Genomic DNA, 44,685 nt, shown 5'->3' on the forward strand with positions numbered 1-44,685 from the left:
AGTTCTGATTTTTCAATCGATACTGTACCAACCAATGTTGGCTGACCTTTCGCAACGCGCTCTTTGATATCTTCAATGATTGCAGCAAACTTCTCAGCTTCGGTACGGTACACCACATCCGGCATATCGTTACGAATCATTGGTTTGTTGGTTGGGATAACCACCGTTTCCAAGCCATAAATAGATTGGAACTCAAACGCTTCAGTATCCGCAGTACCTGTCATACCAGACAGTTTTTCGTATAAGCGGAAGTAGTTCTGGAAGGTAATCGAAGCCAAAGTTTGGTTTTCGTTTTGAATCTTAACGCCTTCTTTCGCTTCTACTGCTTGGTGAAGACCTTCAGACCAACGACGACCTGGCATTGTACGACCAGTATGTTCATCAACAATTACTACTTCACCTTCGTCAGTAACGATGTAATCAACGTTGCGCTCAAACAACACATGAGCACGCAAAGCGGCATTCACGTGATGTAACATGCTGATGTTAGTCGGAGAGTAAAGTGTGTCACCCTCTTCCATAAGACCATTTTTCACCAACAGTTCTTCAACGTACTCTTGGCCCGTTTCTGTGAGGTATACTTGCTTTGATTTCTCATCAACAGTGTAGTGACCATCACCACGATATTCTTCAGAGTCTTCTTTGTCTTGCTTTTTAAGATGCGGGATCAAAAGGTTGATTCGGGTGTATAGCTCAGAGCTATCTTCAGCAGGACCAGAAATGATTAAAGGGGTACGAGCTTCATCAATTAGGATTGAGTCCACCTCATCGACAACTGCAAAGAAGCGTTCACGTTGTACGCGATCTTCGCTACGGAAAGCCATATTGTCACGAAGGTAGTCAAAACCAAATTCATTGTTGGTTCCGTATAGAATGTCAGCTTGGTACGCTTCTTTTTTCTCTTGAGGAGGCATGTTTGGCACGTTTACGCCAACAGTCATACCTAAAAATTCAAATAGAGGGCGGTTTGTCTCTGCATCACGTTTAGCTAGATAATCGTTCACTGTTACAATATGAACGCCTTTACCAGCTAGGGCATTTAGGTAAGCAGGAAGCGTTGCCGTCAGCGTTTTACCTTCACCCGTACGCATTTCAGCGATTTGACCCGCATTTAGAACCATACCACCGATAAGCTGGACGTCGAAGTGGCGCATACCGTAGACACGCTTAGATGCTTCACGAACCGTAGCAAAAGCTTCTGGAAGTAGTTTATCAAGAGTTTCACCCTTCTCTAGGCGCTCACGGAATTCAACCGTCTTTGCTTTTAGCTCTTCGTCACTTAGAGCCTCGAATGTTGGCTCATAGTTATTAATTTCTTTTACAATTTTTCTAAGGCGGCGCAGTGTTCGGTCGTTGCGACTGCCAATCACTTTTGTCAGTAGCTTAGTTATCATTTTTCGTGAATCTCTCTTTATTCAGACCGTTCCCGATCTACTCATAATGCCTTCAGTCTCTGCCAGTTTGGAACTAAGAATACTGAGATAAATCATTTATCAAAGATATTGAGTTCAAACATCCATATTTCAAGGCTAAGTTTTGAAACAATGTGGCTTAGTGTAAGGATTTTTAATCGATACAACCATAAATAGACGTATTTGTTTGAAGCACTCTGAAGTTTTTACTTAAAGTGGTGACTGATTAGCCGATATTGCATACCGCAATATGTGTAATCCATCCAGAGCAAACTTTGCTTTTTACCTTGCTACATTGTAAAACTGAAGCTAAAGACGTTAATGTAAACTATACCTTGATAGAAAGCTGCTCTAGAATAGCTATATCTCAACAAAATTAGATTTTACCTATGCGTGATCACCGTCCAACCTCGACTGAAGATGTTATTGCTGAGTCACAGTTCAAGCAGATTCAAGAACATGCTGGAGAAATCTTACAGCTTAACCAAGCTTTGCAAGAGGTCTTACCCACGGGGACGGCCGATCATTGCCGAGTAGCGAATGTTCGTAACGGCCATCTATTGATCGATGTCTCTAGTGCCGCGATCAAAATGAAGATCGATTACGATCGCCTCATGATCCTAAATAAACTTCGTACTCAAGGCTTTGCCAAGCTGATGAGCGTTGAAGTGAGGATCAATCCTTCACTATATCGAAACCGCTTTCAACAAGGCGACAGACCTAAGCGTCCACCACTAACCGAATCTGCAGCAAAGTCATTAATGACGATTGCCGACATGGCGCCACCGAAAATTCAAGAGCGTTTAAAACGATTAGCCGATATGGCAGAAAAGGAAGATCGTAAGTGAACGTTATTTCAATATGCTGAAAGCTTGAATGTTATTGATAAATCCAGGATTAAAGCCAAATAGCAAAAAACCAGGCATAAGCCTGGTTTTTTTATTAATTCTAATGCCAAGTATTTACGCAAGCACCATATTTGGTTCTGCGAATGCTACTGGTGAGCCGACTTCTTCTTCGAATGTAGTCCACTCCCACGCTTCCTGATCTGCAAGAACAGCACGTAACAGTTGGTTATTTAAACCGTGGCCAGATTTAAAGGCACGGAATTCACCAATGATTGGGTGGCCACACATGTAAAGGTCACCAATCGCATCCAACACTTTGTGAGTCACAAACTCATTTTCAAAGCGTAGACCTTCTTCATTAAGAATACGGTAATCATCCAAAACGATAGCATTGTCAAAACTACCACCCAAAACTAGGTTTTGAGATTGTAGATATTCGATATCACGCATAAAGCCAAACGTACGTGCTCGAGAAATCTCACGAACAAAGCCTTTTGACGAGAAATCAAACAGCAAACGTTGCTCGTCTGATTCAATCGCTGGGTGATTAAACTCAATTTCGAAGTCCATACGGAAGCCGTTAAATGGTACAAATTCTGCCCATTTATCACCATCTTCAAAACGAACTGGCTTTTTGATACGGATGAAGCGTTTTGGCGCATTTTGCGTTTCGATACCTGCTTGTTGTAGCAAGTATACAAATGGGCTTGCACTACCATCCATGATCGGAATTTCAGGTGCGTCTACTTCGACAATAATGTTATCGATGCCCATACCAGCAAGTGCCGCATTCAAGTGCTCAACAGTTGAAATACGCACACCTTCATCGTTTACCAATGCAGTACAAAGCATGGTGTCACGAACCGAAGCTGGATCAGCTGGAAAATCTACAGGTGGATTTACATCTGTACGACGGTAAATGATACCTGTATTTGCAGCAGCCGGGCGCAGAGTAAGTGTGACTTTACGACCAGAGTGGAGACCCACACCAGTTGTTTTCACTATTTCTTTCAGAGTACGTTGTCTGATCATCTGCTTGCCTCTCAAAAATTTGCTACAAAACACGGCCGTCTGTAACGTCGACCGTGAATGCTACCATAATTTTGAGCCATGTCAAATTTATGGGTTAAAGATTAATCAGCCTGACGACGCAAAAATGCCGGTATGTCTAAATAACCACTTTCCTTTTCTTGCTTTGGAGCCGCAGAACTTTGGCTCGACGAAGCTGGAGAAGAAGGAGCAGTGTTTGTCGGCTGAGGAGTTACCTGTGGCTTCTCTTGCACTTGATTATTCTGCAAAGTCTGTGCCGGTTTTTCTTCAGCTTGCGTTGCCGCTGCTTGTTGCTGTGGTTGAGCTTGCGGCGTCGGTGCCACTTTAGCTTTACCACCCGCAACTAGCGTGATATCTGGCTTTTTCTCATTACCAATACCTGTCGCTACAACTGTTACGCGGATTTCGTCAGTCATATCAGGGTCTAGAGAAGTACCGATAACAACAGTCGCATTGTCAGAAGCGAATGCCTTCACTGTATTACCAACCGTCTCAAACTCGTCAAGACGCATATCCAGACCAGCAGTAATATTGACAAGAACACCACGAGCGCCCGCTAGATCGATGTCTTCCAGAAGTGGGCTAGAAATTGCCATTTCAGCCGCTTCTTCAGCACGGTCTTCACCTTTGGCGATGCCGCTACCCATCATTGCGTGACCCATTTCAGACATTACAGTTCTTACGTCCGCAAAGTCGACGTTGATCATGCCAGGGCGAGTAATTAGCTCAGCAATACCTTGAACGGCATTCTTAAGAACATCGTTAGCGCTTGCAAAAGCTTCTAGTAGTGTTACACCACGACCAAGTACTTTAAGTAGCTTTTCGTTTGGAATCGTGATCAAAGAGTCAACATGCTTAGAGAGCTCATCGATACCTTGCTCAGCAAATGCCAAACGCTTTTTACCTTCAAAACTAAACGGTTTAGTTACTACCGCTACTGTTAGAATGCCAAGCTCTTTAGCCACTTCAGCAATAACAGGCGCTGCACCAGTACCGGTACCGCCACCCATACCAGCTGCGATAAACACCATATCGGCGCCAGTCAGGGAATCTTTAATTCGATCTCTGTCTTCGAGAGCTGCGTCACGGCCAACCTGTGGATTAGCACCTGCACCCAGACCTTTAGTGATATCACCACCGATCTGAATTACATTGCCAACGCTTGTCTTACGAAGTGCTTGCGCATCAGTGTTGACGCTGATGAATTCCACACCTTCGATGGATTCACGCACCATGTGTTCAACGGCGTTACCACCGCCGCCACCAACCCCAACGACCTTGATTACTGCATCGTCAGACATTTCCATCATCGGTTCAAACATGTGTTGTCTCCGTTTATCCTGCAACTCAGGTTAAAACTCTTTTTGTATCCAGTTACGCAATTTATCGAAAAAGCCAGTTACAGATGAGCGTTTAGGTTCATTATAATCGCTATCGTCGCTAGACTGCATGTCTCTTGCGTAATGAAGTAATCCAACTGCCGTAGAATGGTACGGCTCTTTTACATAGTCAGTTAATCCGCTGACTTCGAGCGGTTTGCCGACCCTTACTTGATTGCGGAATACGCGTTCCGCACATTCTACCACTCCGTCCATTTGCGCAGCACCGCCGGTGAGTACAACTCCCGCAGCCAGATGGTGCTTGATACCCTCTTCGCGCAATTTTGCTTGTACAGAGTCGATAGTTTGGTTAACCAGTCCCATAAGCTCAGAGTAGCGTGGCTCAATCACTTCTGACAACGTTTGACGTTGCAGGCTACGTGATGGTCGTCCACCTACGCTTGGTACATTAACCGTGTCATCCTTACTGACCAGTTCACTCAAAGCACAGCCATATTTGACTTTTATTTCTTCAGCATCGCTCACTGGCGTGCCAAAAGCAAAAGCAATATCACTGGTTACAGCATTTCCTGCGTACGAAAATACTTCTGTGTGACGTAACGCACCGCCAGTCCAGATGGCCACATCCATCGTGCCGGCGCCAATATCAACCACACAAACTCCAAGCTCTCTTTCATCCTCGGTGATTACTGCATTACTAGCAGCAAGCCCAGAAAATACGAGTTGTTCTACTTTAAGGCCGCAGCGTTCTACCGCCTTAATAATGTTGCGTGCCATGTCATTATGGCATGAGATAAGGTGGACACTCACTTCCATTCTTACCCCAGATAAACCAAGCGGATTTTTGATTCCTTCTTGGTAATCAATGGTGAACTCTTGCGGGATCACATGAAGAATTCGCTGTTCATCACCGATTTTAATCGATTTTGCGGTATGGATAGCGCGATCCATGTCTTCTTGAGACACCTCTTCATCAGAAATCGTGCCCATACCTTTTTCAATTCGGCTTGCGATATGCTTACCAGACAACGAAATGAAGACTCGGCTGATCTGGCACTCTGCCATTAATTCAGCTTGATCAATTGCACGTTGTACTGATTTTACAACCGACTCCAAATCATTCACGCCACCTTTATCCATGCCGCGTGAGGGGCTACTACCTGCGCCAATAATATTAATTTGACCGTCTGGTAAAACCTCACCCACTAGAGCCGATACGGTTGCAGTGCCTATATCAAGACCAACAATAATGTTGTCATCAGCGGCCTTAGTCATCTGTACTCTCTTCTAACTCTTGTTCAGGAAACCAACCAACTGCGGCTCCTGTATCGTACCTAAGATCGATATAACTGATTCTTTGCGTGTCACTGCCAAGCTTGTTATAGAGCTTAAAAAAGCGCTCTATACGCTCAAGAAGAGACTCTTTACCGAGCTCTAATCGAATACCGTTATCAAGGATGATTTGCCAAGCTCGTCGCTCGTTTAATACCAGAGACGATATCGCTAAACCCAATTGCTGAAACTTAGGACTCAAATCACGGTAAGTCTGTAAGACTTCCGGTCCGCTATCTTTGGGTCCGTACAGCTTCACTTTTTCTTCTTGCAACAGAGCAACATCTCCATCAAAAACGAACCCGTTTTTATCTAACAGTTCGTTGCCATTCCAAATGGCTTCTGGTTGATGCTCCGTCAAAAAAACTTTTACTGTATCCGGCCACTGCTTTCGGATTGCGGCATGCGCTACCCATGGCAGAGCTTCGACACTTTGCTGTAATACATCAATATCCTGGGACATAAATGTACCGATGTGATCGATTCGACTAAATGCAGCCTGCACATCGTCAGCTTGGACATACTCCAGTTTCCCCTGAAGTACTATTTTGGAGAGAGGTAACCTTTGGTCATCCCACATCCAACTGATCGCCGCGTACAAAACAGAACTAATTAAAGTCACAACCACAACGAAAAATAACGCACCCAAGATTTTTTCTTGGCGACCACGGTTGTTACCCGTGTTTGGTCGCTCGTCATTCAGTGCAATATTCAACAACGTCTTCGTTTCCTGACTTTTGTCGTGTACTTTTTACCCATATAATTACGCAGAGGTAAAAGTCTTGACTTTAACCTTGGGATTATACTGAGCTCTTGTAAACTATCAAACACTGATAGCAATAAATCACAATGATATTGACGCAAAATCGAGATCTGAGTCTTTATCTGTCCTTCGCATCAACAATATGTGTCAGCCAAGCATCTTGTTTATATTCAATTTAAGACCTGCCAGCTGTTTCGCCACTTTACCAATATCACCCGCACCTTGCGTTAAGATTAGGTCGCCGTCTTGTATAACGTTAGCTAAAACTGAAGGTAATTGCTCGATTTCTGGAACAAAAATCGGGTCTACCTTGCCTCGGCTGCGAATTGTGCGACATAAAGCGCGCCCATCAGCACCTGCAATCGGCTTTTCACCCGCTGCGTAAACATCCAGCATGATCAATACATCCACCTGTTCAAGCACATTCGCGAAATCATCGTATAAATCACGAGTACGGCTATAACGGTGCGGTTGGAAAATCATCACCAAACGCTTGTCTTGCCAACCACTGCGTGCTGCATTAATGGTTACATCCACTTCTGTTGGATGATGGCCGTAATCATCAACAAGCATTGCATGGCCGTTGCCAGTATCAAACTCGCCAAGGTGATCAAAACGTCTTCCCGTACCTTGCGTACCAGCCATTGCCTTTAGGATCGCATCGTCTTCAATGTCATCTTCAGTAGCAACCGCAATCGCAGCAGACGCATTCAATGCATTGTGACGACCTGGAATATTCAGCGTGATATCTAAGTTAGCTCGCCCTTTACGTACTACCGTAAATTTGCCTTGCTGCCCCTCTTGACGATAATCTTCAATACGTACGTCGGCATCTTCAGAAAAACCGTAAGTTATCACTTGACGACTAATACGTGGGATTAACTCTCGAACCACAGGATCATCAATGCAAACAATTGCTTGGCCGTAAAACGGTAGATTATGAAGGAAATCGATGAAGGTTTGCTTTAAGGTTTCAAAGTCACCACCATAGGTATCCATATGATCGGCTTCGATATTGGTAACAATGCTCACCATTGGTTGCAAGTGCAGGAATGACGCGTCACTTTCATCTGCCTCTGCAATTAGAATACGACTCGAGCCTAGACGCGCATTTGTACCTGCGCTTTTCACCAAACCGCCATTCACAAACGTTGGATCAAGACCGGCTTCAGAATAGATTTGAGTAACAAGAGCGGTCGTCGTGGTTTTACCGTGTGTACCCGCAACGGCAATACCGTGACGGAATCGCATCAATTCAGCCAACATCTCTGCGCGGCGTACAATAGGGATGCGTAATTCACGTGCCGCCATCACTTCTGGGTTTTCTTCGTTGATCGCCGTTGACACAACAACCACACTGGCTTTTTCTACATTACTGGCTTGATGACCAATAAATACCGTCGCACCTTTTGATACCAAACGCTCTGTCACAGCGTTCTCTGATAGATCAGAACCTGTGATTTGGTAGCCTTCGTTCAACAGCACTTCTGCAATGCCGCTCATGCCCGCACCACCAATACCGATGAAGTGGATGGATTTCACGCGGCGCATCTCTGGCACCATTGCGCGAATCTGAGCTAAGTCTTGTGTATGTTGGATTGTCATCAATTCTATTCTCAATAATTCGGTTAACGCTTTTCGGTCAAAGCGACAATGGCTTGTGCGACAACTCGGTCAGCATTCAATTTTGCAGCGCCACGCGCTTGCTCAGCCATTGTAAGTAAAGCTTGGCGATCCAATTGTTGGATCTGCTGAGTCAGAGACTCAACGGTTAAATCTGGTTGTTCAATCATTTTCGCCGCGCCGCAATCCACCAAGTGGTCTGCATTAAGTGCTTGCTGGCGGTCTTTGTGCATGAATGGAACAAAAATAGCGCCTACACCTGCCGCCGAGACTTCAGATACGGTTAACGCTCCAGAGCGACAAACTAAAAGGTCAGCCCATGCGTAAGCTTCTGCAACGTCATCAATGAATTCCATTACTTCTGCATTTACCACACCATTAGCTTGGTATGCTACATTCACTTCTTCGGCGGCACCTTTACCCGCTTGATGACGAATACAGTAATCTTCGCCCAATTTCGACATCACTTCTGGCAGAGTTTGGTTAAGAATACGTGCGCCTTGGCTGCCACCCATCACCAAAATGCGAATTGGACCTTGGCGCTCTTGCATGCGCTCAGTTGGCGCTGCTAATTGAGTCACGTCTTCACGAACTGGGTTCCCAACCACTTCGGCATTTGGAAAAGCGCCTGGGAAAGCCTGAAAAACCTTCTTAGCGATTTTCGATAACCATTGGTTCGTTAAACCTGCTACTGCATTTTGTTCATGCAGAACAACAGGAATACCACTCATCCAAGCGGCAATACCACCCGGGCCGCTAACATAACCGCCCATACCAAGCACTGCGTCTGGCTGCCAGCGTTTCATGTGAGCACGAGCCTGCATGATGGCATTGATAATTTGAAATGGTGCTGCAAGAAGACGTTTAACGCCTTGACCTCGTAACCCTTTCACTTTGATAAAGTCGATTTCAATGCCATGTTTTGGCACCAAATCCGCTTCCATTCGATCCGCCGTACCTAACCAACGGATCTCCCAACCTTGCTCTTGAAGCTGTTTTGCTACCGCCAAACCTGGGAATACGTGACCGCCAGTACCACCAGCCATCACCATCAAACGTTTATTTTGTTTCATTAGCTTGTTGTTCTGATTGTTGTTGCTCGCGTTTCAAGCGGCATTCGTAATCGATACGCAGTAATATGGACACTGCGACGGACATAATTATTAGACTAGAACCACCATAACTGATGAGTGGAAGTGTTAAACCTTTTGTTGGAACAATACCGGCGGCAGCTCCAACATTAACCAAGGTTTGAAACGCAAACCAAATACCAATTCCGAAAGCCAGATAACCTCCGAACATTTCGCCTTCTTCAAATGCACGCTTGCCGATGTAAACCGCTTTTAGCACCAAGCTAAAAATCAGCATTAAGACCAACACTACGCCTACGAAACCAAGCTCTTCAGCAAGTACGGCAAACACAAAGTCGGTATGCGCTTCCGGTAGATATTCCAGTTTTTGAATTGAATTACCGAGACCTTGTCCGAACCATTCACCACGACCAAACGCCATCAAAGACTGAGTCAACTGATAGCCACTACCAAACGGGTCTTCCCACGGGTCAAGGAAGGAGGTTACACGTCGCATACGGTATGGCTCGACGAGAATCAAACCAACGACAGCACCGATACCTGCCACCATCAAGGCGAGAAACTGGGTTAGTTTTGCACCTGCGATAAAAAGCATGCCAAACAGCGTGACCAGCATCACGACGACCGTCCCCAAGTCTGGCTGACCAAGTAGTAATACTGCGAAGAAGGCAAACACCATGATTGGCTTCATAAAGCCACCAAAGAAGGTTTGTCGTACTTCGTCTTGCTTTCGAACTAAGTAACCAGACATGAAGATAAACAGCGATAGCTTCGCGACTTCCGCTGGCTGAAGGTTAAACAGCCCAAGGGGAATCCAACGAGACGCACCATTAACCGACTTACCCGCCAAGAGCACGATGATCAACAGTGCGAAAGAAGCCCAAAGTAAGTAATGGCTCTTCTTAAACCACTCTTGCAAAGGCACTTGCAAAATAACAGCGGAGGTCCCTAACGCCAGCACGAGAAACGTCGCATGACGAAACATAAAGTGGAACGGCTGTTCCGTTAATCGAGAGCTGATTGGAAATGATGCAGAGGTTACCATGACCAAACCAGTCAACATCAAACCCAGTGCAATCCACACTAACTGACGATCAAACATCGCCTCTGGGGCTGGATGCTTGAGCCAATTGCCAATACTGCGTTTAACGTTACCTAAACCCACGAAGTGTGTAACCTTTAATTATGCATATTTCTGAGCAAGAGCAGCGAAAGCATCACCTCTTGCCATAAAGTTGTCGAATTGATCAAAGCTAGCACATGCAGGAGACAGCATCACCATATCACCTGGTTTTAACTGCGAAGATACTTGTTGAATCACATCTTCCATAGTGTCGAAACGTATTGCAGATTCATGCAGTGGCATAAATTCATCGCCATCAGCGCCAAAGCAACACAGTTGCAAGTTAAGCGTCGCGAAGATCGGTTTTAATGGCGAGAAGTCAGCACCTTTGCCAACACCACCAACGAGTAAGTAGAGCTTGCCTGTCGATTCCAAACCAGATAGCGCAGCCATAGTGCTGGCAATATTAGTTGCTTTAGAGTCATTCACCCATTTGACGCCTTGATTATCCGCAACCACCTGGCATCGGTGTGTCAGTCCCGTGTAATTTTTAAGTGCATTCAATGCTTTGTGATAGTTTACGTCCGCAGCTTTTAATAGCGCTAAAGCAACCAGAGCGTTAGATAAGTTGTGCTTACCAACCAACTTAAGCTCATCACTTGCGACAACTCGTTGACCGTGATCGAGCAGCCAAGTACGGTTGCCATCCACCTCGAGACCAAAGTCCTGATTGTCGCTGCCAAATGTCACCAATGGCATCTCTGCGTCTGGGAAGGTTTCTTGATCATCACGGTTCACGACTGCAAGAGCAGCATGGTTAAAAATACGCAACTTAGCTTGTCGATAGTCAGACATGCCTTGATAACGATCCATATGATCTTCAGAAAGATTCAGAAACGCAGCGGCTTTGAGCTTTAAGCTTGACGTCGTTTCTAACTGGAAGCTCGAGAGTTCGAGTACATATAGGTCTGCGTCTTGTTCTAACAAATCCAGAGCAGGCACACCGATGTTACCACCAACGCCAACATCCAAACCTGCAGCGTTAGCCATCACACCTGTGAGGTCGGTTACTGTGCTCTTACCGTTTGAGCCCGTAATCGCAATCACCGGTTTCTGCACCGCCCAAGCGAATAACTCGATATCACCTACTACTGCCGTACCTTTTGCTAATACGGCTTGGATCTCTGGTGTCGCTAGCGCAATACCAGGGTTGGTCACGATAAGATCCGCGTCAGAAAGCCAGTCTGTATTCCAACCACCACTATGCAGTTGAACATCTTCCGGCAAGCGCTCTGCACCCGGAGGGTTTACGCGAGTATCAATGACTTTGACCACAAGCTGTGGCTGATTTTTTCTTAGGTGTTTAACGACAGAGAGCCCGGTAATACCGAGCCCTACGACGACAACACTATGTATGTTTTGCCAACGTTCCATATTTGATCACACTGTAAATCTTGTTCTTGGAAAGTGCGATTAACGCACTTTCAATGTCGCAAGACCAATCAGAACAAGAACCATAGAAATAATCCAGAAACGCACGATTACGCGAGGTTCTGGCCAACCTTTCAATTCGTAGTGGTGGTGAATCGGTGCCATACGAAAAATGCGCTGACCACGCAGTTTGTATGAACCCACCTGTAGAATTACCGACAGCGTTTCCATCACAAACACACCGCCCATGATCACCAACACCAACTCTTGACGAACGAGAACAGCAATAGTGCCTAACGCGCCGCCAAGCGCTAGTGAGCCGACATCACCCATGAACACTTGTGCTGGATACGTGTTAAACCACAAGAAACCAAGGCCTGCACCGACGATTGCTGTACATACGACAACCAACTCAGAAGCATGTGGTAAGTATGGAATATGAAGGTATTCAGAGAAGTTAACGTTACCGGTCGCCCATGCAATAACCGCGAAGCCTGCTGCAACAAGAACCGTTGGCATGATTGCCAAACCGTCTAGACCATCAGTCAGGTTAACCGCGTTACTTGTACCTACAATGACAAAGTAAGTCAGAATGATATACATCAAACCAAGCTGCGGCATGATGTCTTTAAAGAATGGCACCACTAGCTGAGTTGCTGCTGTGTCTTTACCGTAAGCATACAATGCGAAAGCGACGACAAACGCGATCAACGACTGCCAGAAGTACTTCCAACGCGCGATCAAGCCATCGGTATTTTTGCGTACCACTTTACGATAATCATCAACAAATCCGACCGCACCGTAGCCAAGTAAGACTGTCAGTACCGCCCATACGTAAGGGTTGGATAAGTCTGTCCATAGCAAAATCGTGATTGAGATGGCCGCTAAGATCATGATACCGCCCATTGTTGGGGTACCACGCTTACTAAAGTGAGATTCAGGACCTTCGTTACGCACTACCTGACCAATTTGCAGCATTTGCAAACGCTTGATCATGATTGGTCCCATCCATAATGACAGACCTAGAGCGGTTAATACGCTTAGGATTGCTCGAAAAGACAAGTATTCAAACAATCGGAAAAAAGACAGGTATGGCTGTAGCAGCTCGGCAAGCCAAATAATCATTAATAATACTCCTTCAAAGCAGCAGCGACTTCAAACATACGTGCACCGTTCGCTCCTTTCACCAATATCGTATGGTTTTCAGGAACGGCTTGGTCTAGATGCTGCTTGATGTATTCAATCATCTCTTGGTGCGTCTCAAAATGAATGCCTTGGCAAAGATCACTGATCACCTTGGCGTCTGCACCATATGTGAGAACATGTTCAAATTTTTGTGGGGCAGCATGTTCCCCGACTTGACGATGAAGTGCAAGACTTTCCTCGCCCAATTCCGCCATATTACCTAAAATCAGCCAGCGTTGACCTGGGAAAGCGGCCAATAAATCAACTGCCGCTTTCATGGCTGGCACGCTCGCGTTGTAGCTGTCGTCAATCAATTTTATCTTTTCGCTCAGCGCTTCAACCTCGACGCGACCTTTCACTTTGTTCAAATGTTTAAGGCCAGCACGAACCTCTTCTAATGTGGCTCCCATTTGTAACGCAATAATAGAAGCAGCGATCGCATTCGCAACGTTGTGTTGACCTATAATACCCAGAGACAGTTCAATTTCTTGTGAGCTTGCTGCGATATGTAAGTCAAAGCTTGCTTCACCTGCGGCGTTCAATACGATGTTAGAAGCGAAGAAGTCTGCATCAGTATTACTTTGTGAAAAAGTAATGACTTTCTTATCTGCTAACACTTCATCCCACTTGGCTTCACCATTGCTGTCTAGGTTAACAATCGCAATACCACCAGCTGAAAGGCCTTGGTAGATTTCACCTTTGGCTTGTTTCACGCCATCGATAGAACCAAAGCCTTCAAGGTGAGCGGCGGCTACATTATTCACTAACGCGATATCTGGTTTTACTAACTGAGTCGTGTAAGCAATTTCACCTATATGGTTAGCACCAAGCTCAATCACGGCATAATCATCATCCTGCTGTGAGCGCAATAATGTCAACGGAACACCAATATCATTATTGAAGTTACCCGCCGTGAATAGCACTTTGCCTTTCAATTGCAGGATACTCGCAACCATTTCTTTTACGGTCGTTTTACCGCAACTTCCGGTGATGGCAACGGTAGGTGTTTGGCATGCTTGATGCACCCAAGAAGCAAACTCACCCAATGCAAGTTTGGTATCCGACACCACAATTTGCGGCACATTCACATCTAAGCGTTTTTCCACGAGTAAAGCACCGGCACCTGCATCTACCGCTTGTTGGCAAAAGTTGTGCGCATCAAAGCGCTCCCCTACTAACGCCACAAATAGAGCCCCACGCTCAATCGCTCGTGTATCAGTAGAAACCGCGTCGATAAGTAGATCGTCGCCGAATCGCTCGCCACGAGTGATGTCTGCAATTTGAGATAACGTTACTTTGATCATGAGGTCAATCCTAAAAGTTGCATTGCGGACTCGCGGTCGGAGTAATGAATCGTTTCGCCATTACGAATCTGATAATCTTCATGACCCTTCCCAGCTAACAAGATAATGTCGTTTGGCGAAGCATTTTCAATGGCATAAGACAGTGCTTTGAAGCGGTCATGCTGAACAATCGCTTCAGCAGGTTTTGACAGCCCAGCTAACATGTCTTTCACAATCTGAACCGGGTCTTCGCTGCGTGGGTTATCGTCAGTCAACACCACTCTGTCGCCTAGACGCTCTGCAATTTCCGCCATCATTGGGCGCTTACCTGCATCGCGATCGCCACCGCAGCCAAAAATAGCCCACAGCTGGCCTTCACAATGAACTCGTAAAGCTTGCAGCGCTTTTTCTAAAGCATCAGGAGTATGGGCATAATCAACCACGACTTTGGCACGATCCTCAGTTTGGAATAACTCCATTCGGCCGAGTACAGGTTGCAGTTGACCTGCGGTTTCGAGTAACGCTTGTTTCTCTTTACCTAAGCTTAATAAGGTCGCAAAAGCGAGCATTAAGTTGGTTGCATTAAACTCACCAATCAATGGCGCGTGCAATTCACCTGAGCCAAATTTACCATCGAACTTAATAGTAATCCCTGACTCCGCGTAACTGACTTCCGTCGCCCAAATTGCGCTTTCAAATTCAGTGTTCGGTTTGAGCGAAACAGCGACCGCATTACTTAACTGCGACGCCCATTGATGACCTACTTCATCATCAACATTGATAATGGCACGTTCACATTGGTGTTGCGTGAACAACCCAAGCTTTGCATTGGCATACTCTTCCATCGTGCCATGGTAATCTAAGTGGTCACGACTTAAGTTAGTAAACACGCCCGCCGCAAATGATAATGCTTTGACACGACCTTGCGTCAGGCCATGGGAAGATACTTCTAGCGCGGTGTATGTGGCTTGTTGATTTGCGAGAGAGGAGAGCGTTTTCTGAATTTCAACGGCATTCCCCGTTGTATTCGCAGCTTGTTGCAAGTTATTGAGGAAGCCATTTCCTGTTGTTCCCATTACCGCCGCTTTATGGTCAAGCAGTTCTAGCCATTGCGCTATTAACTGGGTAATGGTGGTTTTGCCGTTGGTGCCGGTGACACCAATCAAATCCATATCAGGGTAAGCATAAAGCTTTCCAGCAATTGCGGATAAACGTTGGTCCAACCTATCAATGTAAATGACGGGAACATCATCAATGATTTCCACCGTACCATGTGTTTTGACATCGCAGGCTTGCGCCAGGGCTGCATTTGCACCTTGCTCAATTGCAGAGGCAATGAATTTACGCCCATCCACAACATGGCCAATCACTGCTACAAACGTGGTTCCAGGTTGAACTCTTCGGCTGTCGAGCTCCAATTCAGAAACAAGAACGGACGATAAGCTAGGGCAATCCACCCAAGGGGAAAGCAGCACGTCCATACTGATGGCTTTAGTCATATTTGTTCTCCGAGCTTTGGCTCAGGTTTTCTTAATTTTGTTTGCTCAGTAAACCACAGGGCTTACTGTTGGAATTTGTTTTCGTCAGGTGCAACATTGAGTATTTGTAGCGCGCCTTTCATGATTTCAGAGAAGACAGGAGACGCTACCGAACCACCATAGTAGTCATCGCCTTGAGGCTCGTTTACGATCACTACTAAAGCAATTCGCGGATCGCTAACCGGAGCAAGCCCAGCCGTGTAGGTGATGTACTCGTCGCTGTACCCACCGGCAGAAGCTTTACGTGATGTACCCGTTTTCGCTCCTACTCGATAACCAGGAACTGCCGCTCTGCGAGCCGAGCCCCCTTTTTGAGTTACGGTTTCCAACATGTCTAATACTTGACGCGCATACTTCGCACTCACCACTTGGCGTGACATGTCATGATCATTGCTTTCGATAATATGAATAGGCTCGTATTTGCCAAGGTTTCCAAGCGTCGCATAAGCATGGGCTAGCTGGATTGGTGTAATTGATAGACCGTAACCAAACGCAATCGTGGCGCGCTCAATTGGCGACCAACGAGTTCGTGTAGGAAAAATACCCGTCACTTCCCCAACTAGGTTTAGGCCAGAAAGCTCACCAAAACCCACTGAACTGTACAGCCCAAGAAGCGCCTCTACCGGCATTTGCATTGCTAGCTTCGTCACACCGATATTACTCGACTTTTTAAGGATCGTGGTCAAGCTCGCTTTGCCTACGCGAGAGACATCTCTGACTCGACTACCACCTAAACGTAGGACACCATTACCGGTATCTACGATGGTATCTTTATCGGCTATCCCATTTTCTAAGGCGGCTAAAATAACGAAAGGCTTAATGGTCGAACCGGGCTCCATTGAGTCCGTGATCACTCGGTTACGCATTTGATAGCTTTGCCAATCGCTACGATTATTAGGGTTGTAAGAAGGAGCATTAACCATGGCCAATACGGCGCCCGTTTTTACATCCAACATGACAACGGAACCTGAAGTGGCGCGGTGGTCCGCAACGGCTTGCTTAATCGCACGATACGCAATCGCCTGTAGGCGCTGATCGATGGTTAACTGAAGTGATTTACCTTCTTGCTTGTCTTGCCAAGCAATGTTTTCCACAACACGACCATAACGGTCTTTACGAATAGTTTTCTTACCCGCCGCGCCAGTGAGCCACTCATCGTAGCTACGCTCCACACCTTCTAGGCCATGCCCGTCAATGCCTGTTACACCGACTAAGTGAGCACTAACCTCACCTGCAGGATAATAACGACGAGATTCCGACTTAAGGCCAACACCTGGCAGCTTTAGCTCACGAATATAGTTCGCCATGGCCGGACTGACCTGGCGCTGCAAGTAGATAAAGCGACGTTTTTCATTGCGCTTAATTTTGTCTATTAACCCTTGTCGGTCAATACCAAGAACATCCGCTAATGCATGCCAACTTTTGGTCTGGCTTAACGCGTTTTCTTTAAATATCGTGGCAGGATCTGCCCAAACCGCCTCAACCGGTACACTGACAGCAAGCGGCTCACCATTTCGATCCGAAATAATACCGCGAGCAGAAGGAATGGATTTAACACGAACCGAACGTAGGTCACCTTGTTTAATCAGGTTATCTGGCTCAATGATTTGGATGTAGGCTACGCGTGCCACCAAAAGGGCAAATGCACAAAAAACAAAAAACAGTAATAGATGGAAGCGCCAACGAATCAAGAAAGATTCTTCGACCGCCACTTTCACTGCTTTGTTATCGGTTTTCTTATCCCCCGTAACCGCTTTCTCTTTTGCTACAGGTTTACGCTTATTGGCTTGTTTCGTGTTGGATTTTTTTCTAATCATTTGAGCGTGACAACCACTTCTTTATCGCCATCAGGTCGTTTCATTTCAAGTTCTTTTTTGGCAAGGTCTTGAACACGACTGTGTTCCGCGAGGGCAGTTTCTTCCAACATTAAGTTACGCCATTCGCTATCTAACCGTTCTCGTTCAACCAACGTATGGTCTTTCTCAGTGATCGCTTGACGCGCATGGTGGGTAGCAAATACCACTCCCATTGCCGATGCCACGATCAATAGCAACAACAGTAATGGCCAGCGACCAACGGTGAGGAGATCCGTCGCAATCAACTTAGCAAGATTAGGAGTGGGTTTCGTCATAATAATTAAAGCTTTTCCGCAATTCTTAACACAGAGCTGCGCGAGCGAGGGTTCATTTCAATTTCTTGTTTGCTTGGCTTAATCGCTTTGCTCACCGCTTTCATATTCGCACTACCAAGAGCACGAATTTGCTCTTCCGTCATTGGAATACCGTGTGGCACTTCAGGCCCTTTGCTCTCTTTACGGATAAAACGTTTGACCATACGGTCTTCCAGAGAGTGGAAGCTAATCACAGATAAACGGCCTTCAGGAGCCAGAATGCTCGCCGCGCCTTTAAGTGCCGTATCAATTTCTTCTAACTCACTGTTGATGTAAATACGAAAAGCCTGGAAAGCACGAGTCGCAGGGTGTTTTTTCTCTTTAAAACTTTTCGGTGCGGCATCTGAAATCAATTTTGCCAGCTGACCAGTGCGAACCATTGGCTCATTTTCTTCGTCTTCACGGTAGGCAACAATCGCTTTTGCAATACGGCGCGCATGTTTATCTTCCCCAAACTCGCGAATGACCCAAGTGATATCATCGAGGTCTGCTTCCATCAACCATTGAGATACTGGAACACCTGATGTCGGGTCCATACGCATATCTAGCGGACCGTCTTTCATAAAGCTAAAGCCACGCTCTGCGTCGTCTAACTGAGGAGAAGAAACGCCTAAATCCAGCAGAACGCCATCCACTTTTCCAACTAGCCCATACTCTTCAGCATACTCAGCAATACCAGAAAATGGACCATGAATAATGGTGAAGCGAGGGTCATTGATTTTGCCTGCCTCAGCGATCGCTTGAGGGTCACGGTCGATACTGTACAGTCGGCCATTTTCACCGAGTTTAGATAGAATTGTCCGGCTGTGACCGCCACGGCCAAATGTTCCATCAATATAGACGCCGTCTGGTTTGATAGCTAAGCCATCAATGGATTCATTTAATAACACGGAAATATGTTGGAAGGTTTCGGTCATAGCTTTCTCGTTGAATGATCTTGAAGCGATTCTTTAGTGTACTGATTTCCTACATCATCGCCACCACAAGTCTAAAGTTAGACGTGATTTACGCCAAGTTTATTGGTAATGACATAGTTTGCGTCAATTAAATGCAAAAAACCCATCACTACCGAAGTAGAGATGGGTCTCGAATAGGTGGAGCCGACACATAAGCCGGGTTCTGTTCCGCTTGCGCGGCGGTAGCCATTCGTCTAGGCCAGCAATCACTCACTGGCTCGAGCAACCTACCCGCCTCCTTACGCGAGCAACGCAATGTGGAGGCCTATTTGGTCTTGCTTCAGGTGGAGTTTACCCTGCTACGAACTATTGCTAGTCGTCCGGTGCGCTCTTACCGCACCCTTTCACCCTTACCTGTACCCTTACGGGCCATCGGCGGTCTTCTCTCTGCTGCACTTGTCGTAGGCTTGCGCCCCCCAGGCGTTACCTGGCACCTTGCTCTATGAAGCCCGGACTTTCCTCCCCTTTGTCAGTCTCCCGAAGGACGTCAACGTCAGTCTCCCAAAGGGACTTCGACGTCAGTCTCCCGAAGGACATCAACAAAGCAGCGACTACCCAGTCAGCTCCGAGGGCGGATTGTATAGAGTTCTCACTTCAGAGTCTAGTTAGATCACAGATATGATGAAATGAATGCACCAAGTGATGACTTTTTAGTCAAAGCGCCAAAAATAGATAATAAAAAGGCCGATGCCTACACATCAGCCCTCATTGACCATTTATCTCGCTAGCGGCACTTAGTCTAAGTTTTCTAAGCCCCATTTATATAGCGCATTCTTCTTCAAGTTATGTATTTCTGCCACCAAAGCAGCTGCTTTTTTCAAAGGCAGCTCTTTGGTCAAAATCCCTAACGTGCGTAAAGCATCTTCAGGTAGTGAGTCGTCTGTTGTTTCACGATGGCCATGTACCAACAATACCATTTCACCACGCTGTTGGTTATCGTCACTTTTCACCCATTCAATCAGCTCACCTAACGGCATGCCTTGAATGGTTTCAAAGGTTTTTGTTAGCTCTCTTGCCAACACAACTTCTCTATCTGGGCCAAGAACGTCTAACATGTCTTGTAGAGAGTCTAAAATACGGTGCGGTGACTCGTAAAAAATACACGTACACTCTACCGAAGCAATCTCTAGGAATTTATCCTTACGACCTTTGCTTTTCGGTGGTAAAAAACCTTCGAAGCTAAAGCGATCCGATGGCAAGCCAGAGGCACTTAACGCCGTAATGACCGCACAAGCACCTGGAAGAGGCACAACTCTAACGCCCTCTTGACGACATTTTGTCACCAAATGGTATCCTGGGTCGCTGATAAGTGGCGTACCAGCGTCAGAAACTAATGCGATAGACTGACCGGAAAGCAGCTTTTCTACCAAAACTTGTGCTTTTTGCTGCTCATTGTGGTCGTGTAGAGCAAAAGTTTTGGTTTGAATATTGAAGTGAGACAGTAATTTGCCCGTATGTCGAGTATCCTCAGCGGCAATGATGTCCACAGTCGACAGAATTTCGATAGCACGTTGGGTGATATCCGCTAAATTTCCGATTGGAGTCGGTACGATATAGAGAGTTGGCCCCTCATTCGGCAACTTATTTTTATCTGTCATTTGTTTACCATCACTTCAACGATTAATATAGAGACAATTTTGTACAAAATTATAGAGAACTCACGGCAATGATTAACCATAAGAGACTCAGTGTACCACGCATACTTACTCCTGTTGCACTAGCAATTACGCTCGCCGCCTGTTCTTCAGGTCCAAGACAGCCTGATGGCGTTGATGTAACACTTGAGCCTACTCAGTCTGTTCAGAACTATATGATCCAAGCTGATAGCACGGAAGGCAGCTTACAAAATGACTGGTTGATCATGGCAACCAAAGCCGCGATTCAAGCAAACCAGTTTGATCAAGCAGAAATGTTGATCAAGCGCCTGGCTCGTCAACAGTTAACCGAAGTTCAGCAAGCAGAGTGGCAACTAGCGCGTGCGACCATACAGCAAAAACAGGGTAATTACTCTCAGTTGCTGCAATTGTTGAATTTTAAACCTTGGTGGAAGTTACCAAATGAGCAATGGAAAGACTATTACTTGATGCGTGCCGACGCTTATCAAGGTCTTAACCAAGCGTTTGAGGCAAACCGCCAACTGGTTGCATTTGGCCAATATGCATCGTCCGCGGAGCAGAGAGAGATTTCTAGCCGTATTTGGATGAACTTTGGCAGCTATTCCGAGTACGAACTGACCTCATTAGAAACAGAGCCAAATGAAGATGTTTTGGATGGTTGGCTACAACTCGCTATTTATGCGAAAACGTTGTCGGGCAACTTATCTCAACTAAAAAATACCCTAGAACGCTGGTTAAACGAGAACCCATCGCACCCAGCCGCTATCTACACACCAGAAGAGATTCAAAACATTCTCTCTCTAGACATCGTTAAACCAAACAACACCGCTTTGTTACTGCCGCTTACTGGTAAATTCTCGCCACAAGCGCAATTAATTCGTGATGGTTTTGTGTTTGCGATGATGAATGATCGTAACCGTGATCCAAGCGCTACCCTCACGGTAATAGACACTAATGCGTATAACGCCGACCAAATTAAACAACGTTTGATCAATGAAAACATCGACTTTGTTGTTGGTCCCCTAGAAAAAGAAAACGTTGAGCTATTGCACACAACCATGGATGGCTCAGAAAATGGTCCTACGATTCCAGCCCTTGCGCTAAATATTCCCGAAGATGTGCAACCAGATAGCAATATTTGCTACTTGGCATTATCACCAGAACAAGAAGCCGCACAGGCAGCGAAACACTTGTTCAGCGAAGGCTATAACTTCCCTCTGATCCTGGCACCAAAGGGCAGCTTTGGTGAGCGCGTAACTGAAGCGTTCAACAAAGAATGGCGCAAGTACAGCTCTAATAAAGTCGCAGCAAGTTATTTTGGCGACAAGCGCCAACTTCAAAAAGACATCAATGAAGTATTTGGTCTGCAAGAAAGCAAACAACGTATTGCTCAGATGCAATCACTAATGCGTATCAAGCTTGAAACACAGCCACGTAGCCGTCGTGATGTCGATGCGGTTTATATTGTTGCTAGAAGCACGGAACTGACTTTGATCAAGCCATTTATTGAGGTAGCGATTAACCCAGACGCCAAAGCTCCTCAAATTTTCTCTAGCTCGCGTAGCAACAGTGGCGGCGCGACTTACGAAGATCTAACAGGCATCATCTACAGCGATATCCCATTACTGATTGACCCAGACCCTAGCGTGACCGCTGAAATGAACGAGCTGTGGTCAGAGCAATCTAACATGGAAAAACGTTTGAAAGCACTGGGTATGGATGCGTATAAATTGATTGGGGAGCTGCCACAAATGAAGGTCGTTCCGGGCTACTCAGTTGGCGGCCAAACCGGTATTTTAAGTATCGACAATAATTGTGTTGTACAGCGTGAGCTAAGCTGGGCTGAGCGTGGGGCTCTTTAGTAAGCGCCAAATCGGAAATCAATATGAAGCTCTGGCGAAGCAGTATTTACAACGCCAGGGCTTAAACTTTATTGAACAAAATTTTCTGACTAAGGTCGGTGAGATTGATTTAATCTTCCAACAAGGTGAAACTATTGTGTTTGTTGAAGTCAAATACCGTAAGAACAATCACTTTGGCTCGGCAGCAGAAATGGTGACGCACGCTAAAATGCGCAAGCTAGTCAAAACCGCACAAGTTTGGCTTAGCCAACAAAAGCGCTTAAAACACAATATCGATTATCGATTTGATGTCATCGCCATTCATGATAATGGGCGAGATATCAACTGGATAGAAAACGCAATCTCTGAAGGATAAGCGATGCTAGACAGCATTAAAGACAGCTTTACAGAAAGTATTCAAATTCAAATCGCAGCAGCAGAGGCGCTGCCTGATGCCATTACTCATGCAGCTCAAGCGATGGTGTCGAGCCTGCTTAATGGCAATAAAATTTTATGTTGTGGTAATGGCGGCAGTGCTTCAAACGCTCAACAATTTGTTTCTTGTCTTTTAAACCGTTTTGAAACTGAGCGCCCTAGCCTACCAGCAATGGCCTTAACCGCCGATAATACCACCCTAACCGCAGTGGCCAACGATTACCACTACCAGGAAATCTTCTCAAAACAGGTACGAGCGTTTGGTCAACCAGGCGACATTTTGCTTGCCATGTCGACTAGCGGTAACAGTAAAAATATTATCAAAGCGATGGAAGCAGCCGTAACTCGAGACATGACGATTATCGCGCTAACAGGAAAAGATGGCGGAGAGATGGCAGGGCTGCTCGGTGAGAACGACGTCGAAATTCGTATTCCATCACACCGCACTGCACGTATTCACGAAGTACATATGGTAACACTCCATTGTCTTTGTGATCTTATTGACCAGGTGCTTTTCCCTGCTCACGAAGAGTAACCAAGACTGAGAGTCAGAATTATGATACGTAGCCTTGTTATCTTATTAACAGCATTGAGTTTAAGTGGTTGCGCAGGTTTGTTTATCGCAGGTGCAGCAACCACAGCGAATATTGTCACGGACACACGCACGACAAAACAAATCTGGCAGGACAATAACATCGAATTCGAAGTTGCGGCGATCGGCAATAAAGCACCGTTTAAAGGTGAAGTTCGTGTCGTTGCCAGTTCATATAATGGGACTGTAGTCCTTATGGGACAAGCTCCGACACAAGACCTTATCCTTGCTTTAGAGCGAAGGGCTCGAGAAGTTAGTGGTGTAAAAGTCATACACAATCAAATCAAACAAAAAGAGCCACTCACTGTTACCCAGATTAGCAATGACAGCTGGATCACAACCAAAGTAAAGTCAGCTTTGCTTACTGATTCTGAGCTTAATGGTGTTAAGGTTAAAGTGATCACCGAAGATGGCGACGTTTTTCTGTTTGGTTATGTCACGCCAGAGCAAGGCGATCGAGCGACAGAAATCGCGCGTAATATCTCAGGCGTAAAACAAGTCATTAAAGGGTTCCAATACGGCGAAATGGAGCCTGTTGAAGTAGACTTACCGAGTGACGGTGTACAAACAATAGAAAGTGAGGCAAGTACAGAAAGTGAAGAGAACGTCGAAGTCTTTACGATTAGTGAGTAATTTCCAAAGTCTGGCTTGAAATCATCTTCAACAAGTTAAAAAGAAAAAAGCAGCGTTACGCTGCTTTTTTATTATTTAATCACTCTTAAGCTTGGTTTGCCTTTTGGTCGAGGAGCATCGTCCTCTTCGGCATCTGAATCAGAAACTAACTCAGAAGGCTCATCACTAACCGTTGTGAACGATGGGGATGATTCTTCCTCGGTCATCGCTTCTTCTTCGATGTGAGTGTACGCTTCTTCTGGTTCAAACATAGTACCAGCACCATTTTCACGTGCATAAATAGCTTGAACAGCATACACAGGCACGATCACTGAGTGCGGACGACCGCTAAAGCGAGCATGGAAGGTAATCGCATCATTACCTAACTCAAGATTACCCACTGCACGTGGCGCAATATTCAAAATAATTTGACCATCTTGAATAAATTCAACTGGGACACGCACCCCTGGCATTGTTGCATCCACAACCAAGTGAGGAGTCAAGTCATTGTCTACTAACCAGTCGTAAAATGCGCGAAGCATATACGGGCGGCGAGCAGTCATTTTTGCAATATCCATAACGTGTTTTAAATCGCTTAGCGAACTAGGCGCATTTCACGTTCAGCTTCAGTCAAAGAAGCAAGGAACGAATCACGTTCAAATACGCGGTTCATGTATACCTTGATTTCTTTTGAACCAGGGCCAACAAGATCGATACCAAGTTGAGGCAAACGCCACAATAGTGGAGCTAGGTAACAATCGATCAAGCTGAATTCTTCGCTCATGAAGTACTCATATTCAGCAAAAATTGGCGCTAACGTCAGAAGATCATTACGCAGCTTTGTGCGTGCTTTTTCTGATTCTTCCGCATTACCTTTCATCACTTTTTCAGCGAGTGAATACCAGTTGCGTTCGATACGGTACATCATCAAGCGGCTGTTGCCACGAGCAACAGGGTAAACCGGCATTAGAGGTGGATGAGGGAAACGCTCGTCCAAGTACTCCATGATGATTTTTGAATCGTAAAGAGCTAGCTCACGGTCAACAAGAGTTGGCACTGATTTATATGGGTTTAGCTCAACAAGCTCAGCAGGAAGGTTTGCTTCGTCAACAAGCTCAACTTCAACACTTACACCTTTTTCAGCTAGTACAATGCGAACCTGATGGCTATACAAATCTGATGCACTTGAGAAAAGAGTCATCACAGAACGTTTATTGGCAGCTACAGCCATGGAGCCCTCCAGTACACTTACAAATAAAAACAATGGAGGCTAAGCCTCCATTGTACATCAATTAAAATTGGGAATTAGCACGGTATTTTAGCACAATTAATGCACATCGCGCCAATACTCTTTCTTGAGCATCACGACAACGATGGTTAGAAGCACTAAGAAGCCCATTACCCACCAGCCTAGAGCGTGACGCTCAAGCTGCACTGGATCACCTGAATAAACTAAGAAGTTAACGAGATCGCCAACCGCTTTGTCATATTCGCCTTCACTCAGCTCACCCGTGCCATCGGTTTCGGTACCAACAACAACTTGTACTTCTTCGCCATCTACGATTTTCGTATCGTAAATAGGCGTCGGGATACCCTGTAGCTCTTCAAGCACATGCGGCATACCAACACTCGGGAAGACGATGTTGTTCACGCCGAATGGACGAGATGGATCAACATAGAAAGAGCGTAAGTAAGTGTATAACCAATCAGCACCACGAACTCGTGCAACCAACGTAAGATCTGGTGGTGGAGCACCAAACCAGTTTGCCGCTTGCTTCGGTGGCATAGCATTGACCATTAGATCACCGATTTTTGCTTCAGGATTGAAAATCAGGTTTTCTTTCATTAAGTCTGTTGGAATTTCCAAGTCTGTTGCTACACGCTCGTAACGCTGGTATTGCGTAGAGTGACAAGCAAAACAGTAGTTCATGAACAACTTCGCGCCGTTTTGTAGCGAAGCTTTATCCGTAAGGTCAACATTCGCTTTATCCAGCGGAACATTGGCCCCAGCTGCCATCGCTAGTGATGGCAACATAGCAAATAGAATTACAATCCACTTCTTCATTTGAATGTCACCCTCTCTGGTAATGGTTTGGTTGCTTCATTTTTGCTGTAGAAGAACAGCAACACAAAGAACATGAAGTAACACAAGCTAAAGATCTGAGATAGTAGTGTGTACGTTGGTGTCGCTGGTAACGCACCTAAAATACCTAGAGCGATAAAGGCGATAGTGAACTGTACAATATTCAATAGATGAAGTTTGCTACGGTAACGGTATGAACGAACTTTACAACGATCCAACCAAGGTAGAACGAACAGCACTGCAATTGACGCACCCATTAGGATAACACCTAATAGTTTGTCTGGAACCGCACGTAGGATTGCGTAGAACGGCGTGAAGTACCATACCGGAGCAATATGCTCTGGTGTCTTCAATGGGTTTGCAGCTTCAAAGTTAGGCGGCTCAAGGAAGTACCCACCCATTTCTGGGTTAAAGAACAGCACGTAACAGAAGAAGAACAAGAAACCAGCAACACCGACCAAGTCCTTAACCGTGCCGTACGGATGGAAAGGAATCGAATCAATGATGTCATATTTCTTCGTGTAGTAATCGTGGAACTTGAATTGCGTTTTGTAATCGTCGCCCATTGAGCCTTTTGGCAGCTTAGTTTCGATACCATCCGGGTTGTTTGAGCCTACTTCGTGCAGCGCCAATACGTGCAGAACAACAAGAAGAAGCAAAACAATAGGCAAGGCAATAACGTGTAGTGCGAAGAAACGGTTTAGCGTTGCACCAGAGATGATGTAGTCACCACGAATCCAAAGCGTTAGGTCATCACCGATAACAGGAATAGCGCCAAACAGGGAAATGATTACCTGCGCACCCCAGTATGACATCTGACCCCATGGAAGTAGGTAACCCATGAACGCTTCAGCCATGAGAACAAGGAAGATCAACATACCGAAGATCCACAATAGTTCACGAGGTTTTTGGTATGAACCGTAGATCAAACCACGGAACATGTGAAGATACACAACAACGAAAAACGCTGACGCGCCAGTGGAATGCATGTAACGCAGAAGCCAACCGTACTCTACATCACGCATAATGTATTCGATAGACGCAAATGCACCGTCACCTGAAGGAACATAGTTCATCGTTAGCCAAATACCCGTTAGGATTTGGTTAACAAGAACCAGCATCGCCAGAGAACCGAAAAGGTACCAAAAGTTGAAGTTCTTAGGCATTGGGTATTCAGACAAATGCTTTTTATAAGCATTCATTGCAGGAATACGCTTTTCAACCCAATCTAACATTGCTTGCATTATGCATCTCCCTCATCAACACCCACAATGAGCTTGGTATCGCTCAAATACATGTGCTTAGGAACGACAAGGTTCAACGGAGCAGGTACTCCTTGGAACACTCGACCAGCCATGTCGAACTTAGAACCATGACAAGGACAGAAGAAGCCAGATCTTACGCCCTGCACCTGCTCTGAGAAAGAGTCAGGTAGATAGGTTGGTGAACAACCTAAGTGGGTACAGAAACCAACTGCGACGAAAAACTCTTCCTTAATCGAACGAAACTCATTCTGAGCGTACTCAGGCTGCTGCTCCATTTCAGATTGTGGATCGCGAAGCTTATCACCGATCGATTTTAAGTTATCCAGAACGCTTTGAGTGCGGCGAACAATCCATACAGGTTTTCCCTGCCACTCAACACGAACCAGCTGACCTGGTTCAATTTTACTTATATCCACTTCCACCGGTGCGCCCGCCGCTTTGGCTTTAGCACTCGGATTCCATGATTTGATAAAAGGCACGGCGACGGCGACTGCCCCTAACCCACCAACAACTGCCGTTGTAGCGGTTAGAAAACGCCTGCGACCGTTATTTAAAGGCGCGTTGCTCATCCAAACATTCTCCCATTTGCTCCCTTTGGATCGTTATTATTCCGCTTATAAGAGCATGGCTAACAAATAATGAATTTAGTTCTATTTATTGGAGGGAAATGATAAAGAAAACCCTACTTTTTGACAAGATAAAGCTACCTTTTTGTAACATTTGTGAGGCAAATCGCTCGCGTCGTCACAAAAGCGGCAGAATTATAAAAAATTGATGTGATTTGTAACAAGAAAGCACCACATAGAAGCCCCGCTGAAAGCGGATAAAACCTTTTATCTTGGTAGTTTTCAGTTAATTACACAGAGAAATATTTCGTATTACGCGTTCAGCTTGCTGTGTTTATATTTTCAATTTTGTAGCACGCAGAATGCTCAAAAAGGAGCGTAAGTCATTTTAAAACATGTTACAGGAAGAATAAGATACAAAGACATTCTTGCTGATGAATACATCTATGCTGCATCGCAAGAGAAAGCGTGGTGAGTCGCAATTAAATAAGGCACATATAAAACGGCACTGGCAACCTTTCGACGAAGGACGAATAAGAAGGCTTGCTCGGAGTGTGATGATAAGTGAAGGCTGTTCGTTGCTTGAAGACAAGTATGATGTCTTTAAATACAAAAAAGCCCGGCATAGAGCCGAGCTTTTGGTACACAGTTTCCAGAGTAACTCTGAAAAGCATAATTCCCGATAAGAGGAAATTAACGCTTAGAGAACTGTGGACGACGACGTGCTTTACGTAGACCAACTTTCTTACGTTCAACGCAACGAGCGTCACGAGTAACGTAGCCAGCTGCGCGTAGAGCAGGACGTAGAGACTCATCGTATTCCATAAGCGCGCGAGTGATACCGTGACGGATAGCACCAGCTTGACCAGAAATACCGCCGCCTTTAACTGTTACGTAAAGGTCTAGCTTTTCAGTTAGTTCAACTAGCTCTAGAGGTTGTTGTACAACCATACGTGCTGTTGGACGACCGAAGTATTCGTCAAGGTTACGCTTGTTTACTACAATGTTACCGCTGCCTGGTTTAATGAAAACACGTGCAGCTGAGCTTTTGCGACGGCCAGTGCCGTAGTATTGATTCTCTGCCATTTTCGAAATCCCCAATTAGATGTCTAGTACTTGTGGTTGTTGAGCAACATGGTTGTGCTCAGCGCCCGCGTAAACTTTTAGCTTACGGTACATAGCACGGCCTAGAGGACCACGTGGAAGCATGCCTTTAACTGCAAGCTCAAGAGCCATCTCAGGTTTACGATCGATCAACTTTTCAAAAGTGATAGATTTTAGACCACCTGGGAATTCAGAGTGACGGTAGTACACTTTGTTCTTAGCTTTGTTACCAGTTACAGCAACTTTCTCAGCGTTGATAACGATGATGTAATCACCAGTGTCAACGTGAGGAGTGTATTCAGCTTTATGTTTGCCACGTAGGCGAGATGCAATTTCACTTGCTAGACGGCCAAGAGTTTTACCTTCAGCGTCTACAACGTACCAGTCGCGTTTTACAGTTTCTGGTTTAGCAACGAAAGTTTTCATGCTAACAATAACCCGTTAATTAAATTTTAAACTTTAAAGGAACACCCAATAGTGCTCCCACACTGTCTAAGAGCCCAGTCATCACCCCTTCGAGTCGTTGGTACTCTCGACCTTCAATTTCGAAATAACTTCGATAATCAGGTCTGCAGTAACGGTGGGTCGCAGGATTATAGAGAAGAGCGAAGAAAAAATCACCTTTTTTTTTGCGCCAAATCACTAATTTTTTCTTCACTTTTTTAAGAATCCATTGGATCTAGGCCAAATGTTCACGCGCGAGATACTCATGACTTTGCATCTCAGTAAGCCGAGACAAACAGCGCTTAAATTCGAACTCTAACTGCCCGTCAGTATATAAGTCGGCCATTGGCACTTCAGCAGAAATAATCAACTTAACATTGCGCTCGTAAAACTCATCGACTAGCGCGATAAAGCGTCTCGCCGCATCATCTATTTTTCGGTTCATTTGTTGAACATCTGCCAGTAATACAGTGTGGTAAATACGAGACAATTCAATGTAGTCATTTTGACTGCGAGCAGTTTGACACAACTGAGCAAACGACGCATGCAGCACCCCGTCGCTTGCTTCAATCACCGCTAGTTGACGGTGGTTAACTTCGATTTGATGAGCAACAAACTGACGCTCTCCAGTCAGCTGCTGATAATATTTGTTAAGGTTTATGCTAGCCTGCTCATCAAGCGGGTAATGGTATATTTCAGCCTGTTCTAACGTTCTTAAGCGATAATCAACGCCACTATCGACATTCAACACTTCACAACGTGCCAAAATCATATCGATCGCGGGCAAAAAGCGCGCTCTTTGCAAACCGTTACGATATAAGTTCTGCGGCTCGATGTTTGAAGTCGCGACTAGGATCATCTGCCGCTTGAACATTTCTTGAAGTAGCGTTGCAAGGATCATCGCATCAGTAATGTCGGAAACAAAAAATTCATCAAAGCAAACCACATCTGCTTCTTCTTTAAATTTATCCGCCACTTTTGATAGAGGATTTTCGACATCACCTAACAGCTTCAACTCATCATGTACTCGATACATAAATCGATGGAAGTGGACGCGCATTTTTCTTTGGGTCGGTAAAGCATCAAAAAATGCGTCCATAAGGTAGGTTTTACCGCGACCTACCCCACCCCAAAAGTAAAGGCCTTTTGGTGGTTCAGGCTTGTCGATTTTTTTCCCCATTAGCTTTTGCCATTTGGAAAGCTGAGGCACAGGCGCTGACTGAAATTCAACGATAGCATGGTAAAGCTTGTCTAATGCAACGACCGCTTGATACTGAGCTTCATCACGCTGAAACCCGTGTTCTGCTATGTCTTTTTGATATTGTTGTAGTGGTGTCATCGTATTAAGTCGTATAGAGGTATAGAGAAAAGGGTTACCTCGGGGTCAACTTTGAGAATAGAGAGAAGTAGTTATCAGTCCCCGAAGACATACTGCTATTTTTCTTTATCGGCTGTTCAAGCCATAGTAACATGGACAAGCACCGCGTGTAACTAAGTAGTAAAAGACTTGTTAAAACAACTATAAGGAGCAGTTATGCCTTGGATTTATGCCATTGTGGGTTTGCTGGTCGGTACAATCGTAGGCGTAGTCATTAGTAGACTAACCACCCCTGAATACAAGAAACAAAAGTCTGTGCAGAAAGAACTTGAAGCGGCCAAGTTTGAATTAGAGCAACAACGTCAAGAGCTCGTCGATCATTTTGCACAAACCGCAGAGATGTTGGACACCCTAGGTAAAGATTACACCAAGCTATACCAACATATGGCCAAGACCTCTTCTGAGCTTTTGCCAAACTTACCAGAACAAGACAACCCGTTTGATAAGAAAACGGCAATGTCGTCTGAAACCATTGCAGAAGATCAACCAGAGTTCAACGAACAACCAAAAGACTACGCTAATGGCGCCACCGGTCTTTTGAAGGATCAAGAGAAAGAAATCATTAATGCTCCCGAAGCGGTAACCGCAAAAGCATCATAATCCTCTCTTACTTCTATCTAGGGCCGATACATTTGTATCGGCCCTTTTTTGAACTTTTTCACCTCACCTTCGCTCTAACTTGGATGTGCACTGCCTCCCCTTTTGATTGTCCGAACTAGACCCTATATTAGTTGTTAACAAAGTGAACTAACCGTTCGGATATTTCTTTTTGGCAGACATGTTTCAAGAGGAGTTATTGGATGAAAAAACCACTGCTTGCGCTCACCGTTCTATCTCTGAGTTTGGGGTCGATTATTGCCCCAGTTCAAGCCACTGCCGCATTACCTTTGAATGTGGATGGCCAACAGTTACCTAGCTTGGCACCAATGCTTGAGAAGGTGACCCCAGCTGTTGTGAGTATTGCTGTAGAAGGTAAACAAGTACAAACCAGCCGCATTCCCGAGCAATTTCAATTTTTCTTTGGCCCAGACTTTCCTATGGAACAAAGGCGAGAGCGCCCGTTCAGAGGTTTAGGTTCTGGTGTCATTATTGATGCGAAGAAAGGCCATATTGTCACTAACTACCATGTGATTAAGGGGGCAGATGAGATTCGAGTTCGCCTCTTTGACGGGCGCGAGTATGACGCTACGCTCGTTGGCGGTGATGAAATGGCCGATGTTGCGTTACTTAAATTAGAGAAAGCGAAAAACTTAACGCAGATTAAGGTCGCGGATTCCGACAAACTGCGTGTCGGTGACTTTACGGTTGCGATTGGTAACCCATTTGGACTCGGTCAAACTGTGACTTCGGGTATTGTTTCAGCCCTTGGTCGTAGTGGCTTAAACGTTGAAAACTTCGAAAACTTCATCCAAACCGATGCCGCAATTAACAGCGGTAACTCTGGTGGTGCATTGGTCAACCTTAATGGTGAGCTGATCGGTATTAATACTGCGATTTTAGGCCCTAACGGCGGTAATGTGGGTATTGGCTTTGCGATTCCATCAAACATGATGAAAAACCTCACTGATCAAATTCTAGAGTTTGGTGAAGTCAAACGCGGCATGTTGGGTGTGCAAGGTGGCGAAGTAACCTCTGAGCTAGCTGATGCATTGGGTTACGAGTCAAGTAAAGGGGCCTTTATTGGTCAAGTCGTACCGGACAGCGCAGCCGATAAAGCAGGGTTAAAAGCCGGTGACGTAATTGTATCGGTGAACGGCAAAGCGATTAATACTTTCTCAGAGCTCCGCGCAAAAGTGGCAACACTGGGCGCAGGTAAAGAAATCACATTAGGTGTGGTTCGAGATGGTAAGAATAAAACCTTTGATGTAACGCTTGGCGAATCTACGAATATGAAAGCTAAAGCGGAGACATTACATGAGGGACTCAAAGGTGCGGAGTTAAGCAATACAACACCAAGTGATGTAATCCAAGGTGTTAAAGTATCGAGCGTTGCAGATAACTCTCCAGCGGCTCAATATCAATTACAACAAGGTGACATTATTATCGGTGTGAACCGTCAACGAGTGAAAAACCTTGCCGAGCTTCGTACAATCGTAGAGAAACACAAAGGTGTACTGGCTCTTAATATTCAACGTGGTGAACGTACTATTTATCTTGTCATTCGTTAACCACTTTCAAAGTGATAGGAAATAAGGTTTTCGATGCATAGTACTGAGTGATAAGGCTCGATCACTTTTCCTTATCGCTCAATAACTAATGAAAAGGGCAGCGCGATGACGTGCTGCCCTTTTGTTATTTTTCAATGTAATGCTATTCTTCATCTTCGATGCCATTTTGGCGCTCACGCATGGAGAGGATATGCTCAGCTTTTTATTACGTTCTGTCTTTTTAGGCTTGGCTACTGCCGCAGTGGTATTACTGGCGGTTCCATCTTTGCGCAACAACGTAATTCCTGCCGCGCTTGATCCTCAACCTGTTAATATCGCATCAGTCGAATTGACGTTTAATCAAGCGGTCCGAAGAGCAGCGCCTGCAGTGGTAAACATCTACAGCCGTAAGTATGTTGAGAATGATCGCAGTAAACTCTCGACTCAAGGTCTGGGGTCAGGTGTCATTGTTAGTGAGAAAGGCTACATCATTACTAACTATCATGTGGTTGCTCAAGCTGATCAAATTGTTGTGGCATTACAAGACGGCAGAGCCGCAGCGGCTCAGCTCGTAGGGACAGATAAACGTACTGATATAGCCGTGCTGCGTGTCGAAGGTTCGAATTTGCCCGTAATCCCTCTGAACTCTAATTACAAACCACAAGTGGGCGATGTAGTACTAGCCATCGGTAACCCATACAACCTTGGACAAACCACAACGTTCGGCATTATTTCTGCCACAGGTCGTTCATCTATTAGCGACGGTCGTCAAGCATTCATTCAAACCGATGCCGCCATCAATGAAGGTAACTCTGGTGGAGCCCTAGTGAACACACAAGGCGAGCTCGTCGGCATTAACACCGCCTCTTTTCAGCAAGCGACAGACTTAGAAACTTACGGTATTTCTTTTGCGATCCCTGCGCCGCTAGCGAGTAAGATCATGCAGAAAATCATCGCTGATGGCCGCGTGATTCGTGGTTATATTGGAATCGACGGCCAAGACATTAATGCGGTCACTGCTCGCCTACTTGGAAATGAACACATAGGTGGTATTGTCGTACTTGGTATTGATCCAAATGGTCCAGCCAATGCGGCAGGCTTCCAAAAGCAGGACATCATTATCAGTATTGATGGCAATAAAGTGCAAGGGCGTCAGAGTGTTATGGATATCGTCACCGATTTACGTCCTGGCACCACCGTGGACGTCGGTATCATTCGCAAAGGAAAAGAGATGACCTTGAAAGTCACCATTGCCGAAGACAAGCAAGAAGCATAAAAAATCCCAGCCATTGGCTGGGATTTTTATTTGTGCGTTACTCGCTATCGCTCGGTGTTTCCGTCGTATCGGAATCATCTAGCTCAACTTCAATGCGAGTGACTCGCTGCAAACCTCTCGGTAGTAGCCCGCCTCGGCGACCACGTTCGCCACGGAAGTTATCAAGGTCAGACGGTTTAAGACCCAACTTTCGCTTACCCGCGTACAGCGTTAACGATGCACCTTTTGGTAAAGACATTAAGTGAGATAGTACTTCTTCTCGCTCTTTTGCTTTAGCAGCAGGAATGTTGATGATCTTATTCCCTTTACCTTTCGCCAGTTGTGGCAAGTCTTTGATTGGGAACAGCAGCATGCGACCTTGGTTAGTGATTGCTAAGATTTCATCAGAGTCTAAATCTTCAATCTCTTTTGGCGTCATGATCTCAGAGTTGGCAGGTAAAGTGACGAGCGCTTTACCACTGCGGTTTTTAGACAGCAAGTCCGCGCCTTTACATACAAAGCCGTAACCTGCATCTGAACCCACCAGCCACAGCTGATCTTCTTCACTCATGATGACTTGGCGAATACTGCTACCAGCCGTAATATTCAAGCGACCGGTAATCGGCTCACCTTGACTACGAGCAGAAGGCAGTGAGTGCGATTCCAGAGAGTAACTTCGACCGTCACTACCTAGGAATACCGCAGGCTGATTACTCTTACCTCGAGCATGCGCTAAATACTTATCACCCGACTTATAGTTTAAGCCTTCGGCATCCACGTCATGGCCTTTCGCGTGACGAATCCAACCTTTCTCAGAAAGCACAACCGTGATTGGCTCACTTGGTACGAGGTCACGTTCAGTCAGCGCTTTTGCTTCTGCACGCTCAACCATTGGAGAGCGACGGTCATCACCGTATTTCTCTGCGTCTGCTTTGATTTCTTTTTTCAGTAGTGTATTCAGACGACGCTCAGAACCGAGTAGCTGTTCTAGCTTCTCACGCTCTTTCTCTAGCTCGTCTTGCTCACCACGGATCTTCATCTCTTCTAGTTTCGCTAAATGACGAAGTTTGGTATCTAAAATTGCATCCGCTTGGATATCGGTAATACCAAAGCGTTCCATCAGCACCGCTTTTGGATCGTCTTCAGTACGGATGATCTCAATCACTTCATCTAGGTTGAGGTAAGCAACTAACAAACCTTCCAAGATGTGTAGACGAGCCATTACTTTGTCTAGACGGTGTTGTAAACGACGACGCACAGTCGTACGACGAAACTCGATCCACTCAGACAGAATTTGCACCAGACCTTTAACTTGAGGACGGTTATCCAAACCAATCATGTTCAAGTTAACGCGGTAACTGCGCTCAAGATCCGTTGATGCGAACAAGTGGTTCATCAACAAATCACAATCGACGCGGTTTGACTTAGGCACCACAACGATACGCGTTGGGTTCTCGTGATCCGATTCGTCACGAAGATCGTCAACCATTGGCAGCTTCTTCGCACGCATCTGGTTAGCGATTTGCTCAAGCAGTTTGGCACCCGATACTTGGTGAGGCAAAGAAGTGATAACAATATCAGAACCTTCTTTATGCCAAACCGCGCGCATTTTGATGCTGCCACGACCGTTGCGGTAAATCTTCTCGATATCCGCTTGCGGCGAGATAATTTCTGCTTCTGTTGGGTAATCCGGTCCTTTGACATACTGCATCACGTCCGGCAGTTCTGCTTTCGGGTTGTCGATCAAATGAATAGTCGCATCTGCGATTTCACGAACGTTGTGCGGTGGGATGTCTGTTGCCATACCAACGGCAATGCCGGTTACACCGTTAAGCAGGATGTGAGGCAGACGTGCTGGCAACATTTGTGGCTCTTTCATTGTGCCATCAAAGTTAGGTTGCCATTCAACCGTGCCCTGGCCAAGTTCGCCAAGCAATACTTCAGCAAACTTAGACAGTTTTGCTTCGGTATAACGCATTGCCGCAAATGATTTCGGATCATCTGGCGCACCCCAGTTACCTTGACCATCCACTAATGGATAGCGGTAAGAGAATGGCTGAGCCATCAATACCATCGCTTCGTAGCACGCTGAATCACCGTGCGGATGGTATTTACCTAGCACGTCACCAACGGTACGTGCAGATTTTTTGTATTTTGCTGATGCAGAGAGACCAAGCTCTGACATCGCATAAATGATGCGTCGTTGAACCGGCTTTAAGCCATCACCAATGTATGGCAAGGCGCGGTCCATGATTACGTACATCGAGTAGTTCAGATAAGCGTCTTCAGTGAACTTGCGCATTGGCAATTGTTCGACGCCATCGTAGGTAATTTCTGTAGACATCCGTTACACCTCTGCCAAGTCGCCGTTGTTTTGTAGCCAAGAACGACGGTCATCTGCACGCTTTTTACCTAGCAGCATGTCCATCATTTCCATGGTCGCCGTAGAGTCGTCAATGGTTAACTGCACTAAGCGACGCGTGTTCGGATCCATGGTGGTTTCACGCAACTGAAGTGGGTTCATCTCACCCAGACCTTTGAATCGTTGCACATTGATTTTGGCTTTCTTCTTCGACAAGCGCTCTAAAATGCCATCTTTTTCATCATCATCGAGGGCGTAGAACACTTCTTTCCCGCAGTCGATTCGATACAGAGGCGGCATCGCCACATAGATATGACCCGCTTCCACTAGTGCGCGGAAGTGACGAGTAAATAGAGCACAAAGCAGCGTTGCGATGTGAAGACCATCCGAGTCCGCATCGGCAAGGATACAGATCTTACCGTAACGAAGACTCTCGAGGTTGTCGCTATCTGGGTCAATACCCAAAGCAACGGAGATATCGTGTACTTCTTGAGACGCAAGAACTTGATCGGCAGAGACTTCCCACGTGTTCAAGATCTTACCACGTAGTGGCATCACGGCTTGGAATTCACGGTCACGTGCCTGTTTTGCCGAGCCACCCGCAGAGTCACCCTCCACAAAGAAGATTTCAGTGCGACTTAAGTCCTGTGCTGAACAGTCGGTCAACTTACCTGGCAGTGCTGGGCCGGACGCCACTTTCTTACGTACGACTTTTTTCGCTGCACGCATACGACGGTGTGCGTTAGCGATACAGACTTCTGCCAATTGCTCTGCAAGCTGAGGCTTTTCGTTCAACCAAAGACTGAACGCATCTTTTACAACGCCAGAGACAAATGCCGCGGTTTGACGAGAAGACAGACGTTCTTTGGTCTGGCCTGCAAATTGCGGGTCTTGAATCTTAACCGACAGCACGTAAGAACAGCGGTCGAAAACGTCATCACCCGTTAGCTTCACACCACGAGGTAATAGATTACGGAACTCACAGAATTCGCGCATCGCTTCCAACAAGCCTTGGCGTAAACCATTAACGTGCGTACCACCTTGAGCGGTTGGGATTAGGTTAACGTAGCTTTCGGTGATCATCTCACCGCCTTCTGGCTGCCAAATTACCGCCCAGTTTGCCGCTTCAGTATCCGCCAAGAACTCACCAGTAAATGGTTCTTCAGGAATAACTGGATAGCCTTTTACACCTTCCGCAAGATAGTCTTTCAAACCATCTTCGTAGTACCACTTATAGTCTTTGCCATTAACTTTGTCGGTTAATGTGATTTCTAAACCCGGACACAAAACCGCTTTTGCGCGCAGGTTGTTGACTAGGCGCGTCACAGAGAAGTTAGCCGAATCGAAGTACTTCGCATCAGGCCAGAAATGTACGCTGGTACCGCGATTGCGACGACCACATGTGCCAGTTACGGTCAGATCAGACACTTTCTCGCCGTGTTCAAATGCAATTTCATACACTTGACCATCACGACGAACTGTTACTTCAACGCGTTTTGACAACGCGTTTACTACAGATATACCTACCCCGTGCAAACCACCAGAGAATTGGTAGTTTTTGTTAGAGAACTTACCACCCGCATGTAGCTTACATAGAATTAGCTCTACGCCTGATACTTTCTCTTCTGGGTGGATATCAACAGGCATGCCTCGACCATCATCGATCACTTCGAGTGATTGGTCAGCATGTAGGATGACTTGTACTTTTGAGGCATGTCCGGCTAGCGCTTCATCGACACTGTTGTCGATAACTTCTTGGCCCAAATGGTTTGGGCGCGCTGTATCCGTATACATCCCTGGTCGGCGACGTACTGGCTCTAAGCCATTCAGTACTTCAATGGCACCAGCATTATATTGTTCAGTCATAATACGGAATTATTCTCAAAGTTTACTTGTTGCCTGAGTATCACCAATGGGCGTACCCATACTCAGGAAACGAAAAAGCCACCCTGTTCACATCACTAAGAGTTTGTAAACATGATGCATAACAAAGTAGCCAGGGTCCTCGACCCTTAAGATCTTTTGGCAAAACATAGTCGGAAAGCATACCGCCCATGTCAAGAAACGGTTGGATATATCAATAAAAACTATGAGCCTTTTCCAATCGCTTTCGAATTACAGTTCTAGAAATTCGATAATCTGTGCAGGATAACGCTCAAAGCCTACAAAACTGTGATCACCGCCTTGTTCTACTGTTTGCTTAGCGTCTGCAAACTTATCTACCGCTTGTCGATAGTCTAAAACCTCATCTTCTGTTTGTTGCAATAACCAAAAAGAATGTGGCGACGCGATGCTTTGTACATCAAGAGCTTTTAACTCGTCAATATGACAAGCTTCAAGTGTATAGGTTTCATGCGTATATGGGTTAGTTTGCTTACCCAAATAATCTACTAGCAACTCATAAGGCTTGACTGCGGGGTTGACCACTACCGCTTTAAACCCAAACTTGTCATTTAGCCACGTTGACATAAAACCGCCTAATGAACTGCCCACTAGACCAATTTTATAGTCGTCTTTATATTGCTCGATAATATACAACAACATTTTCGCCGCTTGCTGAGGATAACAAGGTAACTGGGGAACAATCACCTTAATATCAGGCCTATGTTGCTCGCAGTAGGCTCTCATCACATTCGCTTTCATGGAGAGTGGAGAGCTATTAAAGCCATGGATATAGAGAAGAAGTGAAGGTTTACTCATATATATCTCGCACAAAAAAGCGAGCCCGAACAGAGAGCTCGGGCGCGTTAGTAGCCGTTAGAAGAGAAGTCTGGTTGGAACTGGCCATCAGGAAGCCGACCTACTTGGGTCGTAATATCGCCACAAGCGTGTAGTTGCAGCTCCCGCCAACCAGGCGAAGTGGTATCAAGGGCAAAATCATCCGAGTTAGGCTTAAACTGAACACAAGTTGAGGGTGTTGCCATCACTCGAATACCCTTGTGAAGCACATTCATATCTTGATGAACATGGCCACAGAGAATGCCTTTCACGTTATCAAAACGCTCGACAACCTGCCAAAACGCTTCGGCATCTTTTAAAGTATGTTGATCAAGCCACGCGCTTCCCACCAGTAACGGGTGATGATGCAACAAAACAAGTGTGTGTCTTTCTGGGTGTTCGGCTAGCTTTTCTTCGAGTAGCGTTAATTGCTGATCACTCAAGCGCCCATGAGGAACGCCAACCACTTGCGAGTCTAAAAGAATTAACTGCCAATGCTCGCCAAGCAATACATGCTCTGCGGCTTTGATTTGTGGCGAAGGCAAAACACTGCCCATATTAGGCTTGTAATCATGATTACCAGGTAGCCAAAAACAGTCTTTCTCTAGCGGTTCAATGCCGTTGGCAAAGCGCTGATAAGATTCTGCACTATGGTCTTGGGAAATATCCCCCGTCGCCAAGATGTAATCAAACGCCACGTTGCGGCGTAAAACATCAGCAACAACAGCATTGAAGCTATCGACTGTTTTTACGCTTAGCAAACTTCCCTCATCGGCAGCAAACAGATGAGTATCCGTAATTTGTAAAAGTTTGATGCTGTCACTAGATGATTGCAAAATGAAAACCTGATTCGTCCACTATATCGTTATTTGTTATTTTCCTTTAGTGACGTGACGATCAATTGAAGGCAAGTGGTGTTCTACTGATACCACTTCGTAAACAAAACGTCAGCCATTCACCGAGGAATGTGTTTAATTGATGCTTTTCATCTTTCTGCATCAGTTGGTCATTGGGATAATCATACTTAGCTTTTATGCGAGAGAACTCTCCGCTTGAGCATACTTCGGCTACTCTCGCATCATGATAAAGCCTGACAGACATCGTCGGTAAAGGAAACACTGGCGTTTCATCACTCTGACATATCTCAACAACTGTGGTGTATTTTGTGATTTCATTCACGGTCAATTGGTAAACCATGTTCGCCGCTTGGTAGCAACGTACATCCCCAACTTCAGCAGAAGCAGGCAATAAGGCATTCAATTTAGCGTAGTTGGTCTCATAGGTTCTCATAAGACCAGCTAAATCAACATGATATTGTTGTTTTTCAGCCAATTGTGCCATTACTCACTCTCCACCGTTTGGGATTGTCCCCATTCTGACTTTAACTCTTGATGGTGTAATTGCAGCCATTGCAACGCAATAATCGACGCACCATTTTCAAATTTCCCGTCCTTCACCCATTGATACGCCGTTTCACGACTCATGACATGAACCCGGATATCTTCATTCTCATAGTCTAAACCATGAATGCCGTGCGCTTTAGACGCATCCACTTCACCAACAAAGACGTCTAGCTTTTCCGAGCAACCACCAGCCGAAGGATAATAGGACGTAACAGGTACAACGCGCCCCACCTGAATCCCCGCTTCTTCGACAGCCTCTCGACGAATTACGGCTTCAGCAGATTCATCGCGGTCAATCATACCGGCGACAATTTCTAGCTGCCAAGGGTGTTCATGTTCCAACGCGCCAATACGAATCTGTTCAATGATTACGACCTGGTCCGCCTTTGGATCATAAGGAAGCATCGCTGCTGCGTGACCACGCTCGAACATTTCTCGTTCGACAACTCCACTCCAACCACCAGCAAATAGCCTATGCTGAAAGCGGTATTTCACCATTTTGAAAAAACCTTCAAATAAGGTTTCTTTCGAGATGACTTTTACATCTCGCGAAGTAAAATCTTGTTGTTGTTTGTCACGCTGTTGCATTCAACACCTCTCTGAGTGAATCCTGTAGTTTACTCATTGTTATTCGCTTGCTCAAAGGACTTGGCTCAACTTTTTGTATAATAGTTACAAATTAATTTAAGTCTTTGCTAAAAATTTATTGCACAAGTGGATAATTACGTGTAAAAAAGTGCAAACTTTAGAGTAAATATCGTGCAAATTGAGTTAAACTACTGAGAATTAACCAATCTATGGACCGCGGGAATAGAAAATGAAAAAATTGCTTCCACTATTTATCAGTGCAGCGCTAGGTAGCATGAGTACGTCTGCGTTCGCAGACTCTTTGGCTGAAATCTACGACTTGGCAAAACAAAATGATCCACAATTGCTCAGTGTAGCAGCACAACGTGACCAAGCTTTCGAAGCAATCACCTCAAGCCGTAGTGCTCTATTACCACAGATCAACCTTACTGCGGGTTACAATTTAACTCGTGGTGATACTGAATACGATTCAAATCTAATTAGTGACGTATCAAACGATGGCAACGCGCTAACCGCTGGCGTTAGCTTTTCACAAGCACTTTACAACCGCGCATCTTGGATCTCTCTAGATACTGCTGAGAAAAGTGCTCGCCAAGCAGACGCAACTTACGCAGCGACGCAACAGGCACTGATTCTTCGCGTGTCACAAGCGTATTTTGAAGTTCTACGCGCACAAGATAATCTTGTTTTCGTACGTGCAGAAAAAGCCGCGGTTGGCCGTCAACTTGAGCAAACTAAACAGCGTTTTGAAGTAGGTTTGTCTGCAATCACTGACGTGCATGACGCACAAGCTCAGTACGACCAAGTGCTAGCGGACGAAGTGTTGGCAGAAAACGCGCTAACTAATAGCTACGAGTCACTGCGTGAAATTACAGGCCAAGAGCACAAAGATCTCAACATTTTGGACACTGGCCGCTTCACTGCTAGCCCATCGACCGTACCAGCTGAATCGCTCATTGATGAAGCAAAAACCAAAAACCTGACCTTGCTATCATCACGTATTCTTCAAGACATTGCGCGTGACAATATTTCACTAGCAAGCTCTGGCCACCTACCAACGCTCTCTCTAGACGGTGGTTACAACTACGGTGATACTTCTCATAGCTCTCGTGACAACACGACAGACAACTTCAATATTGGTGTGAACCTTGCTGTACCGCTATACACAGGTGGTAACGTAACCTCTCAAACCAAACAAGCTGAATACGCGTACGTGGCAGCAAGCGAAGATCTTGAAGCACAGTACCGTAGCGTAGTAAAAGATGTTCGCGCACAAAACAACAACATTAACGCCTCTATCGGCGCATTACGTGCGTATGAGCAAGCGGTTATTTCTGCACGCTCTGCACTAGAAGCAACAGAAGCTGGCTTTGATGTAGGTACTCGTACTATCGTTGATGTACTGGACGCGACTCGTCGTCTATACGATGCGAACAAAAACCTATCGAACGCTCGTTACGACTACATTTTAAGTGTTCTTCAGCTACGCCAAGCAGTTGGTACGCTAAGCGAACAAGACATCTTAGACGTTGATGCAGGTTTGAAAGCGGCAAAATAACCGCGAATTGAATACTTCAGGTCTTAATAAATAAAAAACGCCAGTTGAGTTATCAGCTGGCGTTTTTTATTACTTGTAGTTCAGAGCCTAAAAGTGCCTCTGAACTAAAAGTATCAAAAAGGCCGCACTTAGCGACCTTTATGAGCAAATAGCATTTCAATTCTAACAAACAGCAGGCTTAGCCCTTACCGCCTTTGATTGCATTAATGATTTCACTGGTCGAGCAGCCATCTTCAAAGTTCAATACACGAACTTCACCACCCGCCGCAATGACTTCTTTACCACCAGCAATCTCTTCTGGTTTGTAGTCACCGCCTTTTACTAGCAAGCTTGGTAGAACTTCTGAGATCAAACGCTGCGGCGTATCTTCACTAAATGGTACAACCCAATCCACAGCGCCCAAACCTGCCAACACCGCCATGCGGCGATCGGTTGGGTTTACCGGACGACCAGGGCCTTTAAGGCGTTTTACTGACTCATCGGTATTTACCGCAACGATTAGGCGATCGCCCAGTTCAGCAGCATGGTTTAAGTAAGACACATGCCCAGCGTGCAGAATATCAAAGCAGCCATTTGTCATAACGACTTTCTCGCCACGAGCACGTGCTTTTTTCACCGCTTCGATCAATGCTTTTTCTGAAATCACACCGTAATCCGTGTCTTGGCTGCCATGTACCGCTTCTGCTAATTCAATCTCAGAAAGCGTTGACGTGCCTAGTTTACCAACCACAACACCTGCCGCTGCGTTCGCTAAAGCGCACGCTTCTTCAAATGATTTGCCTGCGGCAACAGACGCTGCCAATACAGAGATAACCGTGTCGCCCGCACCTGTCACGTCGTACACTTCTTTCGCTTGAGTTGGAAGGTGGAACGGTTCCTGGCCACGACGAATCAAGGTCATTCCGTTTTCGCTGCGTGTCACCAAAAGCGCTTCAAATTCAAACTCTTCAACCAAAGCCAGTGCTTTCTCTACTAGCTCTTGGTCAGATTTCACTTTACCTACAACGTCTTCGAACTCTTTCATGTTTGGCGTAAGAAGTGTTGCGCCACGGTAGCGTTCAAAATCCGCACCTTTCGGGTCAATGAAAACCGGAATATTTGCTGCGCGCGCTTTTTGGATGTATGCCTGAACATGCTCTAACGAGCCTTTTGCGTAGTCAGACATAATCACGGCTTTAACGTTTGGTAGTGCGGCATCCATTCGAGATAACACTGGCGCAGAATCTGTGTTTTCAAACTTGTCTTCGAAGTCGAGACGAATAAGCTGTTGTCCACGGCTCATTACGCGAAGCTTCGTAATCGTTGGGTAATCAGGCAGTGCAACGAAATCGCACTTCACATTGAGTGAGCTCAGCGTCTCCGTCAGCACTTTTGCAGGCTCATCTTCCCCAGTTAGACCAACAATGTGAGCATGGCCACCTAGTGATGCGATGTTCATCGCAACGTTCGCAGCACCACCAGGACGCTCTTCATTGTTTTCTACTTTTACAACAGGAACCGGCGCTTCAGGAGAAATGCGTCCGGTTGGGCCATACCAGTAACGATCTAGCATGACATCACCGATGATGAGCACACCAGCGCTGTTGTAATCAGGTAGAATTGGTTTCATTGTTGGTCTCCAAAAATTAAATCG

At 45.7% G+C, this 44,685-nt stretch carries 40 protein-coding genes and 1 other RNA gene; 9 read left to right on the forward strand and 32 right to left on the reverse strand.

Going from position 1 to position 44,685, the window contains the following annotated elements; genetic code table 11:
* The coding region (locus R7O12_RS20330; RefSeq protein ID WP_411912812.1) for a DEAD/DEAH box helicase at positions 1–1,394 on the reverse strand (1,394 nt) is incomplete at its 3' end.
* A 407-nt stretch (positions 1,395–1,801) separates the two neighbouring features.
* On the opposite strand from R7O12_RS20330, the gene R7O12_RS20335 reads away from it, so the two are divergent.
* Positions 1,802–2,260: a DUF721 domain-containing protein gene (locus R7O12_RS20335; protein ID WP_025768411.1), complete on the forward strand. Its 459-nt coding sequence runs from the start codon at positions 1,802–1,804 to the stop codon at positions 2,258–2,260.
* Between the two features lie 114 nt (positions 2,261–2,374).
* Here R7O12_RS20335 and lpxC read toward each other — a convergent pair whose 3' ends face one another.
* The 16 genes from lpxC to rsmI all read right to left on the reverse strand — a co-directional run bounded on the left by lpxC (position 2,375) and on the right by rsmI (position 20,683).
* The gene (gene lpxC / locus R7O12_RS20340) at positions 2,375–3,292 is read right to left on the reverse strand and encodes a UDP-3-O-acyl-N-acetylglucosamine deacetylase (RefSeq protein WP_025768410.1); all 918 of its coding nucleotides are present in this window, start codon (positions 3,290–3,292) and stop codon (positions 2,375–2,377) included.
* A 101-nt stretch (positions 3,293–3,393) separates the two neighbouring features.
* Positions 3,394–4,632 (reverse strand): cell division protein FtsZ, encoded by a 1,239-nt coding sequence (gene ftsZ / locus R7O12_RS20345; RefSeq protein WP_017633617.1) that lies wholly within the window; start codon positions 4,630–4,632, stop codon positions 3,394–3,396.
* A gap of 30 nt (positions 4,633–4,662) precedes the next feature.
* Positions 4,663–5,925: a cell division protein FtsA gene (ftsA, locus tag R7O12_RS20350; RefSeq protein ID WP_005372946.1), complete on the reverse strand. Its 1,263-nt coding sequence runs from the start codon at positions 5,923–5,925 to the stop codon at positions 4,663–4,665.
* A complete protein-coding gene (locus R7O12_RS20355) occupies positions 5,918–6,700 on the reverse strand; it encodes a cell division protein FtsQ/DivIB (protein ID WP_005387393.1) in 783 nt (260 codons plus the stop codon). The genes ftsA and R7O12_RS20355 overlap by 8 nt, the downstream gene beginning before the upstream one ends.
* A gap of 192 nt (positions 6,701–6,892) precedes the next feature.
* The gene (gene murC, locus R7O12_RS20360) at positions 6,893–8,350 is read right to left on the reverse strand and encodes a UDP-N-acetylmuramate--L-alanine ligase (protein ID WP_005387395.1); all 1,458 of its coding nucleotides are present in this window, start codon (positions 8,348–8,350) and stop codon (positions 6,893–6,895) included.
* Between the two features lie 23 nt (positions 8,351–8,373).
* The gene (gene murG, locus R7O12_RS20365) at positions 8,374–9,441 is read right to left on the reverse strand and encodes an undecaprenyldiphospho-muramoylpentapeptide beta-N-acetylglucosaminyltransferase (protein ID WP_318100763.1); all 1,068 of its coding nucleotides are present in this window, start codon (positions 9,439–9,441) and stop codon (positions 8,374–8,376) included.
* Positions 9,428–10,624, reverse strand: coding sequence for a cell division protein FtsW (ftsW, locus tag R7O12_RS20370; protein ID WP_005372933.1), 1,197 nt, complete (start codon positions 10,622–10,624; stop codon positions 9,428–9,430). The genes murG and ftsW overlap by 14 nt, the downstream gene beginning before the upstream one ends.
* An 18-nt stretch (positions 10,625–10,642) precedes the next feature.
* The gene (gene murD / locus R7O12_RS20375; protein ID WP_033906092.1) at positions 10,643–11,956 is read right to left on the reverse strand and encodes a UDP-N-acetylmuramoyl-L-alanine--D-glutamate ligase; all 1,314 of its coding nucleotides are present in this window, start codon (positions 11,954–11,956) and stop codon (positions 10,643–10,645) included.
* Between the two features lie 39 nt (positions 11,957–11,995).
* Positions 11,996–13,078: a phospho-N-acetylmuramoyl-pentapeptide-transferase gene (mraY, locus tag R7O12_RS20380; RefSeq protein ID WP_005372931.1), complete on the reverse strand. Its 1,083-nt coding sequence runs from the start codon at positions 13,076–13,078 to the stop codon at positions 11,996–11,998.
* Positions 13,078–14,442, reverse strand: a complete 1,365-nt coding sequence (locus R7O12_RS20385; protein ID WP_054574276.1) for a UDP-N-acetylmuramoyl-tripeptide--D-alanyl-D-alanine ligase — start codon at positions 14,440–14,442, stop codon at positions 13,078–13,080. The genes mraY and R7O12_RS20385 overlap by 1 nt, the downstream gene beginning before the upstream one ends.
* Positions 14,439–15,920: a UDP-N-acetylmuramoyl-L-alanyl-D-glutamate--2,6-diaminopimelate ligase gene (murE, locus tag R7O12_RS20390; protein WP_054578500.1), complete on the reverse strand. Its 1,482-nt coding sequence runs from the start codon at positions 15,918–15,920 to the stop codon at positions 14,439–14,441. The genes R7O12_RS20385 and murE overlap by 4 nt, the downstream gene beginning before the upstream one ends.
* A 62-nt stretch (positions 15,921–15,982) precedes the next feature.
* Complete coding sequence (locus R7O12_RS20395; protein WP_005387403.1) at positions 15,983–17,776, reverse strand: penicillin-binding transpeptidase domain-containing protein; 1,794 nt, start codon at positions 17,774–17,776, stop codon at positions 15,983–15,985.
* Positions 17,773–18,090: a cell division protein FtsL gene (ftsL, locus tag R7O12_RS20400; RefSeq protein WP_005387405.1), complete on the reverse strand. Its 318-nt coding sequence runs from the start codon at positions 18,088–18,090 to the stop codon at positions 17,773–17,775. The genes R7O12_RS20395 and ftsL overlap by 4 nt, the downstream gene beginning before the upstream one ends.
* 5 nt (positions 18,091–18,095) lie before the next feature.
* A complete protein-coding gene (gene rsmH, locus R7O12_RS20405; protein ID WP_005372918.1) occupies positions 18,096–19,046 on the reverse strand; it encodes a 16S rRNA (cytosine(1402)-N(4))-methyltransferase RsmH in 951 nt (316 codons plus the stop codon).
* Between the two features lie 175 nt (positions 19,047–19,221).
* An RNA gene (rnpB, locus tag R7O12_RS20410) (RNase P RNA component class A) lies at positions 19,222–19,652 on the reverse strand.
* A gap of 167 nt (positions 19,653–19,819) precedes the next feature.
* Positions 19,820–20,683, reverse strand: coding sequence for a 16S rRNA (cytidine(1402)-2'-O)-methyltransferase (gene rsmI / locus R7O12_RS20415; RefSeq protein WP_318100768.1), 864 nt, complete (start codon positions 20,681–20,683; stop codon positions 19,820–19,822).
* Positions 20,684–20,751: 68 nt separating this feature from the next.
* On the opposite strand from rsmI, the gene R7O12_RS20420 reads away from it, so the two are divergent.
* The 4 genes from R7O12_RS20420 to R7O12_RS20435 are packed head-to-tail and all read left to right on the forward strand — an operon-like array spanning position 20,752 to position 24,202.
* Entirely contained in the window at positions 20,752–22,563 is a 1,812-nt protein-coding gene (locus R7O12_RS20420; RefSeq protein ID WP_005372905.1) for a penicillin-binding protein activator, read from the forward strand.
* Positions 22,550–22,918, forward strand: coding sequence for a YraN family protein (locus R7O12_RS20425; protein WP_005372903.1), 369 nt, complete (start codon positions 22,550–22,552; stop codon positions 22,916–22,918). The genes R7O12_RS20420 and R7O12_RS20425 overlap by 14 nt, the downstream gene beginning before the upstream one ends.
* Positions 22,919–22,921: 3 nt before the next feature.
* Positions 22,922–23,512: a phosphoheptose isomerase gene (locus R7O12_RS20430; protein ID WP_005372901.1), complete on the forward strand. Its 591-nt coding sequence runs from the start codon at positions 22,922–22,924 to the stop codon at positions 23,510–23,512.
* A 21-nt stretch (positions 23,513–23,533) separates the two neighbouring features.
* Positions 23,534–24,202: a BON domain-containing protein gene (locus tag R7O12_RS20435; protein WP_017633609.1), complete on the forward strand. Its 669-nt coding sequence runs from the start codon at positions 23,534–23,536 to the stop codon at positions 24,200–24,202.
* A 71-nt stretch (positions 24,203–24,273) separates the two neighbouring features.
* Here the strand turns inward: R7O12_RS20435 and sspB are convergent, their stop codons facing one another.
* The 8 genes from sspB to zapE form a co-directional block, all read right to left on the reverse strand.
* Positions 24,274–24,759: a ClpXP protease specificity-enhancing factor gene (gene sspB, locus R7O12_RS20440; RefSeq protein WP_005387408.1), complete on the reverse strand. Its 486-nt coding sequence runs from the start codon at positions 24,757–24,759 to the stop codon at positions 24,274–24,276.
* 17 nt (positions 24,760–24,776) lie between these two features.
* Positions 24,777–25,412 (reverse strand): stringent starvation protein SspA, encoded by a 636-nt coding sequence (sspA, locus tag R7O12_RS20445; RefSeq protein ID WP_005372897.1) that lies wholly within the window; start codon positions 25,410–25,412, stop codon positions 24,777–24,779.
* Between the two features lie 96 nt (positions 25,413–25,508).
* A complete protein-coding gene (locus R7O12_RS20450) occupies positions 25,509–26,246 on the reverse strand; it encodes a cytochrome c1 (protein ID WP_005372881.1) in 738 nt (245 codons plus the stop codon).
* The gene (locus R7O12_RS20455; RefSeq protein ID WP_005372880.1) at positions 26,243–27,508 is read right to left on the reverse strand and encodes a cytochrome b; all 1,266 of its coding nucleotides are present in this window, start codon (positions 27,506–27,508) and stop codon (positions 26,243–26,245) included. Before R7O12_RS20455 ends, R7O12_RS20450 begins: the two co-directional genes overlap by 4 nt.
* Positions 27,508–28,098: a ubiquinol-cytochrome c reductase iron-sulfur subunit gene (petA, locus tag R7O12_RS20460; RefSeq protein ID WP_005372877.1), complete on the reverse strand. Its 591-nt coding sequence runs from the start codon at positions 28,096–28,098 to the stop codon at positions 27,508–27,510. The genes R7O12_RS20455 and petA overlap by 1 nt, the downstream gene beginning before the upstream one ends.
* A gap of 690 nt (positions 28,099–28,788) precedes the next feature.
* A complete protein-coding gene (gene rpsI / locus R7O12_RS20465; RefSeq protein ID WP_005372876.1) occupies positions 28,789–29,181 on the reverse strand; it encodes a 30S ribosomal protein S9 in 393 nt (130 codons plus the stop codon).
* A 15-nt stretch (positions 29,182–29,196) separates the two neighbouring features.
* Complete coding sequence (gene rplM, locus R7O12_RS20470) at positions 29,197–29,625, reverse strand: 50S ribosomal protein L13 (protein ID WP_005372872.1); 429 nt, start codon at positions 29,623–29,625, stop codon at positions 29,197–29,199.
* A 253-nt stretch (positions 29,626–29,878) separates the two neighbouring features.
* Complete coding sequence (gene zapE, locus R7O12_RS20475) at positions 29,879–30,982, reverse strand: cell division protein ZapE (RefSeq protein WP_005387411.1); 1,104 nt, start codon at positions 30,980–30,982, stop codon at positions 29,879–29,881.
* 195 nt (positions 30,983–31,177) lie between these two features.
* Here zapE and zapG point away from each other — a divergent pair, with 195 nt between their 5' ends.
* From zapG to degS, 3 genes are all read left to right on the forward strand, one after another.
* Positions 31,178–31,621 (forward strand): Z-ring associated protein ZapG, encoded by a 444-nt coding sequence (gene zapG / locus R7O12_RS20480; protein ID WP_005379861.1) that lies wholly within the window; start codon positions 31,178–31,180, stop codon positions 31,619–31,621.
* Positions 31,622–31,821: 200 nt separating this feature from the next.
* Positions 31,822–33,189, forward strand: a complete 1,368-nt coding sequence (locus R7O12_RS20485; RefSeq protein ID WP_025768400.1) for a Do family serine endopeptidase — start codon at positions 31,822–31,824, stop codon at positions 33,187–33,189.
* A 190-nt stretch (positions 33,190–33,379) separates the two neighbouring features.
* Complete coding sequence (degS, locus tag R7O12_RS20490) at positions 33,380–34,444, forward strand: outer membrane-stress sensor serine endopeptidase DegS (RefSeq protein ID WP_017633606.1); 1,065 nt, start codon at positions 33,380–33,382, stop codon at positions 34,442–34,444.
* A gap of 37 nt (positions 34,445–34,481) precedes the next feature.
* Here the strand turns inward: degS and parC are convergent, their stop codons facing one another.
* From parC to nudF, 6 genes are all read right to left on the reverse strand, one after another.
* Positions 34,482–36,767, reverse strand: coding sequence for a DNA topoisomerase IV subunit A (parC, locus tag R7O12_RS20495; RefSeq protein ID WP_017633605.1), 2,286 nt, complete (start codon positions 36,765–36,767; stop codon positions 34,482–34,484).
* A 3-nt stretch (positions 36,768–36,770) separates the two neighbouring features.
* Positions 36,771–38,651 carry a DNA topoisomerase IV subunit B gene (parE, locus tag R7O12_RS20500; protein WP_005387417.1) on the reverse strand — a complete coding sequence of 627 codons (1,881 nt, stop codon included), beginning with the start codon at positions 38,649–38,651 and terminating at the stop codon, positions 36,771–36,773.
* Between the two features lie 249 nt (positions 38,652–38,900).
* Positions 38,901–39,485: an esterase YqiA gene (yqiA, locus tag R7O12_RS20505; protein WP_213917032.1), complete on the reverse strand. Its 585-nt coding sequence runs from the start codon at positions 39,483–39,485 to the stop codon at positions 38,901–38,903.
* 47 nt (positions 39,486–39,532) lie between these two features.
* Positions 39,533–40,339: a 3',5'-cyclic-AMP phosphodiesterase gene (gene cpdA / locus R7O12_RS20510; RefSeq protein WP_005387419.1), complete on the reverse strand. Its 807-nt coding sequence runs from the start codon at positions 40,337–40,339 to the stop codon at positions 39,533–39,535.
* 61 nt (positions 40,340–40,400) lie between these two features.
* Positions 40,401–40,844: a DUF1249 family protein gene (locus R7O12_RS20515; protein WP_017633603.1), complete on the reverse strand. Its 444-nt coding sequence runs from the start codon at positions 40,842–40,844 to the stop codon at positions 40,401–40,403.
* Positions 40,844–41,494: an ADP-ribose diphosphatase gene (gene nudF, locus R7O12_RS20520; protein WP_213971584.1), complete on the reverse strand. Its 651-nt coding sequence runs from the start codon at positions 41,492–41,494 to the stop codon at positions 40,844–40,846. The genes R7O12_RS20515 and nudF overlap by 1 nt, the downstream gene beginning before the upstream one ends.
* Positions 41,495–41,723: 229 nt before the next feature.
* On the opposite strand from nudF, the gene tolC reads away from it, so the two are divergent.
* Positions 41,724–43,052 (forward strand): outer membrane channel protein TolC, encoded by a 1,329-nt coding sequence (tolC, locus tag R7O12_RS20525; protein WP_005379884.1) that lies wholly within the window; start codon positions 41,724–41,726, stop codon positions 43,050–43,052.
* 178 nt (positions 43,053–43,230) lie between these two features.
* On the opposite strand, the gene hldE is transcribed toward tolC, so the two are convergent.
* Positions 43,231–44,661, reverse strand: a complete 1,431-nt coding sequence (gene hldE, locus R7O12_RS20530) for a bifunctional D-glycero-beta-D-manno-heptose-7-phosphate kinase/D-glycero-beta-D-manno-heptose 1-phosphate adenylyltransferase HldE (RefSeq protein ID WP_017633601.1) — start codon at positions 44,659–44,661, stop codon at positions 43,231–43,233.
* Positions 44,662–44,685: the final 24 nt, after the last annotated feature.

It is taken from the genome of Vibrio sp. Vb1574, from assembly GCF_033338675.1.

Excerpts from the sequence above, each read along its gene's own strand:
- R7O12_RS20335 (WP_025768411.1), top strand. The coding sequence starts at position 1,802 with ATGCGTGATCACCGTCCAACCTCGACTGAAGATGTTATTGCTGAGTCA.
- lpxC (WP_025768410.1), bottom strand. The coding sequence starts at position 3,292 with ATGATCAGACAACGTACTCTGAAAGAAATAGTGAAAACAACTGGTGTG.
- ftsZ (WP_017633617.1), bottom strand. The coding sequence starts at position 4,632 with ATGTTTGAACCGATGATGGAAATGTCTGACGATGCAGTAATCAAGGTC.
- ftsA (WP_005372946.1), bottom strand. The coding sequence starts at position 5,925 with ATGACTAAGGCCGCTGATGACAACATTATTGTTGGTCTTGATATAGGC.
- murC (WP_005387395.1), bottom strand. The coding sequence starts at position 8,350 with ATGACAATCCAACATACACAAGACTTAGCTCAGATTCGCGCAATGGTG.
- murG (WP_318100763.1), bottom strand. The coding sequence starts at position 9,441 with ATGAAACAAAATAAACGTTTGATGGTGATGGCTGGTGGTACTGGCGGT.
- murD (WP_033906092.1), bottom strand. The coding sequence starts at position 11,956 with ATGGAACGTTGGCAAAACATACATAGTGTTGTCGTCGTAGGGCTCGGT.
- mraY (WP_005372931.1), bottom strand. The coding sequence starts at position 13,078 with ATGATTATTTGGCTTGCCGAGCTGCTACAGCCATACCTGTCTTTTTTC.
- R7O12_RS20385 (WP_054574276.1), bottom strand. The coding sequence starts at position 14,442 with ATGATCAAAGTAACGTTATCTCAAATTGCAGACATCACTCGTGGCGAG.
- murE (WP_054578500.1), bottom strand. The coding sequence starts at position 15,920 with ATGACTAAAGCCATCAGTATGGACGTGCTGCTTTCCCCTTGGGTGGAT.
- R7O12_RS20395 (WP_005387403.1), bottom strand. The coding sequence starts at position 17,776 with ATGATTAGAAAAAAATCCAACACGAAACAAGCCAATAAGCGTAAACCT.
- ftsL (WP_005387405.1), bottom strand. The coding sequence starts at position 18,090 with ATGACGAAACCCACTCCTAATCTTGCTAAGTTGATTGCGACGGATCTC.
- rsmH (WP_005372918.1), bottom strand. The coding sequence starts at position 19,046 with ATGACCGAAACCTTCCAACATATTTCCGTGTTATTAAATGAATCCATT.
- rsmI (WP_318100768.1), bottom strand. The coding sequence starts at position 20,683 with ATGACAGATAAAAATAAGTTGCCGAATGAGGGGCCAACTCTCTATATC.
- R7O12_RS20420 (WP_005372905.1), top strand. The coding sequence starts at position 20,752 with ATGATTAACCATAAGAGACTCAGTGTACCACGCATACTTACTCCTGTT.
- R7O12_RS20430 (WP_005372901.1), top strand. The coding sequence starts at position 22,922 with ATGCTAGACAGCATTAAAGACAGCTTTACAGAAAGTATTCAAATTCAA.
- R7O12_RS20435 (WP_017633609.1), top strand. The coding sequence starts at position 23,534 with ATGATACGTAGCCTTGTTATCTTATTAACAGCATTGAGTTTAAGTGGT.
- sspB (WP_005387408.1), bottom strand. The coding sequence starts at position 24,759 with ATGGATATTGCAAAAATGACTGCTCGCCGCCCGTATATGCTTCGCGCA.
- sspA (WP_005372897.1), bottom strand. The coding sequence starts at position 25,412 with ATGGCTGTAGCTGCCAATAAACGTTCTGTGATGACTCTTTTCTCAAGT.
- R7O12_RS20450 (WP_005372881.1), bottom strand. The coding sequence starts at position 26,246 with ATGAAGAAGTGGATTGTAATTCTATTTGCTATGTTGCCATCACTAGCG.
- R7O12_RS20455 (WP_005372880.1), bottom strand. The coding sequence starts at position 27,508 with ATGCAAGCAATGTTAGATTGGGTTGAAAAGCGTATTCCTGCAATGAAT.
- petA (WP_005372877.1), bottom strand. The coding sequence starts at position 28,098 with ATGAGCAACGCGCCTTTAAATAACGGTCGCAGGCGTTTTCTAACCGCT.
- rpsI (WP_005372876.1), bottom strand. The coding sequence starts at position 29,181 with ATGGCAGAGAATCAATACTACGGCACTGGCCGTCGCAAAAGCTCAGCT.
- rplM (WP_005372872.1), bottom strand. The coding sequence starts at position 29,625 with ATGAAAACTTTCGTTGCTAAACCAGAAACTGTAAAACGCGACTGGTAC.
- zapE (WP_005387411.1), bottom strand. The coding sequence starts at position 30,982 with ATGACACCACTACAACAATATCAAAAAGACATAGCAGAACACGGGTTT.
- zapG (WP_005379861.1), top strand. The coding sequence starts at position 31,178 with ATGCCTTGGATTTATGCCATTGTGGGTTTGCTGGTCGGTACAATCGTA.
- R7O12_RS20485 (WP_025768400.1), top strand. The coding sequence starts at position 31,822 with ATGAAAAAACCACTGCTTGCGCTCACCGTTCTATCTCTGAGTTTGGGG.
- degS (WP_017633606.1), top strand. The coding sequence starts at position 33,380 with ATGCTCAGCTTTTTATTACGTTCTGTCTTTTTAGGCTTGGCTACTGCC.
- parC (WP_017633605.1), bottom strand. The coding sequence starts at position 36,767 with ATGTCTACAGAAATTACCTACGATGGCGTCGAACAATTGCCAATGCGC.
- parE (WP_005387417.1), bottom strand. The coding sequence starts at position 38,651 with ATGACTGAACAATATAATGCTGGTGCCATTGAAGTACTGAATGGCTTA.
- yqiA (WP_213917032.1), bottom strand. The coding sequence starts at position 39,485 with ATGAGTAAACCTTCACTTCTTCTCTATATCCATGGCTTTAATAGCTCT.
- R7O12_RS20515 (WP_017633603.1), bottom strand. The coding sequence starts at position 40,844 with ATGGCACAATTGGCTGAAAAACAACAATATCATGTTGATTTAGCTGGT.
- nudF (WP_213971584.1), bottom strand. The coding sequence starts at position 41,494 with ATGCAACAGCGTGACAAACAACAACAAGATTTTACTTCGCGAGATGTA.
- tolC (WP_005379884.1), top strand. The coding sequence starts at position 41,724 with ATGAAAAAATTGCTTCCACTATTTATCAGTGCAGCGCTAGGTAGCATG.
- hldE (WP_017633601.1), bottom strand. The coding sequence starts at position 44,661 with ATGAAACCAATTCTACCTGATTACAACAGCGCTGGTGTGCTCATCATC.